General features: G+C 47.8%; 59 protein-coding genes and 5 pseudogenes (1 of these 64 only partly in view). 34 read left to right on the top strand and 30 right to left on the bottom strand.

What is annotated here, in order from left to right; all coding sequences use genetic code 11:
• The 9 genes from dhaL to G434_RS23270 form a co-directional block, all read left to right on the top strand.
• Positions 1-607, top strand: partial view of a dihydroxyacetone kinase subunit DhaL gene (dhaL, locus tag G434_RS23230; RefSeq protein WP_001309457.1) — the 3' portion only. 26 nt of this gene lie to the left of the window's left edge; only the last 607 of its 633 coding nucleotides appear in the window; its start codon lies beyond the left edge, outside the window; the stop codon is at positions 605-607.
• 10 nt (positions 608-617) lie between these two features.
• Positions 618-2,036, top strand: coding sequence for a dihydroxyacetone kinase phosphoryl donor subunit DhaM (gene dhaM, locus G434_RS23235; protein ID WP_001309456.1), 1,419 nt, complete (start codon positions 618-620; stop codon positions 2,034-2,036).
• Between the two features lie 318 nt (positions 2,037-2,354).
• Entirely contained in the window at positions 2,355-4,052 is a 1,698-nt protein-coding gene (treA, locus tag G434_RS23240) for an alpha,alpha-trehalase (RefSeq protein ID WP_000841738.1), read from the top strand.
• 328 nt (positions 4,053-4,380) lie between these two features.
• Positions 4,381-5,403 (top strand): iron ABC transporter substrate-binding protein, encoded by a 1,023-nt coding sequence (locus G434_RS23245; protein ID WP_000060131.1) that lies wholly within the window; start codon positions 4,381-4,383, stop codon positions 5,401-5,403.
• Positions 5,403-6,383: a FecCD family ABC transporter permease gene (locus tag G434_RS23250; RefSeq protein WP_001261267.1), complete on the top strand. Its 981-nt coding sequence runs from the start codon at positions 5,403-5,405 to the stop codon at positions 6,381-6,383. The genes G434_RS23245 and G434_RS23250 overlap by 1 nt, the downstream gene beginning before the upstream one ends.
• A complete protein-coding gene (locus G434_RS23255) occupies positions 6,380-7,138 on the top strand; it encodes an ABC transporter ATP-binding protein (protein ID WP_000173317.1) in 759 nt (252 codons plus the stop codon). Before G434_RS23250 ends, G434_RS23255 begins: the two co-directional genes overlap by 4 nt.
• 9 nt (positions 7,139-7,147) lie before the next feature.
• Complete coding sequence (locus tag G434_RS23260; RefSeq protein ID WP_000904003.1) at positions 7,148-7,960, top strand: class I SAM-dependent methyltransferase; 813 nt, start codon at positions 7,148-7,150, stop codon at positions 7,958-7,960.
• Entirely contained in the window at positions 7,957-8,811 is an 855-nt protein-coding gene (gene modD, locus G434_RS23265) for a ModD protein (RefSeq protein ID WP_000576823.1), read from the top strand. The genes G434_RS23260 and modD overlap by 4 nt, the downstream gene beginning before the upstream one ends.
• A 25-nt stretch (positions 8,812-8,836) precedes the next feature.
• Positions 8,837-10,807, top strand: coding sequence for a TonB-dependent receptor plug domain-containing protein (locus G434_RS23270; protein ID WP_001309454.1), 1,971 nt, complete (start codon positions 8,837-8,839; stop codon positions 10,805-10,807).
• Positions 10,808-10,856: 49 nt separating this feature from the next.
• Here G434_RS23270 and G434_RS23275 read toward each other — a convergent pair whose 3' ends face one another.
• The gene (locus G434_RS23275; protein ID WP_000511315.1) at positions 10,857-11,111 is read right to left on the bottom strand and encodes a GlsB/YeaQ/YmgE family stress response membrane protein; all 255 of its coding nucleotides are present in this window, start codon (positions 11,109-11,111) and stop codon (positions 10,857-10,859) included.
• Between the two features lie 200 nt (positions 11,112-11,311).
• Between G434_RS23275 and G434_RS23280 the strand changes: the two genes are divergently transcribed.
• A complete protein-coding gene (locus tag G434_RS23280) occupies positions 11,312-12,046 on the top strand; it encodes a flagellar brake protein YcgR (RefSeq protein WP_000020142.1) in 735 nt (244 codons plus the stop codon).
• A 1-nt stretch (position 12,047) separates the two neighbouring features.
• Here G434_RS23280 and emtA read toward each other — a convergent pair whose 3' ends face one another.
• A complete protein-coding gene (gene emtA / locus G434_RS23285) occupies positions 12,048-12,659 on the bottom strand; it encodes a membrane-bound lytic murein transglycosylase EmtA (protein ID WP_001295616.1) in 612 nt (203 codons plus the stop codon).
• Positions 12,660-12,758: 99 nt separating this feature from the next.
• On the opposite strand from emtA, the gene ldcA reads away from it, so the two are divergent.
• Both ldcA and G434_RS23295 read left to right on the top strand, forming a co-directional pair.
• Positions 12,759-13,673, top strand: coding sequence for a muramoyltetrapeptide carboxypeptidase (gene ldcA, locus G434_RS23290; RefSeq protein ID WP_000051555.1), 915 nt, complete (start codon positions 12,759-12,761; stop codon positions 13,671-13,673).
• A 94-nt stretch (positions 13,674-13,767) separates the two neighbouring features.
• Positions 13,768-15,504 (top strand): potassium/proton antiporter, encoded by a 1,737-nt coding sequence (locus G434_RS23295; RefSeq protein WP_000340206.1) that lies wholly within the window; start codon positions 13,768-13,770, stop codon positions 15,502-15,504.
• 101 nt (positions 15,505-15,605) lie between these two features.
• Here the strand turns inward: G434_RS23295 and G434_RS30215 are convergent, their stop codons facing one another.
• On the bottom strand, positions 15,606-15,758 hold the full coding sequence (locus tag G434_RS30215) for a hypothetical protein (protein WP_001310024.1): 153 nt from the start codon (positions 15,756-15,758) through the stop codon (positions 15,606-15,608).
• A 394-nt stretch (positions 15,759-16,152) separates the two neighbouring features.
• Here G434_RS30215 and G434_RS28850 point away from each other — a divergent pair, with 394 nt between their 5' ends.
• On the top strand, positions 16,153-17,589 hold the full coding sequence (locus tag G434_RS28850; protein ID WP_001309452.1) for a leucine-rich repeat domain-containing protein: 1,437 nt from the start codon (positions 16,153-16,155) through the stop codon (positions 17,587-17,589).
• A gap of 167 nt (positions 17,590-17,756) precedes the next feature.
• On the opposite strand, the gene dadX is transcribed toward G434_RS28850, so the two are convergent.
• Together dadX and dadA are read right to left on the bottom strand one after the other, a co-directional pair.
• Positions 17,757-18,827 (bottom strand): catabolic alanine racemase DadX, encoded by a 1,071-nt coding sequence (dadX, locus tag G434_RS23305; protein WP_000197840.1) that lies wholly within the window; start codon positions 18,825-18,827, stop codon positions 17,757-17,759.
• 9 nt (positions 18,828-18,836) lie between these two features.
• Positions 18,837-20,135, bottom strand: a complete 1,299-nt coding sequence (gene dadA / locus G434_RS23310) for a D-amino acid dehydrogenase (RefSeq protein ID WP_001266908.1) — start codon at positions 20,133-20,135, stop codon at positions 18,837-18,839.
• A 329-nt stretch (positions 20,136-20,464) separates the two neighbouring features.
• Between dadA and G434_RS23315 the strand changes: the two genes are divergently transcribed.
• Complete coding sequence (locus G434_RS23315) at positions 20,465-21,997, top strand: SpoVR family protein (RefSeq protein ID WP_000190855.1); 1,533 nt, start codon at positions 20,465-20,467, stop codon at positions 21,995-21,997.
• A 50-nt stretch (positions 21,998-22,047) separates the two neighbouring features.
• On the opposite strand, the gene fadR is transcribed toward G434_RS23315, so the two are convergent.
• Positions 22,048-22,767 (bottom strand): fatty acid metabolism transcriptional regulator FadR, encoded by a 720-nt coding sequence (gene fadR, locus G434_RS23320; RefSeq protein ID WP_000234823.1) that lies wholly within the window; start codon positions 22,765-22,767, stop codon positions 22,048-22,050.
• Positions 22,768-22,988: 221 nt separating this feature from the next.
• Between fadR and nhaB the strand changes: the two genes are divergently transcribed.
• Positions 22,989-24,530, top strand: a complete 1,542-nt coding sequence (gene nhaB / locus G434_RS23325) for a Na(+)/H(+) antiporter NhaB (RefSeq protein WP_000406391.1) — start codon at positions 22,989-22,991, stop codon at positions 24,528-24,530.
• Positions 24,531-24,675: 145 nt separating this feature from the next.
• On the top strand, positions 24,676-25,206 hold the full coding sequence (gene dsbB, locus G434_RS23330; protein WP_000943459.1) for a disulfide bond formation protein DsbB: 531 nt from the start codon (positions 24,676-24,678) through the stop codon (positions 25,204-25,206).
• A 45-nt stretch (positions 25,207-25,251) separates the two neighbouring features.
• Here the strand turns inward: dsbB and umuC are convergent, their stop codons facing one another.
• Complete coding sequence (gene umuC, locus G434_RS23335; RefSeq protein ID WP_000457634.1) at positions 25,252-26,520, bottom strand: DNA polymerase V catalytic protein; 1,269 nt, start codon at positions 26,518-26,520, stop codon at positions 25,252-25,254.
• Positions 26,520-26,939, bottom strand: a complete 420-nt coding sequence (locus G434_RS23340) for a translesion error-prone DNA polymerase V autoproteolytic subunit (protein WP_000897378.1) — start codon at positions 26,937-26,939, stop codon at positions 26,520-26,522. The genes umuC and G434_RS23340 overlap by 1 nt, the downstream gene beginning before the upstream one ends.
• A gap of 371 nt (positions 26,940-27,310) precedes the next feature.
• Here G434_RS23340 and hlyE point away from each other — a divergent pair, with 371 nt between their 5' ends.
• Positions 27,311-28,222 carry a hemolysin HlyE gene (gene hlyE, locus G434_RS23345; protein ID WP_016238998.1) on the top strand — a complete coding sequence of 304 codons (912 nt, stop codon included), beginning with the start codon at positions 27,311-27,313 and terminating at the stop codon, positions 28,220-28,222.
• A 206-nt stretch (positions 28,223-28,428) separates the two neighbouring features.
• On the opposite strand, the gene G434_RS23350 is transcribed toward hlyE, so the two are convergent.
• The 4 genes from G434_RS23350 to G434_RS30210 all read right to left on the bottom strand — a co-directional run bounded on the left by G434_RS23350 (position 28,429) and on the right by G434_RS30210 (position 30,161).
• Entirely contained in the window at positions 28,429-28,875 is a 447-nt protein-coding gene (locus tag G434_RS23350; RefSeq protein ID WP_001306825.1) for a YcgN family cysteine cluster protein, read from the bottom strand.
• Between the two features lie 91 nt (positions 28,876-28,966).
• Positions 28,967-29,626 carry a fumarylacetoacetate hydrolase family protein gene (locus tag G434_RS23355; RefSeq protein WP_000284277.1) on the bottom strand — a complete coding sequence of 220 codons (660 nt, stop codon included), beginning with the start codon at positions 29,624-29,626 and terminating at the stop codon, positions 28,967-28,969.
• Positions 29,627-29,697: 71 nt separating this feature from the next.
• Complete coding sequence (locus tag G434_RS23360) at positions 29,698-29,991, bottom strand: YcgL domain-containing protein (protein WP_001376831.1); 294 nt, start codon at positions 29,989-29,991, stop codon at positions 29,698-29,700.
• An 11-nt stretch (positions 29,992-30,002) separates the two neighbouring features.
• Entirely contained in the window at positions 30,003-30,161 is a 159-nt protein-coding gene (locus G434_RS30210) for a hypothetical protein (RefSeq protein WP_000874955.1), read from the bottom strand.
• 70 nt (positions 30,162-30,231) lie between these two features.
• Between G434_RS30210 and pliG the strand changes: the two genes are divergently transcribed.
• Positions 30,232-30,633, top strand: coding sequence for a g-type lysoyme inhibitor PliG (gene pliG, locus G434_RS23365; protein WP_000693755.1), 402 nt, complete (start codon positions 30,232-30,234; stop codon positions 30,631-30,633).
• 102 nt (positions 30,634-30,735) lie between these two features.
• Here the strand turns inward: pliG and G434_RS23370 are convergent, their stop codons facing one another.
• Complete coding sequence (locus tag G434_RS23370) at positions 30,736-31,104, bottom strand: YcgJ family protein (RefSeq protein ID WP_001056861.1); 369 nt, start codon at positions 31,102-31,104, stop codon at positions 30,736-30,738.
• 519 nt (positions 31,105-31,623) lie between these two features.
• Between G434_RS23370 and minC the strand changes: the two genes are divergently transcribed.
• From minC to minE, 3 genes are read left to right on the top strand one after another with little or no spacing between them, the layout of a single operon-like run.
• Positions 31,624-32,319 carry a septum site-determining protein MinC gene (gene minC, locus G434_RS23375; protein WP_000072536.1) on the top strand — a complete coding sequence of 232 codons (696 nt, stop codon included), beginning with the start codon at positions 31,624-31,626 and terminating at the stop codon, positions 32,317-32,319.
• A 23-nt stretch (positions 32,320-32,342) separates the two neighbouring features.
• Positions 32,343-33,155, top strand: coding sequence for a septum site-determining protein MinD (gene minD / locus G434_RS23380; RefSeq protein WP_000101055.1), 813 nt, complete (start codon positions 32,343-32,345; stop codon positions 33,153-33,155).
• A 3-nt stretch (positions 33,156-33,158) separates the two neighbouring features.
• Entirely contained in the window at positions 33,159-33,425 is a 267-nt protein-coding gene (minE, locus tag G434_RS23385) for a cell division topological specificity factor MinE (RefSeq protein WP_001185665.1), read from the top strand.
• A gap of 364 nt (positions 33,426-33,789) precedes the next feature.
• Here minE and G434_RS23390 read toward each other — a convergent pair.
• The 3 genes and pseudogenes from G434_RS23390 to G434_RS26765 form a co-directional block, all read right to left on the bottom strand.
• Positions 33,790-34,134, bottom strand: a pseudogene (locus G434_RS23390) (autotransporter outer membrane beta-barrel domain-containing protein); the annotation flags it as partial.
• A gap of 34 nt (positions 34,135-34,168) precedes the next feature.
• Positions 34,169-34,288, bottom strand: a complete 120-nt coding sequence (locus G434_RS29535; protein WP_001131444.1) for a hypothetical protein — start codon at positions 34,286-34,288, stop codon at positions 34,169-34,171.
• Positions 34,249-34,434: a hypothetical protein gene (locus tag G434_RS26765; RefSeq protein WP_001309451.1), complete on the bottom strand. Its 186-nt coding sequence runs from the start codon at positions 34,432-34,434 to the stop codon at positions 34,249-34,251. Before G434_RS26765 ends, G434_RS29535 begins: the two co-directional genes overlap by 40 nt.
• A 100-nt stretch (positions 34,435-34,534) precedes the next feature.
• On the opposite strand from G434_RS26765, the gene G434_RS0124585 reads away from it, so the two are divergent.
• Genes G434_RS0124585 through G434_RS23400 form a run of 3 tightly spaced genes read left to right on the top strand, consistent with a single transcriptional unit; the run spans position 34,535 to position 35,393 of the window.
• Positions 34,535-34,708: a hypothetical protein gene (locus G434_RS0124585; protein WP_000120098.1), complete on the top strand. Its 174-nt coding sequence runs from the start codon at positions 34,535-34,537 to the stop codon at positions 34,706-34,708.
• 1 nt (position 34,709) lies between these two features.
• Positions 34,710-35,054, top strand: a complete 345-nt coding sequence (locus tag G434_RS23395) for a YMGG-like glycine zipper-containing protein (protein ID WP_000726974.1) — start codon at positions 34,710-34,712, stop codon at positions 35,052-35,054.
• A 3-nt stretch (positions 35,055-35,057) separates the two neighbouring features.
• Positions 35,058-35,393: a YmgD family protein gene (locus G434_RS23400; protein WP_000979977.1), complete on the top strand. Its 336-nt coding sequence runs from the start codon at positions 35,058-35,060 to the stop codon at positions 35,391-35,393.
• A gap of 55 nt (positions 35,394-35,448) precedes the next feature.
• Here G434_RS23400 and ycgH read toward each other — a convergent pair.
• From ycgH to ycgZ, 8 genes and pseudogenes are all read right to left on the bottom strand, one after another.
• Positions 35,449-38,111 (bottom strand): annotated as a pseudogene (gene ycgH / locus G434_RS26760) (autotransporter YcgH).
• A gap of 399 nt (positions 38,112-38,510) precedes the next feature.
• A complete protein-coding gene (ymgF, locus tag G434_RS23415; protein WP_001306821.1) occupies positions 38,511-38,729 on the bottom strand; it encodes a cell division-associated protein YmgF in 219 nt (72 codons plus the stop codon).
• A gap of 94 nt (positions 38,730-38,823) precedes the next feature.
• Positions 38,824-39,521 (bottom strand): IS1-like element IS1A family transposase gene (locus G434_RS0124575; RefSeq protein ID WP_223369285.1). Its coding sequence is split into 2 segments (ribosomal slippage): positions 38,824-39,272 and positions 39,272-39,521, totalling 699 coding nucleotides; the frame shifts between segments, so codons are not numbered across the junction.
• Between the two features lie 116 nt (positions 39,522-39,637).
• Positions 39,638-41,161 (bottom strand): annotated as a pseudogene (locus G434_RS26755) (EAL domain-containing protein).
• Positions 41,162-41,496: 335 nt separating this feature from the next.
• The gene (gene ymgC / locus G434_RS23430; RefSeq protein WP_001065757.1) at positions 41,497-41,745 is read right to left on the bottom strand and encodes a protein YmgC; all 249 of its coding nucleotides are present in this window, start codon (positions 41,743-41,745) and stop codon (positions 41,497-41,499) included.
• Between the two features lie 112 nt (positions 41,746-41,857).
• Complete coding sequence (ariR, locus tag G434_RS23435) at positions 41,858-42,124, bottom strand: biofilm/acid-resistance regulator AriR (protein ID WP_000888778.1); 267 nt, start codon at positions 42,122-42,124, stop codon at positions 41,858-41,860.
• A gap of 28 nt (positions 42,125-42,152) precedes the next feature.
• Positions 42,153-42,425, bottom strand: a complete 273-nt coding sequence (locus tag G434_RS0124565) for a hypothetical protein (RefSeq protein ID WP_000858017.1) — start codon at positions 42,423-42,425, stop codon at positions 42,153-42,155.
• 42 nt (positions 42,426-42,467) lie between these two features.
• Positions 42,468-42,704, bottom strand: coding sequence for a regulatory protein YcgZ (gene ycgZ, locus G434_RS23440; RefSeq protein WP_000554146.1), 237 nt, complete (start codon positions 42,702-42,704; stop codon positions 42,468-42,470).
• A gap of 313 nt (positions 42,705-43,017) precedes the next feature.
• Here ycgZ and bluF point away from each other — a divergent pair, with 313 nt between their 5' ends.
• The 6 genes from bluF to G434_RS0124555 all read left to right on the top strand — a co-directional run bounded on the left by bluF (position 43,018) and on the right by G434_RS0124555 (position 46,816).
• A complete protein-coding gene (gene bluF, locus G434_RS23445; protein WP_001309449.1) occupies positions 43,018-44,229 on the top strand; it encodes a blue light-responsive regulator BluF in 1,212 nt (403 codons plus the stop codon).
• Between the two features lie 204 nt (positions 44,230-44,433).
• The gene (bluR, locus tag G434_RS23450) at positions 44,434-45,165 is read left to right on the top strand and encodes a DNA-binding transcriptional repressor BluR (RefSeq protein WP_016238997.1); all 732 of its coding nucleotides are present in this window, start codon (positions 44,434-44,436) and stop codon (positions 45,163-45,165) included.
• A gap of 220 nt (positions 45,166-45,385) precedes the next feature.
• Positions 45,386-45,790, top strand: a complete 405-nt coding sequence (locus G434_RS23455; RefSeq protein WP_000373101.1) for a DUF1398 domain-containing protein — start codon at positions 45,386-45,388, stop codon at positions 45,788-45,790.
• Positions 45,791-45,842: 52 nt separating this feature from the next.
• Complete coding sequence (locus G434_RS29530; RefSeq protein ID WP_032140204.1) at positions 45,843-45,953, top strand: protein YmgL; 111 nt, start codon at positions 45,843-45,845, stop codon at positions 45,951-45,953.
• Positions 45,954-46,189: 236 nt separating this feature from the next.
• The gene (locus tag G434_RS30205) at positions 46,190-46,234 is read left to right on the top strand and encodes a protein YmgK (protein ID WP_120795380.1); all 45 of its coding nucleotides are present in this window, start codon (positions 46,190-46,192) and stop codon (positions 46,232-46,234) included.
• A 258-nt stretch (positions 46,235-46,492) separates the two neighbouring features.
• Entirely contained in the window at positions 46,493-46,816 is a 324-nt protein-coding gene (locus tag G434_RS0124555) for an anti-adapter protein IraM (protein WP_001309448.1), read from the top strand.
• A gap of 102 nt (positions 46,817-46,918) precedes the next feature.
• Here the strand turns inward: G434_RS0124555 and G434_RS26750 are convergent.
• Positions 46,919-47,086 (bottom strand): annotated as a pseudogene (locus G434_RS26750) (isocitrate/isopropylmalate family dehydrogenase); the annotation flags it as partial.
• 456 nt (positions 47,087-47,542) lie between these two features.
• Positions 47,543-48,313, bottom strand: coding sequence for a hypothetical protein (locus G434_RS23465; protein ID WP_000567449.1), 771 nt, complete (start codon positions 48,311-48,313; stop codon positions 47,543-47,545).
• Positions 48,314-49,000: 687 nt separating this feature from the next.
• Between G434_RS23465 and sitA the strand changes: the two genes are divergently transcribed.
• From sitA to sitD, 4 genes are read left to right on the top strand one after another with little or no spacing between them, the layout of a single operon-like run.
• Positions 49,001-49,915, top strand: coding sequence for an iron/manganese ABC transporter substrate-binding protein SitA (gene sitA / locus G434_RS23470; RefSeq protein ID WP_000555630.1), 915 nt, complete (start codon positions 49,001-49,003; stop codon positions 49,913-49,915).
• Positions 49,915-50,742, top strand: coding sequence for an iron/manganese ABC transporter ATP-binding protein SitB (gene sitB / locus G434_RS23475; protein WP_000983716.1), 828 nt, complete (start codon positions 49,915-49,917; stop codon positions 50,740-50,742). Before sitA ends, sitB begins: the two co-directional genes overlap by 1 nt.
• Positions 50,739-51,596 carry an iron/manganese ABC transporter permease subunit SitC gene (gene sitC, locus G434_RS23480; protein ID WP_001101732.1) on the top strand — a complete coding sequence of 286 codons (858 nt, stop codon included), beginning with the start codon at positions 50,739-50,741 and terminating at the stop codon, positions 51,594-51,596. The genes sitB and sitC overlap by 4 nt, the downstream gene beginning before the upstream one ends.
• On the top strand, positions 51,593-52,450 hold the full coding sequence (gene sitD, locus G434_RS23485) for an iron/manganese ABC transporter permease subunit SitD (protein ID WP_000968127.1): 858 nt from the start codon (positions 51,593-51,595) through the stop codon (positions 52,448-52,450). The genes sitC and sitD overlap by 4 nt, the downstream gene beginning before the upstream one ends.
• Before the next feature lie 91 nt (positions 52,451-52,541).
• On the opposite strand, the gene G434_RS23490 is transcribed toward sitD, so the two are convergent.
• The 4 genes and pseudogenes from G434_RS23490 to G434_RS23505 form a co-directional block, all read right to left on the bottom strand.
• Positions 52,542-52,835 carry a hypothetical protein gene (locus G434_RS23490; RefSeq protein ID WP_000355360.1) on the bottom strand — a complete coding sequence of 98 codons (294 nt, stop codon included), beginning with the start codon at positions 52,833-52,835 and terminating at the stop codon, positions 52,542-52,544.
• 12 nt (positions 52,836-52,847) lie between these two features.
• Complete coding sequence (locus G434_RS23495) at positions 52,848-53,126, bottom strand: hypothetical protein (RefSeq protein ID WP_000654172.1); 279 nt, start codon at positions 53,124-53,126, stop codon at positions 52,848-52,850.
• Positions 53,127-54,780: 1,654 nt separating this feature from the next.
• Positions 54,781-55,144, bottom strand: a pseudogene (locus tag G434_RS31060) (prophage tail fiber N-terminal domain-containing protein); the annotation flags it as partial.
• A gap of 58 nt (positions 55,145-55,202) precedes the next feature.
• Positions 55,203-57,191 (bottom strand): phage tail tip domain-containing protein (locus G434_RS23505; RefSeq protein WP_016249725.1); only part of this gene is annotated, 1,989 nt, incomplete at its 5' end.

The raw sequence follows: 57,191 nt of genomic DNA, 5'->3' as shown, positions 1-57,191 counted from the left end.
TAACTGGCTCACTCGTTGTGGCGATATTTTCAGCACCGAGAGCGAGTATCTTACCGGACTGGATCGCGAAATTGGCGACGCTGACCACGGGCTAAATATGAACCGAGGCTTTAGCAAAGTGGTGGAAAAACTCCCTGCTATCGCAGATAAAGATATCGGTTTCATTCTCAAGAATACCGGTATGACGCTACTTTCCAGCGTCGGTGGTGCCAGTGGTCCGCTGTTCGGTACCTTCTTTATCCGCGCCGCACAGGCGACCCAGGCACGGCAAAGCCTGACGCTGGAAGAGCTTTATCAGATGTTCCGCGATGGCGCGGACGGCGTAATCAGTCGCGGTAAAGCCGAACCTGGCGATAAAACCATGTGTGATGTCTGGGTGCCGGTGGTGGAATCGTTACGTCAGTCCTGCGAGCAAAATCTCTCTGTTCCGGCGGCGCTCGACGCTGCCAGTAGCATCGCCGAATCCGCTGCACAAAGTACGATTACGATACAAGCCCGCAAAGGCCGCGCCAGTTATCTCGGTGAACGCAGTATTGGTCACCAGGACCCCGGTGCGACCTCGGTGATGTTTATGATGCAAATGTTGGCGTTAGCCGCAAAAGAGTAAGGAATTGGTGATGGTAAACCTGGTCATAGTTTCACATAGCAGCCGACTGGGAGAAGGTGTCGGTGAACTAGCCCGTCAGATGTTAATGAGTGATAGTTGTAAAATCGCCATTGCCGCGGGAATTGACGATCCACAAAATCCCATTGGTACCGATGCCGTCAAAGTGATGGAGGCCATCGAATCTGTTGCCGATACCGACCATGTGCTGGTCATGATGGATATAGGAAGCGCATTATTGAGTGCTGAAACTGCGCTGGAATTGCTGGCTCCCGAGATCGCCGCAAAAGTACGTTTGTGTGCTGCACCGTTGGTCGAAGGTACACTGGCAGCAACGGTCAGCGCGGCCTCGGGGGCGGAGATCGACAAAGTTATCTTTGACGCCATGCATGCGCTGGAAGCCAAACGTGAACAACTGGGTTTACCCTCCTCCAACACTGAAATCTCTGACACATGTCCTCCGTACGATGAAGAAGCCCGTTCTCTGGCGGTGGTCATAAAAAACCGTAACGGCCTGCATGTACGTCCGGCCTCCCGGCTGGTTTATACCTTATCGACATTTAATGCCGATATGTTGCTGGAGAAAAACGGCAAATGCGTCACACCGGAGAGTATTAACCAGATTGCGTTACTACAAGTTCGCTATAACGATACGCTGCGCCTGATTGCGAAAGGGCCAGAAGCTGAAGAGGCACTGATCGCTTTCCGTCAGCTGGCTGAAGATAACTTTGGTGAAACGGAGGAAGTTGCTCCACCTATTCTGCGTCCCGTTCCGCCTGTTTCGGGTAAAGCCTTTTATTATCAACCGGTTTTATGTACGGTACAGGCAAAATCAACCCTGACCGTGGATGAAGAACAAGAACGATTACGCCAGGCCATTGACTTCACGTTATTAGATCTGATGACGTTAACAGCGAAAGCAGAAGCCAGCGGGCTTGACGATATTGCCGCAATCTTTTCTGGTCACCATACACTGTTAGATGATCCGGAACTGCTGGCGGCGGCAAGCGAACTCCTTCAGCATGAACATTGCACGGCAGAATATGCCTGGCAGCAAGTTCTTAAAGAACTTAGCCAGCAATACCAGCAACTGGATGATGAATATCTACAGGCTCGCTATATTGATGTGGACGATCTTCTGCATCGCACCCTGGTCCACCTGACCCAAACGAAAGAAGAACTCCCGCAGTTTAACTCGCCAACTATTCTACTGGCGGAGAACATCTATCCCTCCACAATACTGCAACTGGATCCGGCGGTTGTAAAAGGTATCTGCCTTAGCGCCGGAAGTCCGCTATCCCACAGCGCCCTGATCGCCCGTGAACTGGGGATTGGCTGGATTTGCCAGCAGGGTGAGAAACTGTATGCGATACAACCAGAAGAAACGCTAACGCTGGACGTTAAAACGCAACGTTTCAGCCGTCAGGGTTAAACCACCGTTCGGATGGCATCATTCTGATGTCATCCGGCAATTTACTCTGCACGGATGTTTTTAACTACCTGTTATATTTTTCACCAATTTGTGATGATTTTTCTTCGCTAATCGCGAACCCAACGCCGCTGGCTGGCTAACAAACAGACGTTATTTGATCACTCTATTTCGCCGTTATTTATCCCTTTAATTCCCTTTTCTAAAATGCCTGACCGTTCGCAGAATGAGATTTCGATCATGCAGCTAGTGCGATCCTGAACTAAGGTTTTCTGATACTTGAACACCGTTTTATTCGGTTTCGCCAAAGGAGAATGATTGATGAAATCCCCCGCACCTTCTCGCCCGCAAAAAATGGCGTTAATTCCAGCCTGCATCTTTTTGTGTTTTGCTGCGCTATCGGTGCAGGCAGAAGAAACATCGGTAACGCCACAGCCGCCTGATATTTTATTAGGGCCGCTGTTTAATGATGTGCAAAACGCCAAACTTTTTCCGGACCAAAAAACCTTTGCCGATGCCGTGCCGAACAGCGATCCGCTGATGATCCTTGCTGATTATCGGATGCAGCAAAACCAGAGCGGATTTGATCTGCGCCATTTCGTTAACGTCAATTTCACCCTGCCAAAAGAGGGCGAGAAATATGTTCCGCCAGAGGGGCAGTCACTGCGCGAACATATTGACGGACTTTGGCCGGTATTAACGCGTTCTACCGAAAACACCGAAAAATGGGATTCTCTGTTACCGCTGCCGGAACCTTATGTCGTGCCGGGCGGACGTTTTCGCGAGGTATATTACTGGGACAGTTACTTCACCATGTTAGGACTTGCCGAAAGCGGTCACTGGGATAAAGTCGCGGATATGGTGGCCAATTTTGCTCATGAAATAGACACTTACGGTCATATTCCCAACGGCAACCGCAGTTACTATTTAAGTCGCTCGCAGCCGCCCTTCTTTGCCCTGATGGTAGAGTTACTGGCGCAGCATGAAGGCGATGCCGCGTTGAAGCAATACCTGCCGCAAATGCAAAAAGAATATGCTTACTGGATGGACGGTGTTGAGAACCTGCAAGCCGGACAACAGGAAAAACGCGTTGTAAAACTTCAGGATGGTACCCTTCTCAACCGCTACTGGGACGATCGCGATACGCCACGACCAGAGTCATGGGTGGAAGATATTGCCACCGCCAAAAGCAATCCGAATCGACCTGCCACTGAAATTTACCGCGACCTGCGCTCTGCCGCTGCGTCTGGCTGGGATTTCAGCTCGCGCTGGATGGACAACCCGCAGCAGTTAAATACCTTACGCACCACCAGCATCGTACCGGTCGATCTGAACAGCCTGATGTTTAAAATGGAAAAAATCCTCGCCCGCGCCAGCAAAGCTGCCGGAGATAACGCGATGGCAAACCAGTACGAAACGCTGGCAAATGCCCGTCAAAAAGGGATCGAAAAATACCTGTGGAACGATCAACAAGGCTGGTATGCCGATTACGACCTGAAAAGTCATAAAGTGCGCAATCAGTTAACCGCGGCCGCCCTGTTCCCGCTGTACGTCAATGCGGCAGCGAAAGATCGCGCCAGCAAAATGGCGACGGCGACGAAAACACATCTGCTGCAACCCGGCGGCCTGAACACCACGTCGGTAAAAAGTGGACAGCAATGGGATGCGCCAAATGGCTGGGCTCCCCTGCAATGGGTGGCGACAGAAGGGTTGCAAAACTACGGGCAGAACGAGGTGGCGATGGACATTAGCTGGCACTTCCTGACCAATGTTCAGCACACTTATGACCGGGAGAAGAAGCTGGTGGAAAAATATGATGTCAGTACCACCGGAACAGGTGGTGGCGGTGGCGAATATCCATTACAGGATGGCTTTGGCTGGACCAATGGCGTGACGCTGAAAATGCTGGATTTGATCTGCCCGAAAGAGCAACCGTGTGACAATGTTCCGGCGACGCGTCCACTCAGTGAATCAACAACACAGCCGGTAAAACAAAAAGAGGCGGAACCTACGCCTTAACTTTGCTGTATATCGAGCAATGCCATTATGTGCATAAAATTGGCATTGCTCTTTTTTCGCCACGAAATGCCCCCCATTCTACGGTCTATGCCTTTATTTTCTTTTATCAGAGAAGATTTTAATTTTATTTTATCAACTTGTTAATCATTACACCTCTATTTTTATTTTCCCCACTCCCCATTCTCCCTGACAATTTTCTTGTGGAACAAAGTGTTATTTAAGAAACAAGCAAATCATTCTGTCTCTTTAGACAAATTTTGACATCAAACATGATCTTTTTCGCTATATGTGTAAGTATATAGCGGTTTTAATTATCAGGATATTACTTATGTCACTAACCAGACGGAGGTTTACACAGATTCTTGCGTCGACATTGTTCCTGCATCATCTTCCGTCCTTTGCACAATCAGTCAAATTCTGGGCCTCACTGACGCTTCCCGAAGCCCAAAACATTACACGCATCGTCAGCGCAGGCGCGCCCGCCGATTTACTATTGCTGGCTGTCGCGCCAGAAAAAATGGTCGGTTTTTCCTCTTTTGATTTTGCCCGTCAGGCATTAATTCCATTGCCAGAGCACATTCGCCAGTTCCCCAGGCTGGGACGACTCGCCGGGCGCGCCAGCACACTCTCGCTGGAAGGGCTTATGGCGTTACATCCCGATTTGGTCGTTGATTGCGGCAATACGGATGAAACCTGGATCTCCCTGGCACGGCAGGTTAGCGAACAGACACAAATACCCTGGTTATTGCTTAACGGGAAACTGGAACAATCAGCAGAACAGTTAACAACGCTTGGCAAAACGTTAGGCGAAGAGCACCGCACCGCAGAACAAGCCAATCTCGCCAGCCGCTTCGTTGGTGAAGCTCAGGCATTCGCCACCTCACCCGCCGCTAACCTCAGCTTTTATGCTGCGCGCGGTCCTCGAGGGCTGGAAACGGGCTTACAGGGTTCGTTGCATACCGAGGCGGCGGAATTATTAGGTTTGCACAACGTCGCGCAAATAGCCGATCGCCACGGTCTGACACAGGTTTCCATGGAAAATCTCCTGCGCTGGCAGCCGGATATTATTCTGGTTCAGGAGGCCGTTACTGCAGATTTTATTCGTCGTGATCCTCTCTGGCAGGGCGTGAAAGCGGTTGCGGAACAACGCATCTTATTTTTAAGTGGCCTGCCCTTTGGCTGGCTGGATGCCCCGCCGGGAATCAACCGTCTTCTGGGATTACGCAGACTTCACGCCTGGCTGGATCCCGCCATCAATCGCCAGTTTAAAAGTGACATGCAGAATTACGCCCAACTGTTCTGGCATTGCCCATTAAGTGACGCCGACTATCAAAAATTGGTGGCGAGCTAATGAGAACCGTAAACGGATGTATTTTGCTGCTGGCAGTTATCAGTATCACTTTTGCCGCCGTAAGTGGGGCTTATCATCTCGATATACAGCAACTGCTGGCGCTCATTCTGCGTCAAGAAAATGTTCCTGTGCAGGAACAAATTGTCTTCTGGCAAATCCGCGTGCCGCGTATTCTTGCTGCGCTGTTTCTGGGCGCGGCGCTGGCAGGGGCCGGAACCACCTATCAGGGAATGTTCCGTAATCCCTTAGTGTCACCGGATATTTTAGGCGTCTCCGCCGGTGCCGGACTTGGTGCCTGCGCGGCAATCCTGTGGGGATTATCCATTGTTTACATCCAGCTGTACGCATTTTGCGGCGGGCTGATGGTGGTCGCGGGCGTCTGGTTGATTACGCGTCGGGTGACCCGCCACGATCCGATCTTAACCCTGGTGCTGGTAGGCATTGCGTTAGGAACGTTGTGCGGAGCGGGGATATCGCTAATAAAAACGCTGGCCGATCCTTACACCCAGTTACCGTCAATTACCTTCTGGTTGCTGGGGGGGCTGTCCACCGTGACCTTACGCGATCTCTGCTATGCTGCACCGATCATTCTCATAGGCTCCTTGCCCCTGTTTTTTCTCCGCTGGCGCATGAATTTACTCACGCTTTCCGACGACGAAGCCCGTTCGCTGGGACTGAACGTGACACGTCTGCGCTTTGGATTAATTGTCTGCGCCACACTAATCACCGCCAGCACGGTAGCAATAGCGGGCATAATTGGTTGGGTCGGCCTGGTCGTTCCGCACATTGCCCGCTTGTTGACCGGTCATAACCATCAGCAGCTGTTGCCCATGGCAATGTGTACTGGCGCGATTCTGCTCCTGCTTACCGATACGCTGGCACGCAGCATTGGAACAACAGAAATCCCACTTGGCATTCTGACCGCTTTTGTTGGTGCACCGTTTTTCCTGTTTTTGTTGTTACGCGGAGGTCGCCAGTGACTTTGCTTGCCGTCCGTCATGCGTCTCTGGGTTACTCCCGCCATCCGGTGCTACGCGACGTGTCCTTCACCCTGTCGCAAGGAACAATTTGTTGTCTGTTAGGAGCCAATGGTTGCGGCAAAACCACACTCATGCGCTCCATTCTTGGCGTTATACCGTTATTAAAAGGCGAGATCTTACTGGATAGCCTCCCTGTGCAGACACTCAGCCATAGCCAGCGCGCGCAGGCTATTGCCTGGGTGCCGCAGGCGCACGACGGCATTTTTGCTTTTAGTGTGCTGGATATGGTGTTGATGGGCCTGGCCCCCACCATAGGCGCTTTTTCCGTTCCCGGTAAGCAAGAACGCCTGAAAGCAACGGAGCAACTGGAAAAGCTGGGCATTTTGCATCTGGCGACACGACGCTGGAATACGCTTAGCGGCGGTGAACGTCAGCTGACTTTAATCGCCCGTGCACTCGTCCAGCAACCGCGCTTGTTATTACTGGATGAGCCTGCCTCCAGCCTCGATTTCGGTCATCAGATCCAACTTCTGGACACGCTGGCGCAGCTCAAAAATAACGGCATGACAATGTTAATGTCGACTCATCATCCGCTCCATGCAAACGCCATTGCCGACAGCATTATCCAGGTAGAGCCAGATGGACGAGTAACACAAGGCTTACCGACCGAACAGTTAACAACGAACAAACTGGCTGCCCTGTATCGGGTTTCTGCCGACCAGATTCATCATCACCTCTCTGCAATTAGCCACTAAGGAACAATCATGCTCATTGATGATATTGATTTTGCGGACCTTTACCTGCAGCAACTCAAACTGGCCCACCGCACAGAAAAAACGCCGGATCACTGGGATCAACGGGCGGAAAAAATGGCGGAAAATTGCGCCTCGCCTACGGACAGCTACCTGCAACAACTGACCGCTAAAATTGATCTGCAAGGCGCGCAGACCTTATTCGATATGGGCTGCGGACCTGGTACCGTATCGCTGGCGCTGGCTGACAAACTCACGACGATTTATGGCGTTGATTACAGTCAGGGGATGCTGAAGGTTGCCGCCCGTCGCGCCGCCGCGCTAAAGGCAGACAATGTCCACTGGATCCAGCGCGCCTGGGAAGAGGACTGGAGTGACCTGCCACGCTGCGATATTGCCGTGGCTTCCCGCTCCACTCTGGTGGCTGATATGCGCCAGGCAATGAGCAAACTGAATAATCAGGCACGGCTTCGCGTCTATACGACTCATCTGGTCAGCACCTCGTTCGTCTCTCCAGCCATTCAGCGGGCGGCTGGTCGGGAAGTGATCGAATTACCCAACTATATCTTTGCGCTCAACGTCCTGTATCAGATGGGAATTTATGCTCACGTTGATTTTATCCGTGGACAAAATTGCCAACAGGATAACAGCACCTGGGAACGTTTTGAGCAGAACGTCAGCTGGAGTCTGGGCGCGCTTAACGACGATGAGCGTGAGCGGTTATATCGCTGGTATCAACAACAAGATGCTCGTGCCCTCGCCCCTGCCAGCCGCGACTGGGCGCTCATCTGGTGGGATAGCGTACCGCAAGAGGCACTGCGATGATTTTCCTTTCTCAGGCACAAATCGATGCGTTACTTCTGGAAGATATCCAGGGCGGTGACCTGACCACGCGAGCATTAAATATTGGACACCAGCATGGCTATATAGAGTTTTTTCACCGTCAGGGCGGCTGCGTCAGCGGCGTTTCTGTCGCGTGTAAGATGTTAACTACGCTGGGATTAACTATTGATGACGCGGTCAGCGACGGTTCACAAGCGAACGCGGGTCAGCGGCTAATCCGTGCGCAGGGTAATGCCGCAGCACTTCATCAGGGATGGAAGGCAGTCCAGAATGTGCTGGAGTGGAGTTGCGGTGTTTCTGATTATCTCACTCAAATGCTGGCGTTACTTCGTGAACGTTACCCTGATGGCAATATCGCCTGCACCCGAAAAGCAATTCCGGGCACCCGCTTACTGGCCTCGCAGGCAATTCTGACTGCCGGAGGACTGATTCATCGTGCCGGATGTGCGGAAACCATATTATTGTTTGCCAACCACCGTCATTTTCTTCATGACAATCAGGACTGGTCAGGCGCAATCAATCAGTTACGTCGCCACGCACCCGAGAAGAAAATAGTTGTTGAAGCCGACACGCCGAAAGAGGCAATCGCCGCGTTACGCGCGCAACCAGACGTACTTCAGCTCGACAAATTTAGTCCGCAACAGGCAACTGAAATTGCGCAAATAGCACCGTCGCTGGCTCCTCACTGCACGCTGGCTCTGACCGGTGGAATTAATCTGACGACACTCAAAAATTACCTCGACTGCGGCATTCGCCTTTTTATTACCTCCGCGCCTTATTACGCGGCACCGGCTGACATTAAAGTCAGTCTGCAACCCGCAGCCTCTATTTAATTCTTTGTTAAACGGAATTTATTCTATGAGACTCAAAAAACGTTATCTCTGCACAGCATTATCACTTGCCTTTACCCAGCAGGCCGTAGCGGCTCAGGAGAGCGACACGCTGACCGTATGGTCCAGTCCGGTATCATCGACGACGACCACCGTTCTCGATCAACCCACCATGAAGGCCCTGGATAAACAGAATGTCGCTCAGGCATTAAGTGTCGTCCCCGGCGTGGTGCTGCAAAAGTCAGGCAGCCGCAACGAAGAACAGGTAAAAGTTCGTGGCTTTGATAGTCGTCAGGTGCCGGTCTATTTCGACGGTGTGCCCATTTATGTTCCCTATGACGGCAACCTCGATCTGGCGCGGATTCTGACCAACAATTTGGGGGCAGTTGAAGTTTCCAAAGGGTATTCGTCGCTGCTTCAGGGGCCTAATCAGATGGGCGGAGCCATTAATATCACCACCCAGAAGCCAACAAAACCTCTGGAAGCAAATCTGGGATATCGCCAGGGATGGAGCCGTAGCCAGGACAATGCCTACGATATGCATGCTTCATTTGCCGCCAGCAGCGATCTGGGGTATTTGCAAGTCAGCGGTAGTCAGCTAAAGCAGGATTTTCTCGGCCTGCCGCATGGTGTAAATAATGATATTGCAGGCAAACACGGCAAGATGATTAATTCATCGGCTGATGATAAACGCGGCATTGTGAAGCTCGGTTTTACACCACGCGAAAACGATGAATACACATTGACTTACATTAAGCAGGATGGTGAAAAAGATAACCCACCATACAGTGGAAATAGTGGTCAAAAATCACGCTACTGGCAGTGGCCAGAGTATGACAAAGAAAGTTTTTATTATCAGGGAACGACCCAACTAAACGATCGTTTTACCCTGAAAAGTCGGCTATATCGCGACACCTTTGAAAATACGCTGATGATGTACAACTCGCTGGCTGATTTGAAAAATAAAAAAGGCAGCTACAGCCATTATTCCGATTACAGCGACGGTGCCGGGTTACAACTGGCAGCCGATGTGCGTGAAAACGATCTGCTGTCGTTTGCCGTTAACTGGAAAGATGACGTACACCGGGAAAAAGGTGCGCCGCACGCCGCTTACGATCGCTATGAAGATCGTACCTGGTCGCTCGCCAGTGAATATCAATGGGCTGCTGCCGATAATGTCGATGTCGTGGCTGGAATCAGCTATGACTGGCGCGATAGCGTAGAAGCGAAAAAACATGAGAAAGATGGAAGCATCACCCATTATGACGACAACAATCAGTCAGCTTTTAACTGGCAGGTGATGGGGAAATACCACTTTGCCAATGAAGACACGCTGGCGCTTTCGTACTATGACCGCACACGCTTTCCGACGCTGAAAGAACGCTATACCACGTCCAAACCTGCGTATAACCAGATAGCGATTGTTAACCCGCAGCTCAAACCGGAACGCGCGCGCGGGGTGGATTTAACCTGGAATGGTGCCTTCACGCACGACTGGGGGTTTGAGGTCAGCGTTTACTATAACCGGGTGAGTGATGCCATCCTCTCGCACAATATCGATGCCGATACCATTCAAAATCAGAACAGCGGCACGGTGGATTACAGCGGTCTGGATGCCGGTATTAAGGGGAAAATCAGCAATATACTGGATGTAGGATTGAGCTACGCCCTGATCCACGCTGACGCCAAACGCAAAGACATCGGCAAGATAACCGATCTGCCAACGCAGACAATAACCGCATGGATGACTCTCAAACCGTGGGAGCCGTTAAGCGTAACGCTGTCGGAAGAGGCGCGTTCCTCCAGCTACAGCAACAGTGACGGTTCACAAAAAGCCGCCGGTTTTGCGGTGACCCACATTCGAGCCGATTACACCTTAGGTCATGGCTTCAGCGTCAATGCGTCGGTCAATAACCTGTTTGATACCAAATATGCCTACAGTGAAGGGTTTATTGAAGAAGGTCGCAATTTCTGGGCAGGTATCGAGTATACGTTCTGATGTGAAAGCGGATAGCGGCATCTGTATCGCTATCCGCCTTATGAAAATCTTATTCTCTTCGCAGGAGGCGGAATACGCCCAGCACCAGGATAGCGCCCACCACCGCCACCAGGAAGCTGTGCAGATTAAAACCACTAATGGAGCCGCCAATGCCAAACATGGTCGCCAGCCAGCCGCCGACCACCGCACCGACTATCCCGAGAATACAGGTCAGGAAAAATCCACCACCATCACGCCCCGGCATGATTAGCTTGGCGATAATGCCGGCTATCAGGCCAAAAATAATCCAGGCAATAATTCCCATGTTCAGGCCCTCGTTTCGATGAATCGGACGCAAGAAATGCTTACGTCAACGCTCTAAGTATAGGCAAGGGCGGAATCGATGCTGGGCGTATGTCGGCTGATTTAAGAACAACATGTAAAAAATATTCACGCATTTGTATTAAGTTTTGTTAACTGTGACCGATAAACCAAAGACAGTTTGTCAGTCAGGAGTTTTTCCGCGTGAGTCATTACCATGAGCAGTTCCTGAAACAAAATCCGTTAGCCGTCCTGGGCGTGTTACGCGATTTGCACAAAGCCGCAATTCCTTTGCGTATCAGCTGGAATGGCGGGCAGCTGATCAGCAAAATACTGGCAATTACCCCGGATAAACTGGTGCTGGATTTCGGCAGTCAAGCCGAAGATAACAACGCTGTGTTAAAGGCGCAGCACATTACCATTACCGTCGAAACCCAGGGCGCGAAAGTCGAATTTACTGTTGAACAACTACAGCAGAGTGAATACTTGCAGCTTCCGGCATTTATTACCGTACCGCCTCCCACCTTGTGGTTTGTACAACGACGCCGATATTTCCGCATCTCCGCCCCACTCCATCCGCCTTATTTTTGCCAGACCAAACTGGCGGATAACAGTACGTTACGTTTCCGCCTGTATGATTTGTCGTTAGGCGGCATGGGCGCATTACTGGAAACAGCAAAGCCTGCCGGATTGCACGAAGGCATGCGCTTCGCTCAGATTGAAGTCAACATGGGGCAATGGGGTGTTTTTCACTTTGACGCCCAGTTAATCTCAATCAGCGAGCGCAAAGTGATTGATGGCAAGAATGAAACCATCACCACTCCCCGTCTGAGCTTCCGTTTTCTTAACGTCAGCCCGACGGTGGAGCGGCAATTACAGCGGATTATTTTCTCTCTCGAGCGGGAAGCCCGGGAGAAAGCGGACAAAGTGCGCGACTGATTTACATCGCGTCCAGTGCCTGCTCAAGTTTGTAGATATAGCGCGGAGCCTGCGGCGCAGGATGATTTCGCGCTACGTGATCGAGGAACTCATCAGCATCCAGATCGTTGATTTTGCTGATCGCCTTTTTCCGATCTGACGAGAAAGTCCGTAGCAGCGCACCTGCCCCGTTAGCATATGACACCACCAGCGCATATTGCAGTACCTTCGGATCTTCAATGCCTGCCAGCGGGCCGGTTTCCAGAATATTCAGGTAAGCCGCCCCCATTGAAATATTACGCTCCGGATTTTTCAGCTCGCTGGTCGTCGGCTCACCACTCCAGCCCATACGGCGATAAACATCACGTCCGGAGGTTGAAGCTTTTAACTGCATCAAACCAATGGCATTCGATTTACTCACCGCGTTCGGATTACCACCCGATTCGATAGCGATAATCGCCGTGATCAATTGTGGATCGACGCCCCAGGCTGCACCGGCTTTCTGGCTTATTGGCATCCACTGCATCGCACGTTGCACCGGAACTTTCGCGTTCCACGGCGGGTTCGTGTAGTCATGCTTTGATGAACAACCCGCTAATAACACAATCAAAAAGGCAAACCATCTTAATTTCACTTCTTCTATCCTTATAGCCTGGAATCGCCGTTGAGGTGACAACGGCACACCTAAGCGGCATGATATACATTTCGTTTCTGTTGTCAGCAAGGAATTGCCATGTCTCTGTTTCACTTAATTGCCCCATCGGGTTACTGCATTAAACAGCACGCCGCGCTGCGTGGTATTCAGCGCCTTACCGACGCGGGGCATCAGGTCAATAACGTCGAGGTTATTGCCCGTCGTTGTGAGCGTTTTGCGGGTACGGAAACGGAGCGTCTGGAGGATCTCAATTCCCTTGCCAGACTGACCACCCCCAACACCATCGTGCTGGCTGTACGCGGCGGTTACGGTGCCAGTCGTTTACTGGCAGATATTGACTGGCAGGCACTGGTGGCTCGCCAACAACATGACCCGTTGCTCATTTGCGGACATAGCGATTTTACCGCCATTCAGTGCGGTCTTCTGGCGCATGGCAATGTCATCACCTTTAGCGGCCCCATGCTGGTAGCAAACTTTGGCGCGGATGAACTGAACGCCTTTACCGAGCACCATTTCTGGCTGGCGTTACGCAATGAAACCTTCACCATTGAATGGCAAGGGGAAGGCCCGACATGTCAGACCGAAGGCACGTTGTGGGGAGGCAATCTCGCGATGCTGATTTCACTGATTGGTACACCGTGGATGCCGCAAATCGAAAACGGTATTCTGGTGCTGGAAGATATTAACGAGCATCCTTTCCGCGTCGAACGTATGCTGTTGCAGCTCTATCATGCTGGAATTTTGCCACGTCAGAAGGCGATTATTCTCGGTAGCTTTAGCGGCAGCACGCCCAATGATTATGACGCAGGTTACAACCTGGAGTCAGTGTACGCGTTTTTGCGTTCCCGCCTGTCGATTCCACTCATTACCGGCCTCGATTTTGGTCATGAACCACGCACGGTTACGCTGCCGTTGGGCGCACAGGCCATTCTTACTAACACCCGGGAAGGCACTCAGTTGACGATTAGCGGTCATCCTGTTCTTAAAATGTAAAAAAATCACGCTTCAGGGCTAAGTAAAACGCTGTCTCTGCCGCTAATATGGTAGGGTTTATATAAGAGACAGCGTAATCAGGAGTAACCGACCGTTGGATGCCACAACAATAATTAGCCTTTTCATCTTAGGATCCATCCTTGTCACCAGCAGTATATTACTTAGTTCATTTTCTTCCCGTCTTGGCATTCCTATTCTGGTTATTTTTCTGGCGATCGGCATGCTGGCGGGAGTCGATGGCGTCGGCGGTATCCCGTTTGATAATTACCCCTTCGCCTACATGGTAAGTAACCTGGCGCTGGCGATTATTTTGCTCGACGGCGGGATGCGCACTCAGGCCAGTTCCTTTCGTGTGGCGTTAGGACCGGCGCTGTCGCTGGCGACGCTGGGCGTGCTTATCACCTCTGGTTTAACCGGCATGATGGCGGCGTGGCTGTTTAATCTTGATTTGATTGAAGGCTTATTAATCGGCGCTATCGTCGGCTCCACCGATGCTGCGGCGGTATTTTCTCTGCTGGGTGGTAAGGGGCTTAACGAACGCGTTGGCTCGACGCTGGAAATTGAATCCGGCAGTAATGATCCAATGGCGGTCTTTCTGACGATTACCCTGATTGCGATGATCCAGCAGCATGAAAGCAGTGTCAGCTGGATGTTCGTGGTCGATATTTTGCAGCAATTTGGCCTCGGGATTGTCATCGGTCTTGGCGGTGGTTATTTACTGCTGCAAATGATTAATCGCATCGCCCTGCCCGCCGGTTTATATCCATTGCTGGCATTAAGCGGCGGTATTTTAATTTTTGCTTTAACCACGGCGCTGGAAGGCAGCGGTATTCTGGCTGTTTATCTGTGCGGTTTTCTGCTGGGTAATCGGCCGATTCGCAACCGCTACGGCATCCTGCAAAATTTCGACGGCCTCGCCTGGCTGGCGCAAATCGCCATGTTCCTGGTGCTGGGGCTGTTGGTTAACCCAAGCGATCTGCTGCCTATTGCCATTCCGGCGCTCATTTTGTCCGCATGGATGATTTTCTTCGCCCGTCCTCTTTCGGTATTTGCCGGATTGCTACCGTTCCGTGGTTTTAATCTGCGTGAGCGCGTGTTTATCAGCTGGGTGGGATTACGCGGCGCGGTGCCAATCATCCTGGCCGTGTTCCCGATGATGGCGGGGCTGGAGAATGCGCGACTGTTCTTTAATGTCGCCTTCTTTGTGGTTCTGGTTTCACTGCTCTTGCAGGGAACATCACTCTCGTGGGCGGCGAAAAAAGCCAAAGTGGTCGTTCCGCCAGTGGGACGTCCGGTGTCACGCGTTGGTCTGGATATTCATCCGGAAAATCCGTGGGAGCAGTTTGTTTATCAGTTGAGTGCCGATAAATGGTGCGTGGGCGCGGCACTGCGTGATCTGCATATGCCAAAAGAGACGCGTATTGCGGCACTGTTTCGTGATAACCAGTTGCTTCATCCTACCGGCAGCACCCGACTGCGCGAAGGCGATGTGTTGTGTGTAATTGGTCGGGAACGCGATCTCCCGGCGCTCGGTAAACTGTTCAGCCAGTCGCCGCCGGTCGCGCTGGATCAACGCTTCTTTGGTGACTTCATTCTCGAAGCCAGCGCCAAATATGCAGATGTGGCGCTGATATATGGCCTGGAAGACGGGCGAGAATATCGTGATAAGCAACAAACGCTGGGTGAAATTGTCCAGCAGTTGTTAGGCGCGGCACCGGTTGTCGGTGACCAGGTAGAGTTTGCCGGAATGATCTGGACGGTGGCCGAGAAAGAAGATAATGAAGTGTTGAAGATTGGCGTACGGGTGGCAGAAGAGGAAGCTGAATCTTAAATTTAATACAGCATCTATCGCCGGATGCGATGCTTTGCGAACGCAGCCTGAGCCTGCATATAAACTTGTCATTTCCTGATTTTGATATGCACATTCCAACATCAGAAGAAGGTTAAATTATGGATGGCAAACCATTGCAGGCTCTGGCCAATCAACTCAAAACACCGGCTCAAGAAAGTCAGCGTAATGGCTTCTTCTGACTGCAACAGGTGAAGAATAACCAGCGCCGCATTACCGGTATCCCCGTCAACCATCAGGGCCCCAGCCTGACATCGCCTGAACATATTCCCCCACGCAACCTGCCGCACTGGCGTAGCCCACACAATACGCGTTTCAGACTGCTCAGTAACTGTAGTGGCGTTTCATCCGCCTGTAGCACCGGATGCATGAGCGATTTCTTATAGTTATTCCTTTGCTTAATAACGATTATTTCCGGGTCGTTCGCTTTCGTATTTTCTTTAATACGTCAGAGCTGCCAGGGCCGTAATACAGCATGTACCAGACCCGACACGGCATTTCTGACCAAGGGAAAAAGTCAACGATGAGTAGTTATATCAGCGCAAATGACGTCCTGTGGCACCTTTGCGGTGACCACATTCACGTCTCCGGCGCTGCCAGAGGATATTTATTTCAAGGATATGTAGCATTATGGCCAGCATTAAAGACATCCGCCCATTCGCCCCCGGCATTCCCCCATCTTCCGTTAACCCAGGCGTACGCCCACCAGGGCAGTTCTTCCTGCCGGTGGAACTCAAGAATGAAATTTTGCGGAACATGAAGTATATCGGCCCGCAAATATTTAGCTGGGGTGATGACCACCGGCAGATCATTGACCTCAGTACCGCGGGCGAAGTGAAAATACATATGGTAGACAATACCATCATCACGTTGGAGCGCCTGAATCCGAATCCGCAACATAACGAGTTCATGATGGTCGCCGAATGGTGCCAATGGGCTATGGAGCGGGATGGTTTGCAAGAAAACCTGCAAAAAAACCTGTACGAAATCCTGGAAGAAAACCAGCAAAACAAACAGTCAGAAATTCCCCAAGAAGACCTGAAAGAAAGTCTGGAAGAAATCAAGGAAAATATCCTGGAAGAAAACCTGCCAGCAAGCCGGATTGAAAACCGGGCAGAAGCATTGCGCAGAATGAAGGAATGTCTCATTACAAGACGGAGTATGCTCAATCTTAGCAACCTTGGATTGACTTCACTCCCTGAAAATTTGCCTCCACATCTGATTGAATTTTACTGCAGTAAAAACGTGTTGACCGCGTTACCGAAGGTGATGCCAAAGTGGCTGCTGGTGCTTGACTGTACAGATAACGTCTTGATCTTGTTACCGAAGGTGCAGCCCTCAAAACTGATGGTACTGAATTGCTATGACAACTGTATTATCTGGCTGCCTGAGCTGTCGACTAACCTGAGAGTGATTAACTGTTCTGAAAACTTCTTGCAATTTTTACCGCCGTCGATGCCCCAGTACCTGTATAAACTATCCTGTGCCGGCAACAATATTAACTCAATACCTGATGAGATGCTGGAGAACTTGACTCGCCTGAAAGTATTTGACTGTTCTAGTAACGATTTGATCTCTGCACCACGGCTGCCGCCCAAACTAATCATATACTACTGTGGAGAAAACCAGTTTAAAACGGTACCGGTGCCGCAGCCCCGAAGCCTGAAGGTGTTTAGCTGTAATGGTAACCCGTGGGACAAAGACAATTTACCGACGCTGCTCAAAGCCGTCGAGGGCCTGAAAAACCAGGAGGGTCTGGAGGAGCTTTTGGACTTTTTGCACAAGGAGTGCCAGATGAAGCTGGAGAAGTTGGAGAAGCTGGAGGATCTGGATGACCTTATGGTTCTGGAGCTCCTGGATGACCCGGTACTCCTGGAGCGCGTGAAGGTACAGGAGGACCTGGAGCTCCTGGATCAGCAGTTGGGCCTGTTGAGTCTGGAAAGACAACAGGACTCGCAGCCTGTTAATCAACATTCTGAACATGAACCCGAATCTGCATCAAGGGTGAAGCGTGATTTATCTGAAGTCGAGTTCGAGTCAACAATGAAACGTAAGCGTTTTATGTAGAACGCCTGTGCGGTGAACTCAGGTTCCGGGGAAATAGTGTCCATCATTGTAATGGACACTATCATGGGAAATGGCTCTGTCACATCAACAACTACAGTTGCTGACCAGCCGGATGGATGATTTTTTCGCAACCAGAAGACGCTGCCTCCGATCCGGCTTACAACAAGTTACACTGTCACAACCGGGACACGTAACGCCAGCGCGCACATCAACTCATAGCCCACCGTTCCGGCAGCGGCGGCGACATCATCAATTTTGATCTCCTTGCCCCACAGCTCAACCGGCGTACCAATACCCGCCTGCGGGCAAGGCGTTAAATCGACCGCCAGCATATCCATCGAGACGGTCCCCACCGTCATGGTGCGCACGCCGTCCACTAAAACAGGGGTACCGGTAGGCGCGTGGCGCGGATAACCGTCGGCGTATCCTGCGGCGACAATGCCGATTCGCTGTTCATCGCGCGCAGTATAGCGACCGCCGTAGCCCACACGCTCGCCCGCTTTTAGCGTCTGGACACCAATAATCTCGCTGCTTAGCGTCATCACCGGACGTAATCCGGTATTGGCGATATCACGCCACTGACCGGACGGCGAAGCGCCATACAAAATAATGCCAGGCCGAACCCAGTCAAAATGCGCTTCCGGGTGCCACAGAGTCGCCGCCGAATTGGACAACGAACGCCGACACTCCAGCCCTTCCGCCGCCTGCTCAATACGCGCCATCGCGCTGGAAATTCCATCAGGATGTTCCGCCTCGGCAAAATGCGACATCAGGGTCATTTCGCCAACATTCGCCATCGCCCGCAACTGCTGCCAGACGGTAAGCACGCGATCGGGCTGGAAGCCCAACCGATTCATCCCACTGTTCACTTTAAGATAAATATCCAACGGGGCTTTTAGCCGTGCATTTTGCAGTGCTTTGAGCTGCCAGTTGCTGTGTACGCAGGTGGTCAGGCGGTGCTGGTCATAAATCTCCAGATCCTGAGCATGGAAAAATCCTTCCAGCATCAGGATCGGTCCTTTCCAGCCGCGCTCACGTAACGTTATTGCCTCTTCCAGGTTAAGTAATGCAAAGCCATCGGTGGCCCCGAGCGCGCTCCAGATACGCTCAATACCGTGCCCGTAAGCGTTCGCTTTTACCACCGACCAGACGCGCGCGTGCGGCGCGGCCTGGCGGACAATGGACAGATTCTGTTTTAATGCCTGCAGATCGAGGCTGGCCTGTATCGGACGGGTCATCTCGTTTCCTTAGCTGTGTGCGCCATGTAAATGGCCCGGGCGTGATGGCGTAAATCCACGGCTGTAGCGCGCTACGCTTAGATCTTCATACGGGATCGCTGGCGTGCGACCAGAGAGCAGATCGCTTAACAACTGACCGGAACCGCAAGCCATCGTCCAGCCGAGCGTGCCGTGACCGGTATTCAGCCACAGATTTTTAAAGCGTGTACGCCCGACAACCGGCGTGCCGTCTGGCGTCATCGGGCGCAGACCAGTCCAGAAAGTCGCCTGCTCGACATGACCGCCGCGTGGATAGAGATCGCGAACCACCATCTCCAGCGTTTCACGACGCGGTTGCAACAGCTCGGTATTAAAACCAACAATTTCCGCCATTCCGCCAACACGAATGCGGTTATCGAAACGGGTAATGGCGATTTTGTAGGTTTCATCAAGAATGGTGGATACCGGCGCACCATCTTCCTGCGCAATGGGAATGGTCAGCGAGTAGCCTTTCAAAGGATACACCGGAATATCAACTATGCCTTTGAGCATCGCCGTCGAGTAAGAACCAAACGCCATCACATACGCATCGGCCTTAATCACTTCATCGCCACACTTCACGCCGTAGATTTGCTCGCCGTCGCAAAGCAGTTGGTCAACGGGCGTATTAAAGCGGAATTTAACCCCCGCCTGCTCCGCCATCCGCGCCAGATTCTGGGTAAACAGCTGGCAGTCTCCGGTTTCATCATTGGGCAGCTGGAGCCCCCCCGTCAGTTTGTGCGCCACTTCTGCCAGCGCGGGCTCCACTTCCGCCAGACGGCTGGATTCCAGCAGCTGGTACGGTACGCCGGCATCTTCCAGCACGGCGATATCGCGGGTCGCATTTTCATACTGTTGTTCGGTACGGAACAGTTGCAGCGTCCCACCCTGACGCCCTTCATACTGAATATTGGTTTCGGCGCGCAATGCTTTCAGGCAATCACGGCTGTATTCCGCCAGACGCACCATCCGCCCTTTGTTTTCCATGTAGTGGCTGGTGTCGCAGTTACGTAACATTTGCCACATCCATTTCAACTGGAACTGCGTACCGTCGAGACGAACCGCCAGCGGCGCATGGCGCTGGAACATCCATTTAATCGCTTTTAAAGGCACACCTGGTGCCGCCCACGGTGCTGCATATCCGGGGGAGATTTGCCCGGCATTCGCGGCACTGGTTTCCAGGGCGGCCCCCGGCTCCCGATCAATGACGGTGACCTCATGTCCTGCCTGATTTAAGTACCAGGCGCTGGCAACGCCTACCACACCACTTCCCAGTATGACAACTCGCATAGCCACTCCGATAACGGTAGATACAGTAAAAGAATAATAATCTAATCACATCTTGATAACTCAGTTGAAAATATTATTCAACATACGGCTTTTTTATGGTGAGCTGGCTCACATCTCCCTGACTCTGCGGCAATATGGCGTCTTTAGTATCTCCTGCTGAACGCCCTTTTTATCCAGCATAAAATTCCGTTCAGAAGCGGATTAGTGGCACTCTGATAATAAGAAATCGCAAAGAAAAAAATTCTCCGGCGACGCGGTTTTTAACAGGTGTTCTATGCTTGAAATGAGGTGCTCCACACAGAGAGCGCCGACAACAATGAGGTGCGCGTATGGCGACGATCGATTCTATGAATAAGGACACCACACGTTTGAGCGATGGACCCGACTGGACGTTCGACCTGCTGGATGTTTATCTGGCAGAGATAGACCGGGTGGCGAAACTCTACCGGCTGGATACCTACCCGCACCAGATTGAAGTGATAACCTCAGAACAGATGATGGATGCCTACTCCAGCGTCGGCATGCCCATTAACTATCCGCACTGGTCATTCGGTAAAAAGTTTATCGAGACTGAACGGCTGTATAAGCACGGTCAGCAAGGACTGGCCTATGAAATCGTCATTAACTCTAACCCGTGTATCGCTTACCTGATGGAAGAAAACACCATTACCATGCAAGCGCTGGTGATGGCACACGCCTGCTATGGGCATAACTCTTTCTTCAAAAACAATTACTTATTCCGTAGCTGGACCGACGCCAGTTCGATTGTCGATTATCTGATTTTTGCCCGTAAATATATTACCGAGTGCGAAGAACGTTATGGCGTTGATGAAGTAGAACGGCTTCTGGACTCGTGCCACGCGCTGATGAACTACGGCGTGGACCGGTACAAACGCCCGCAAAAAATCTCGCTGCAAGAAGAGAAAGCCCGGCAGAAAAGTCGCGAAGAGTATCTGCAAAGTCAGGTCAATATGCTCTGGCGTACCCTGCCGAAGCGCGAGGAAGAGAAAACGGTTGCTGAAGCGCGCCGCTATCCGTCCGAGCCACAAGAAAACCTGCTCTATTTTATGGAGAAAAATGCGCCACTGCTGGAATCATGGCAGCGTGAAATTCTGCGTATTGTGCGTAAGGTGAGCCAGTATTTTTATCCGCAAAAACAGACTCAGGTGATGAACGAAGGCTGGGCGACCTTCTGGCACTACACCATCCTTAACCATCTGTATGATGAAGGGAAAGTAACGGAACGTTTTATGCTGGAGTTTTTGCACAGCCACACCAATGTGGTCTTCCAGCCGCCCTATAACAGCCCGTGGTACAGCGGCATCAACCCGTATGCCCTCGGGTTCGCCATGTTCCAGGATATTAAACGGATTTGTCAGTCGCCAACGGAAGAAGACAAATACTGGTTCCCGGATATCGCCGGTTCCGACTGGCTGGAAACGCTGCATTTCGCGATGCGTGATTTCAAAGATGAGAGTTTTATCAGCCAGTTCCTGTCACCGAAAGTGATGCGTGATTTCCGCTTCTTCACCGTGCTGGATGACGATCGGCATAATTATCTGGAGATTTCCGCTATTCATAATGAAGAAGGTTATCGGGAGATCCGTAACCGGTTATCGTCTCAATATAATTTAAGTAATCTGGAGCCGAATATTCAGATCTGGAACGTGGATTTGCGCGGCGACCGTTCGCTGACGCTGCGTTACATTCCACATAATCGCGCACCGCTGGATCGGGGGCGCAAAGAAGTACTGAAGCATGTGCATCGCCTGTGGGGATTTGATGTAATGCTGGAACAGCAAAACGAAGACGGCAGCGTCGAGTTGCTGGAACGTTGCCCGCCGAGAATGGGAAATCTGTAAAAACAACAAAAACCCCTCGTTTGAGGGGTTTGCTTTTTAAACGGAAGGGATTATCGCCCCTGAATGGCTAAATCACCCGGCAGATTTTTCTGCATCCGGTGCCAAATCTCGCCACTCTCATGCCCATAGCGACGCACTGTTTCGTATACCTGATCGTGCGCGCCTTCACTGCACAACGCCGACAGTTTGTGGTAGAAGCCCAGCGCCAGACTGCGCGCTTCCGGATTGGCGAAATAGTGACGACCAATGCGCGTATACAGTCCTTTCATCCCGTTAAGGATCAGACCGTAAATCGGGTTGCCGGAAGCAAACGCCAGACCGCGGAATATGTTGTAATCCAGCTCGGCAAAGGCATCGGCGTGATCGGCCACTTCATTAGCGGTAGCCAGCACCTCCTGCGCTTTATCGGGATGCTGACGAAACGCGGTGCGAATAAAAATAGTGGAAATATTGGTACGCACCGACAGCAAATTATCAATAAGCTGCGGCACACTTTCGTGATCCAGTCGCGCCAGTGTTTCAAGGATATTTAAACCGGAAGTTTCCCAGAAATTATTCACCTTCGTCGGCTTGCCATGTTGAATGGTCAACCAGCCATCTCGTGCCAGACGCTGTAACACTTCACGTAACGTAGTACGCGTTACGCCAATTAATTCTGAAAGTTCACGTTCTGCGGGCAAAATAGTCCCGGGAGGGAAGCGGTTATTCCAGATACTTTCAATAATGTACTCTTCCGCGAAACCTGCCGGGCTTTGCGCCTTAATGACCATAGTGAGATTTCCATAACACAGCAAAACAAAGTTGGACTCATCATACCAGAGGGCTAACTACGCTGATAGCAGACAAAAAGAAGAAAAAAGGGATCAAGGCTTCATTTTCCGCATCTCTTTCCCCTTGACTATCAAGACTTGCCTCACTCCTGCCTGACCGTTAAGCTTTGCGTTTAAACATAAAAACATCATTGATTATTTGTAAGGTAAGGGAAACCATCATGGAGATCTCCTGGGGCCGCGCGCTATGGCGCAATTTTTTGGGCCAGTCCCCCGACTGGTACAAACTCGCCCTCATCATTTTCTTAATCGTAAATCCGTTAATTTTCCTCATCAGCCCTTTCGTCGCGGGCTGGTTGCTGGTAGCGGAATTTATTTTCACTCTGGCGATGGCCCTGAAATGCTACCCGCTGCTCCCCGGTGGTCTGTTGGCTATCGAAGCGGTATTCATCGGCATGACCAGCGCGGAACACGTCCGTGAAGAGGTGGCGGCAAATCTTGAAGTCTTGCTGTTACTGATGTTTATGGTGGCGGGTATCTATTTTATGAAACAGCTATTGCTGTTCATATTTACCCGTTTGCTGTTAAGCATTCGCTCCAAAATGCTGCTGTCGCTCTCTTTTTGCGTGGCGGCGGCGTTCCTCTCCGCGTTCCTCGATGCCTTAACCGTCGTGGCGGTGGTGATCAGCGTTGCAGTCGGTTTTTATGGGATTTATCACCGCGTAGCCTCTTCCCGTACCGAAGATACCGACCTGCAAGACGATAGTCATATCGACAAGCATTACAAAGTGGTTCTGGAACAGTTCCGTGGCTTTCTGCGTAGCCTGATGATGCATGCCGGTGTCGGCACTGCATTAGGCGGCGTGATGACCATGGTGGGCGAACCACAGAACCTGATCATCGCTAAAGCGGCTGGCTGGCATTTTGGCGATTTCTTCCTGCGCATGTCGCCGGTGACCGTTCCGGTTCTGATTTGTGGCCTGTTAACCTGCCTGCTGGTAGAGAAGCTGCGTTGGTTTGGCTACGGTGAAACGCTGCCGGAGAAAGTCCGCGAAGTGTTGCAACAGTTTGACGATCAAAGCCGCCACCAGCGTACCCGTCAGGATAAAATCCGTCTGATTGTCCAGGCGATTATTGGCGTCTGGCTGGTGACTGCGCTGGCGTTGCATCTGGCGGAAGTTGGCTTGATTGGTTTGTCGGTCATTATTCTGGCGACATCATTGACCGGTGTCACCGATGAACATGCTATCGGTAAAGCCTTCACCGAATCTCTGCCATTCACCGCACTGTTGACGGTGTTTTTCTCGGTAGTCGCGGTGATTATCGACCAACAACTGTTTTCGCCGATTATTCAGTTTGTGTTGCAGGCATCGGAACATGCTCAGCTGTCGCTGTTCTATATTTTCAACGGTCTGCTGTCATCCATTTCGGATAACGTCTTCGTGGGGACGATTTATATCAACGAAGCGAAAGCGGCAATGGAAAGCGGCGCTATCACGTTGAAGCAATACGAGCTGCTGGCGGTCGCCATTAATACCGGTACCAATCTGCCCTCCGTCGCTACGCCGAACGGTCAGGCTGCGTTCCTGTTCCTGCTGACCTCTGCACTCGCGCCATTGATTCGCCTCTCTTATGGCCGCATGGTGTGGATGGCCCTGCCTTACACCCTCGTACTGACACTCGTCGGACTACTTTGCGTCGAGTTTACGCTTGCCCCTGTAACCGAATGGTTTATGCAAATGGGCTGGATAGCAACGCTTTGATAACAACTTACCGGGCATATAAATGCCCGGTTTGCCTTTTCGCCCGATAATTGTCCAATTGCGTCCTATTTTTGCTGCCTCCTGGTGGCGCAGCGAATGAATTGGTTTAAACTGCGCACTCTATGCATATTGCAGGGAAATGATTATGTTGCGATTTTTGAACCAATGTTCACAAGGCCGGGGCGCGTGGCTGTTGATGGCGTTTACTGCTCTGGCACTGGAACTGACGGCGCTGTGGTTCCAGCATGTGATGTTACTGAAACCTTGCGTGCTCTGTATTTATGAACGCTGCGCGTTATTCGGCGTTCTGGGTGCTGCGCTGATTGGCGCGATCGCCCCGAAAACTCCGCTGCGTTATGTAGCGATGGTTATCTGGTTGTATAGTGCGTTCCGCGGTGTGCAGTTAACTTACGAGCACACCATGCTTCAGCTCTATCCTTCGCCGTTTGCGACCTGTGATTTTATGGTTCGTTTCCCGGAATGGCTGCCGCTGGATAAATGGGTGCCGCAAGTGTTTGTCGCCTCTGGCGATTGCGCCGAGCGTCAGTGGGATTTTTTAGGTCTGGAAATGCCGCAGTGGTTGCTCGGTATTTTTATCGCTTACCTGATTGTCGCGGTGCTGGTGGTGATTTCCCAGCCGTTTAAAGCGAAAAAACGTGATCTGTTCGGTCGCTAATCCATTCAGCGCTCCTGCGGGAGCGCTTTTTTCCTGCCACTATGTTTATTTGACCCGCAGTAAATCAGAACTTCGCGTTGTATAACGTGGTGAAAGCATGGCACGCTTCATCTGCCATTGTTGCTGGATCCCCTGCCCAGCAAAATAGAGTGTTCCTCTGCCCTCTTTAGCATTTAGCGTATCCATTACCGCCATCAATTGCTCACTCCCGGGGCGCGGTGCGTTGTCATCGAATAAATTGAGCTGCGCGACTCCCTGACTGAAGAAATCTCCCAGCATCACGCCCGCTTTTTGGTAGCGATGGCCCGCTTGCCAGATGGCATCCAGAGATCGCGTAGCGGCGTTAATGATATCCCTGCTGTCCTGAGTGGGTGTCAGCAGTTTTACCGACGCGCTATTGCCGTAATAAGGTTCATTGAGCGCAAATGGTGACGTCTTAATAAACGTGGAAATAAACCGACAATATTGATGCTCACTGCGAAGTTTTTCCGCCGCCCGGGCAGCGTAACTACAAATGGCCTGCCGCATCGACGTATAATCCGTGATGCGTTCACCAAACGAACGGGAACAGATAATTTCCTGCTTTGTCGGTGCAAACTCTTCCAGTTGCAAACAGGGTTCACCGCGCAGTTCACGCACCGTTCTTTCGAGCACGACATTAAAATGTTTACGGATAAACCGGATATCTGTATCCGCCAAATCGAGAACGGTTTTGATCCCCATCGCGTCCAGTTTTTTGCTGATCCGCCGTCCAATCCCCCAGACTTCATCCACGGGGAGAGCAGACATTAATTTACGCTGGCGTTCCAGATTTGATAAATCCACCACCCCACCCGTCTGCCGCTGCCATTTTTTTGCCGCATGATTGGCAAGCTTAGCCAGCGTTTTGGTCTGGGCGATCCCCACACCAACAGTAAGATGGGTACGTTGTAGTACCGTTGCGCGAATTTCTCTGCCCAAATCAGTCAGATCGCGACAATTACGCACACCGGTCAGATCGCAGAATGCCTCATCAATACTGTAAATCTCGACGCGGGGCGATAGCTCTTCCAGCGTCGACATCACCCGATTGCTCATGTCTGCGTAAAGCTCATAATTGCTGCTAAAGCAAACCACGCCACAGCGACGAAACAGATCTTTTTGTTTGAACCAGGGATCGCCCATTTTAACACCCAGCGCCTTTGCCTCAGCGTTTCGGGCGATAACGCAACCGTCATTATTCGATAGCACAACCACTGGTTTACCCCATAAATCAGGGCGAAACACCGTCTCACAGCTGGCATAAAACGCGTTTACATCACAGAGGGCAAACATCAGCGCATCGCCTTAACGACGTGGATCACCACACCAAAGACATCCAGCGTATCTTCGCTACTGATGGTAATGGGTGAATATGCACTGTTCATGGGAATAAGCTGCACTGTCGGGCGTAGTTGCAATTTTTTCACCGTAAACTCGCCGTCAACAGCAGCGATGACAATATCACCATGGCTGGCGGTAATAGCGCTATCGACAATCAGTAAATCACCGTCACTAATCCCACCGTCAATCATAGAATCACCACTTGCTTTGACGAAGTAAGTCGCGCTGGGATGCTGGATCAACAGTTGATTCAGATCGATGCGCTGTTCAACGTAATCTGCGGCCGGTGAAGGAAAGCCACACTGAACAAGATCGCTAAATAGCGGAAAAGTCACAATTTCGCGGAGATCCGCAGGCTTGATAAACAACATAATAATCTGCCTGAAGTTATACTGTTTTTATATACAGTAGTCTGTTCTTGCCAGCAGATCAATACTGATTCAGGCTATCAATATTTGTCGCTGCATAGACTGCTGATTTTTCGTTCTCTTATCCTGTGCTCACGCGGCCTTCTGGCGACGACGCTCATCCAGCAGAAATGAAAAATATCACCCGGCTAAAAATAGAATAGAAGCATTCGCCATAATGACATTAAACATTGTTTGATATTTATCATATTAATAGAAATAAAGACATTGACGCATCTCGCCCGGCTAACTATGAATTAGATGAAGTAAAATTCATTAATAGTTGTAAAACAGGAGTTTCATTACAATTTATATATTTAAAGAGGCGAATGATTATGACTGAAATCGTTGCAGATAAAACGGTAGAGGTAGTTAAAAACGCAATCGAAACCGCAGATGGAGCATTAGACCTTTATAATAAATATCTCGATCAGGTCATCCCCTGGCAGACCTTCGATGAAACCATAAAAGAGTTAAGTCGCTTTAAACAGGAGTATTCACAGGCAGCCTCCGTTTTAGTTGGCGATATTAAAACCTTACTTATGGATAGCCAGGATAAGTATTTTGAAGCAACCCAAACGGTGTATGAATGGTGTGGTGTTGCGACGCAATTGCTCGCAGCGTATATTTTGCTATTTGATGAGTACAATGAGAAGAAAGCATCCGCCCAGAAAGACATTCTCATTAAGGTACTGGATGACGGCATCACGAAGCTGAATGAAGCGCAAAAATCCCTGCTGGTAAGCTCACAAAGTTTCAACAACGCTTCCGGGAAACTGCTGGCGTTAGATAGCCAGTTAACCAATGATTTTTCAGAAAAAAGCAGCTATTTCCAGTCACAGGTAGATAAAATCAGGAAGGAAGCGTATGCCGGTGCCGCAGCCGGTGTCGTCGCCGGTCCATTTGGATTAATCATTTCCTATTCTATTGCTGCGGGCGTAGTTGAAGGGAAACTGATTCCAGAATTGAAGAACAAGTTAAAATCTGTGCAGAGTTTCTTTACCACCCTGTCTAACACGGTTAAACAAGCGAATAAAGATATCGATGCCGCCAAATTGAAATTAACCACCGAAATAGCCGCCATCGGGGAGATAAAAACGGAAACTGAAACAACCAGATTCTACGTTGATTATGATGATTTAATGCTTTCTTTGCTAAAAGAAGCGGCCAAAAAAATGATTAACACCTGTAATGAGTATCAGAAAAGACACGCTAAGAAGACACTCTTTGAGGTACCTGAAGTCTGATAAGCGATTATTCTCTCCATGTACTCAAGGTATAAAGTTTATCACATTTAAAAACACAGCCGTTTTTTAAAGATTGAGAGTTACCTGTTGATAATAAGGTATCGGGTAACTCTCATTATGACAGAGCGCTTTCAAAAACAGGGCTACGAAATGGCGAGCATCCAGACGTATATTAAGAAAGCCCCCATCAAAATCTATTAAATTTATCACTGCGCCCAGTCAGGTTTATTTAAGATATGATCCTGCCAGTCAATCACTTCTGATTCTTTCACTGCGATATGACGCACAGAGATACGTTCACCATGCATTGCCGCTTTCGAACCAGTAAGCAGCGGATGCCACGCAGGTAAATCTTTACCTTCCGCCAGCAAACGATAAGCGCAGGTCATTGGCAGCCATTCGAATGTTGGCAGATTTTCACGGGTTAATTTAATGCAGTCGGGTTCAAACTCGAAACGACGTTCGTAGTTCCGACATTGACAGGTTTTAATATTGAGCTGGCGACAGGCGACGTTAGTGAAGTAGATTTCGTCGGTGTCTTCATCCATCAGTTTATGCAGGCAACACTGACCGCAACCATCACACAACGACTCCCATTCCGCATCGCTCATTTCGTCCAGGGTTTTACTTTGCCAGAAAGGTACATCGCTCATCAGGTGTTCCGCCATTACGTTAAAACGCACCTTATAACCAGTCTGGCACAGCGATGCAAGTTTTGCCGCCGCTTTCAGGCGGCAAAAAGTATTACAAAACGCGAGTTGTCAAAGAATGCCCATCGAAAGTGACTGTCAGCTCATCACCGCTTTGCAACGGGCCGACGCCATCAGGCGTGCCTGTCAACACAACGTCACCGGCCTTGAGGGTAAAAAACTTGCTCATATAAGCGATCAGCGGAACGATTTTATGGATCATGTCCGCAGTCGTACCTTGCTGGCGTTGTTCGCCGTTTACGCTCAGGCCCAGCGTTGTATTTTGCGGATCGCCGGTGAATTCCGCCGCGGGAATAAACCCGGAAAGCGGACAAGAGTTATCAAACGCTTTGGCCTTTTCCCACGGCTGCCCGGCTTTCTTCATTTTTCCCTGAACATCACGCAATGTCAGATCGAGCGCCACGCCGTAACCGGCAATGGCTTTACGGACATGCTCTTCCGTAGCCTGACGCAGCGTCGCGCCAATCAATACCGCCAGTTCGACTTCATGATGAACTGAACCGAAATCGGATGGGATCGCCAATGGCTGCCGCAGATCGCACAGTGCCGTTTCTGGTTTAATAAACAGCACTGGCTCTTCGGGCACTGCGCTACCCATCTCTTTAATATGTTTGGCATAGTTACTGCCAACACAGACTACTTTACTCACCGGATAATCCAGCAGCGCACCTTGCCAGTTGTGATGTTGATACATAACGTTCCCCTCACCTTATCGTGGATATGAAAACCCGCGCCGACAAAGATAATGCCACCGCCGGATATCGGTTATTTGTTCGTGTCGTGTGTTTTCTGCCCCATGACGGAAAGATGTTGCTTCAGCAAATCTTCGGGTGGTGGCGGTAACTGCAAATAGTAACCTTGCTCGGTTAATGCCTGTTTAACCTTTTCAATATCGGCATTGACCAGTTTCTTCCGCCCATCCAGCGGCAGAATCATCGCTAACTGAGGCTGACCAAAACCTTTCATCAGTTCCTCAGGTACACGCGAAAAATCGTCTTTTTTTTCGACATATAAATAGGTCTGGTCACGCTTGCTGCTTCGATAAATCACACAAAACATACTTTTACTCTTTAAGATGCCAGGTTTTGGCATAAGCTAACATCAATGAAACCCGCGCCACAAGCCAGCCAGCTGTAGATTTCTGCGGTTTGTTCAGTCCATGCGCCCTTAATAAGTGATCCCCCGGCAAAAATGCCGCGCCGGGATTTAACCGAACGCAGGAAAGCCACTGGAATTCTCCTGTGATGAATTGTTATATTATAACAGTTCATCGTCCTCATTCTGAACAGGAGACTACCTATGAAAATCAAGGGCATCAGTAAGGCTGTATTATTGCTTGCACTGCTAACCTCCACGAGCTTTGCTGCGGGTAAGAATGTCAATGTTGAGTTCAGAAAAGGCCATAGCAGCGCTCAGTACTCCGGCGAAATAAAGGGATACGATTACGATACATATACCTTCTATGCCAAAAAAGGTCAGAAAGTGCATGTGAGTATCTCTAATGAAGGCGCTGATACTTACCTCTTCGGGCCAGGAATCGATGATTCTGTTGATTTATCCAGATATTCCCCAGAACTCGATAGTCACGGACAATACTCACTCCCTGCTTCTGGCAAATATGAGCTGCGAGTGCTGCAAACTCGAAACGACGCCCGTAAAAACAAAACTAAAAAATATAACGTCGATATTCAAATTAAGTAAATGTCAACCGACGGGGACTCTCCCCGTCATAAACGTTAACGCCCCACTCCTCTCTGTCGCTCAAGAGGTTAATGACGAATAGAACATAATGTAAACAAGACATCACTCACGACACATAAATAACATCTTTGTGGTGGTTTGATTGATTTTTCCACTCCGCTTACCATCCACACCAAAATAACGATCATCACGACATAATTTTTCTTTAACATCGCAAAATACACCGTTAGCGAATGTAAATTCGCTGGGATCGTAGCCTTGTACTGATTGTAAGTTTTCAGCGGCTTTTTCGCCGAGATATTTCCTTGTTAACTCTGGGGAAATGCCATCTGAGTTAACACAAATATACGGGTCGCAAACAACGCCACACGCAGGAGATTGAAGTCCGCCAGCGTCATGTCCAGACGCCATTGATGAGAACATCATCCCCACACCTGACAATCCGATATAAATAATACGCATCATATTCATAGCACATCCTGATAATCCAACCGTGCAACACTTATGCTCATTTCATCATCAATCCGTAATCAAAACCGCTGACCTGGACGAGTTACGATGACCTGACAGAAGTATCAGACGTCTTCTGCGGTTTCTATGATAGAGCAATTCTGTGGCGGATATTAAGATAACGGGTATCTGTTCTTTAATGATGCCGCAAAAAATGGAAAGTTAAGAAAGCCTGGCGTGGTGAAAAAATACACTCGCCTCAATACTGGATATTTAAACAGGTCTGAAGATGCTGTTACGATTAGGGTGCGGAAAAAGGAAGCGTAAATAAGAACAATCAAAAGTACGACGGCAATGGGTTGATTGACAAGGATATTTTTTAAGCTATGAATCAGCGCCATTTATCACAGAATAGACTTTTACTCTGAATAAATGGGAGGGTGACTTGCCTCAATATAATCCAGACTATAACATGCCTTATAGTCTTCGGAACATCATCGCGCGCTGGCGATGATTAATAGCTAATTGAGTAAGGCCAGGATGTCAAACACGCCAATCGAGCTTAAAGGCAGTAGCTTCACTTTATCTGTGGTTCATCTGCATGAGGCAGAACCTAAGGTTATCCATCAGGCGCTGGAAGACAAAATCGCTCAGGCCCCCGCATTTTTAAAACATGCCCCCGTTGTACTCAACGTCAGTGCACTGGAAGACCCGGTAAACTGGTCAGCGATGCATAAGGCGGTTTCGGCAACCGGTTTGCGGGTTATTGGCGTAAGTGGCTGCAAAGATGCGCAACTTAAAGCCGAAATTGAAAAAATGGGGCTGCCTATCCTGACGGAAGGAAAGGAAAAAGCGCCGCGTCCAGCTCCCGCACCGCAGGCTCCAGCGCAAAATACAACGCCGGTCACAAAAACGCGTTTAATAGATACCCCGGTGCGTTCCGGTCAGCGTATTTATGCTCCACAATGTGATCTGATTGTTACAAGCCACGTTAGCGCTGGGGCCGAATTGATTGCCGATGGTAACATTCATGTCTATGGCATGATGCGCGGTCGTGCGCTGGCAGGGGCAAGTGGTGACCGGGAAACGCAAATATTTTGCACGAACCTGATGGCGGAATTGGTGTCCATCGCAGGTGAATACTGGCTGAGTGATCAAATCCCAGCAGAATTTTATGGCAAAGCGGCGCGACTGCAGTTAGTCGAAAACGCTTTGACCGTTCAACCGTTAAATTGATCCCTTTTTAACAAGGAATTTCTATGGCACGCATTATTGTTGTTACTTCGGGCAAAGGGGGTGTTGGTAAGACAACCTCCAGCGCGGCCATCGCCACTGGTTTGGCCCAGAAGGGAAAGAAAACTGTCGTGATAGATTTTGATATCGGCCTGCGTAATCTCGACCTGATTATGGGTTGCGAACGCCGGGTCGTTTACGATTTCGTCAACGTCATTCAGGGCGATGCAACGCTAAATCAGGCGTTAATTAAAGATAAGCGTACTGAAAATCTCTATATTCTTCCGGCATCGCAAACTCGCGATAAAGATGCCCTCACCCGTGAAGGGGTCGCCAAAGTTCTTGATGATCTGAAAGCGATGGACTTTGAATTTATTGTTTGCGACTCCCCGGCAGGGATTGAGACCGGTGCGCTAATGGCACTCTATTTTGCAGACGAAGCCATTATTACCACCAACCCGGAAGTCTCCTCAGTACGCGACTCTGACCGTATTTTAGGCATTCTGGCGTCGAAATCACGCCGCGCAGAAAATGGCGAAGAGCCTATTAAAGAGCACCTGCTGTTAACGCGCTATAACCCAGGCCGCGTAAGCAGAGGTGACATGCTGAGCATGGAAGATGTGCTGGAGATCCTGCGCATCAAACTCGTCGGCGTGATCCCAGAGGATCAATCAGTATTGCGCGCCTCTAACCAGGGTGAACCGGTCATTCTCGACATTAACGCCGATGCGGGTAAAGCCTACGCAGATACCGTAGAACGTCTGTTGGGAGAAGAACGTCCTTTCCGCTTCATTGAAGAAGAGAAGAAAGGCTTCCTCAAACGCTTGTTCGGAGGATAAGTTATGGCATTACTCGATTTCTTTCTCTCGCGGAAGAAAAACACGGCCAACATTGCAAAAGAACGGCTGCAGATTATTGTTGCTGAACGCCGTCGCAGCGATGCAGAACCGCATTATCTGCCGCAGTTGCGTAAAGATATTCTTGAGGTCATTTGTAAATACGTACAAATTGATCCTGAGATGGTAACCGTACAGCTTGAGCAAAAAGATGGCGATATTTCTATTCTTGAGCTGAACGTGACCTTGCCGGAAGCAGAAGAGCTGAAATAGGCCCGCTGTAAAAGCGCATTTCTCTTCAAGGCAGAGTCATCTCTGCCTTGCGTTTTTCATCCCCCTCATCCACGTTTGATAAGAGCGGCGAGTATTCTTGCTGATGCTACTCATTGCTTCCCCCCTTTACACCTTAATGCCGTTCCCCCCACACAGATCAAATTGTTTATACCTGGCTGAGTAAATAACCTTATTGTTAGTATGGGTATACTGGGTGATGATAACCCCGCAATTTCATTATTCATTGTTCTCCCATAGGATGAGGTTTCCCGCCGTAACTGGCGGGCTTTTTTTGCCGCAGAATTTTTCCTTTTAACACCCTGTAAACGAAAACTGCGCCGAAGCGCAGTTTAATCGTTGATGGTCAGAACGACCAGTTCGCACCAGCCACCGCGTTCCACGGGGATTCCACACCGGCACCATGGCTATACCCCACCCCGAGATGCCCGCTTAACGAACTGCTGAATGAGGCTTTAATACCTGCCTGATATATTCCACGTCTGCCCGACAAATCATTGACAAAATTACCGTCATTATTCACTTTCACCCGGTTATCATCGACAAATTCTTTGCGCACAGCCGCCTTCAGCCACGGCTCAACTTCCATGCCGTTCCCCAGACGCATGTTGTAACTCAGCGTTGCGCCCAGTTCACGATATATACTGCGGGTATCGACTGATTTCGATTCCATGCCATTGGATAAATGATAGTAGCGTCTAAGTGACCTTAGCTCTGCTGCAACATCATCCCGCAGGCACCAGACCAGGGGATTGATCCTGAAGAGACAGCGCAAGTGTATTGTGTTCACCGCTCATCAAAGACATCATGATGAAATGATGATATCCCGCATAAGAAAGAGGCATTTTTTAAACGCAGTGCGCTGAAGTGTAGTTGGATAAAAAATCACTCTTTTCTGATAATACTGTTGTACGCTTATCTTTCGACAATGAGGCCGTCGACAAAATAAAATGACTAATGTAATCATTGCTGATAAATATTTTCTGCTCACATAAAAATCACACAATAATATTGATAAATCAGATTATCTTACCTTTACAACATTGTATTAACACTCAATGACACTTCTTGAATAAAAATATTGTCAATCAATGAGTTATTTCTCATTTGAGATTATTCTTATTCCCGTAAAAAACATAATTCCTATCATCACAGTCACGCTCATTTTGAATTATCTGAATAATAGCGAGCGTTCTTTAGTTAAGCAGATCTTAATTGAAGACGAAATTATTGCGTGTGCAACTTACTTAATACCGGACATCTAAGTTGAAGAAAAAAATACTTGCCTTCGGGCTTATCTCAGCATTGTTCTGCTCCACGCCAGCGATGGCGGATATGAACCGCACCACGAAAGGTGCATTGCTAGGCGCAGGCGTTGGTTTACTTACTGGCAATGGTGTTAATGGCGTACTGAAAGGTGCAGCTGTTGGCGCTGGTGTTGGTGCAGTAACAGAAAAAGGCCGCGACGGTAAAAATGCGCGTAAAGGTGCAAAAGTGGGTGCCGCCGTTGGTGCTGTCACTGGCGTTCTGACCGGAAATGGCCTCGAAGGGGCGATTAAAGGTGCCGTGATTGGCGGTACGGGTGGTGCAATTCTGGGTAAAATGAAATAAGGAATGATGATGAAAAAATTTGCTTTACTGGCGGGTCTTTTTGTTTTCGCACCAATGACCTGGGCGCAGGACTATAATATTAAAAACGGTTTGCCGTCAGAAACCTATATTACTTGCGCAGAAGCCAACGAAATGGCAAAAACTGACAGCGCACAGGTTGCAGAAATTGTTGCGGTAATGGGTAATGCCAGCGTTGCCAGCCGTGATTTAAAAATTGAGCAATCTCCGGAACTGAGCGCCAAAGTGGTAGAAAAACTGAATCAGGTTTGCGCTAAAGACCCGCAAATGCTGTTGATCACGGCAATTGATGACACTATGCGTGCTATCGGCAAAAAATAATATTTAATATGTTACCGCGTCGATGAATTCGACGCGGTATTTTAGCTAACGGGGATCAGAACTTATATTTCAGGCCCACCATCATTGCGGTGTCATTGTAGCCATTATCCCCCAGCTGCACGCCCACATTACCCCAGACGCTGGCCGCCGGATTCAGATTGCCATTTACGCCAAGTTTAATTTCCCCCAGATTACGCGCCCCGTCTTGTTCAACTTTCACACCGTTCATTGAGACAGCAAAATCTTTACTGTTATGGATCCAGTTCATTTCAACAAAAGGTTCAAAGTCGTCACCGTGCGGACCGCTGTTTTTCTCCTGAGTACGAATAAAGGTGCGGAAGCCGAGTCGGGTCTGGATGTTGTTATTTGCGTCATTCTCAATACGTGAGCCATTGGCTTCCGTGTGCGCATTATGATCGACGCCCATCCAGATAGCCTGTGCCTGTGGCTGGAAGATCCACGTATATTTCGCCGCTTCCAGACCAAAGGATTTATTCAGGGCAAAACCGTAACCCGCTTCCAGCGAGACGGTTGCACCTTTCGCGCTATAGGATTCATAGGCTAATTCATCTCCTTTCACCGAGTTTTTAAACCAGCTATATTGCGCCCAGGCGTCAATGTATGCGCCTTTTTTACTGATGTCATCGGCAAACCAGGTGGCATACAGCCCTGCGCTATAGCCTCTGACACTCCCTTTCGAACGATAATCCGACACGCTGGAATGAGTTGAGTTGTAGTCGCGGGCATAACCAGCCATCACTCCCAAACGCCAACTGTCACTGTCGGTAAAACCACCGGTTAACAGATCCGCCCCTAACTGCGAGACGTAGCGATGCGAGGTCGTTCTCAACTGTCCGTTGCTGTCACGCCAGGCATTATGCCCGCCAATTTGACGTAGCCAAAGTCGGCTTGAACGCTCCTGTTCAGTTACAGGATCGATGTAGCGCGTTTCACCTGCACGATCGTTCAGACGCATAACAAAAAGAGTGTTAGCGGCTGCCAGGTTGGCGACGTAACTTCCAGCTTCGGGGCGCAGAACGGGGGTAGGCGTTTCTGTTGATTCTGAATTTCCCTCTGAGCTGTTATCCTCCTCATTCACTGACTGATAACTTGTCAAATACCAGTTTTTGCCTTGTTGTTTTAGTTGATATTCGAAAGCTCCAGCTGCAATCCTTGCATCACCTTGTCTGAAGGCATCTGCTGGAGATTCATCGCCATTCACAGTTATGAGTTCGATCCCATTTAGCGTGGCCGCGCCGCTTCCTCCAGCATTTTTCACATAGACGGTAGTTGAACCCGAAGTATTACCCTCAACAATAAGTCTGTCAGTAGCCGATTTATCATCACCTAATACGGTGCGGATATTAAGCTGACCATTATTACCGACATAATTACCTTTTACGGTTAACGTTTTTCCCTGGGTAAATGTTTGACCATCATCATACGAAAGATTGATAATACTGTCTGAATTAGTCAGATGGGTAACAACGGAGTCATCTTTCATATTCCAGATTGTGTTTTCTGAAAGCTTCAGTGTAGTTGTGCCGCTAACGAGTTTAGTCGCTCCATTTAGAGTAGAGTCGGACGAAATTATGTTTAAGCCACCTCCAGTATTATTAACCAGAATATTATTACCAGGCGTGATAATACTTCGATTAAGGATGCTTACATCCGTTGTAGTTTTGTTAACATCAATACTATCCAAAGCACTTGAAAGTTCGACACTTGATAGTGCTATTTTGGCTTGAGAATCGATATTTGATGCATCAATTGATATTCCTTTATCTTGTTCTGATACCGCGGTGACATTGGAAAAAAATAACTCTCCACCATTGTATATTTTTGCAATGGGGGCTTTAGTGCCTTTTGTTGTAATAGAACTATTTTTATATCAATGTTACCTTGTCGAATAGCAACTGCATAACTTCCATGCTCCCCGGTTTCAAGTGCCACATAATCTAAATTAATATATGCTTTTTCCCCATTAGCATAAGCACCATAGCTATTAGTGCCATTAGTTGTTATGGAACCACCATTCATTTTTAAATCAGCACGGCTAATAACTTCGTAACTGTTAGAATCACTAACTTCATCATCTACAGCATCGACACATGTTCGAGACTCTCCAGGACTTGAACATGCAAGAACACCTACTGCATTTTCCCCATAGGTAACAATGTTCGTTTTATCTGTGGTTTCAAGACGGGTGTTATTTTCCACAATCCCAGAATCATTAACCTGACTTAAAAGTCCCGCTGAATATGCCCCCCTCGTCTCGACTGAATTATCACCATTCATAACGATGGTGCCACCAAATTCACTGACTACTGCGCTGGCTGTTATCCCTCCATTAACATCTTGGTTATTTCCTTTGTCAGATACGCTTCCAGAGGTCTTAATATCGCTATCGCTTATATATAATACTTTGTTATGACTATCAACAGAAATACCATAAGATCCATCACCACTAGTCATCACACTGGCATTATTTATATATCCAGTTACACCGTCATCCACTTTCACAGCATGGCTTTCGTCTTTAGTGGTTAGATACTCTCCATTACTTATCGAATTATTATCTTTGATTTCAATCGGCGATTCTTCATCAGTTATATAGGAAAGTATACTATAATCATCCAACAATTGTGTTGCATATGCATTACCCACCGCCAAAGCAATAAGTCCTAAACTAAACCCGGGGAGTTTTTTCAGTTTCATAGATTAACCATCCATTCATTGGATTAACAAACATTCCTGGTCAAATAACCTATGAGTTCAGATTACCAAAACGGAGGGTAAAGACAAAAACAAAAGCACAAAAAATTTAAATAGATAAACAGCGACAATATATAAATGATAAATAAGGCGGCATTATCATTTTTCACCTTATTTTCATGACATTGATCACTTTGGGGTGACGATTTTGTTTAACAAATAACTCTTCGACATCAAAATTATTAATAGTTGCCATGAAAATTATTTCGGTGATATATAAAGCCAACTGTGATAACACCAGGGTTGACAACTATTTGCGCAATAATTCCTTTCCTTCAATGATCCAGGCGTTCACTGTCAGCACCCCATTCAGCCGCATACTGACAGTGAGAAACTGAAAGATTATTGCTGATCCCTGTGGCTGACGAGTCTTTCCCTTAATCGATTAATCAGATTGATCGCCAGCCAAACAAGGGCATTAAGCAAATTTATCGTCACAAGCACTTCTCCCAGCCCGGTACTGGGTTTTGCAATAAGGATGACCAGGAGAGTGATCAGCATAAATGCAATGGAAAAGATGATATAGAGAGTGAAATAATCCAGATTATTACTATTGTTCATGCTACTAATGGCAATCCTGTCAAAACTTTCAAACAATTATAGCAAACAAAATAATGAACAATAGTAACAAGAGGCAACGGGTAATGACTCCAACTTATTGATAGTGTTTTATGTTCAGATAATGCCCGATGACTTTGTCATGCAGCTCCACCGATTTTGAGAACGACAGCGACTTCCGTCCCAGCCGTGCCAGGTGCTGCCTCAGATTCAGGTTATGCCGCTCAATTCGCTGCGTATATCGCTTGCTGATTACGTGCAGCTTTCCCTTCAGGCGGGATTCATACAGCGGCCAGCCATCCGTCATCCATATCACCACGTCAAAGGGTGACAGCAGGCTCATAAGACGCCCCAGCGTCGCCATAGTGCGTTCACCGAATACGTGCGCAACAACCGTCTTCCGGAGACTGTCATACGCGTAAAACAGCCAGCGCTGGCGCGATTTAGCCCCGACGTATCCCCACTGTTCGTCCATTTCCGCGCAGACGATGACGTCACTGCCCGGCTGTATGCGCGAGGTTACCGACTGCGGCCTGAGTTTTTTAAATGGCGGAAAATCGTGTTGAGGCCAACGCCCATAATGCGGGCGGTTGCCCGGCATCCAACGCCATTCATGGCCATATCAATGATTTTCTGGTGCGTACCGGGTTGAGAAGCGGTGTAAGTGAACTGCAGTTGCCATGTTTTACGGCAGTGAGAGCAGAGATAGCGCTGATGTCCGGCGGTGCTTTTGCCGTTACGCACCACCCCGTCAGTAGCTGAACAGGAGGGACAGCTGATAGAAACAGAAGCCACTGGAGCACCTCAAAAACACCATCATACACTAAATCAGTAAGTTGGCAGCATCACCGAGGCAACGAGCTAATTAGCTGTCTATAATTACACCGCACTATGGCCTTACTGATCGATTTTCACTCAACCACAACCTTCACCTTCGGTTTAGAAAGGATAATTTTGACCAGGTCGATGTATGTTACCGGTTTATAGAAATAATAACCCTGCTGAAATGTGATATTATTTTGATTCAGATAGTCAAGTTGTTCTTTCGTTTCGACACCTTCAGCGACGATACTGATCGAAAGTTTACGCGCCAGATCCAATACACAATCCAGAATCCGAGTTGATTCTGGGTCTGCGTTTACGCGGCCAACGAAACTGTGATCAATTTTGATATAATCAATATGCAGGTCATGCAGATAAGAAAGCCCTGAGTAGCCAGTACCGAAATCATCCAGCGCGATGACAAAACCATTTTCATGCAGAATGTTCAACCGCTGAACCAGACTTTCATCAACATTTAATGGCTCACGCTCGGTAACTTCCAGAACGAGGTTTAAATCGCGACGGGTAAAACTGTCACGGTAATTTAAGCACTCGTCGACAAATGTCGGCGAAATAATATGCGAGGCGCTAAAATTAATCCCAATATGAAAACCTTCCGGCAGTTTACTCGCGATAGCGTTCATCTGTCTGGCAACCTGATTCATCAGGCTTTGCGTAAGCGGAACGATTAATCCGGATTTTTCAGCAAGTGGAATAAATGCCGCGGGTGATATATATCCACCGTGAGGTTGTTTCCAGCGGGCTAACACCTCAACTCCCCGCAATGTCCCTTCCCGACCATTTACCACAGGTTGGTAAAATGGGACGATCTCCCCATTATTTATAGCCCGTCGCAGGATCTCTTCAGGCGTTGCGCTTTTATTGAAATACCTATCAAGCAGGAAGGCAGCGGCGCAGGCGATTAACAGAATAAATATCAAAATCCCAAAGCCTTTATCGATAAGTCTGTAGAAGCTAAAGAGTGGCGGCGGGTTAAAGATAATAGTGAAATGATATTTTGTGGAGTGAACCTTCTCGGTATAGGGATAGTGTCCATTAAGCGTCATCACATCACCCGTAGGTCCAATAATTTCATCTGCCACGCGTAATACATACCTTACCCCTTTCAAGGGTACATTAAGCGTCCCGCGAATATGCTGATCACTTATCGTAACCAAAATGCGCGTATCTGCAAATTGGCTCTGATAGAGCAGGATAGGTAATCTATTAACGGTGTCGATTGCCGGAGCCAGCAGTAAATTACTGTCCGGGAAAACAGGAATACGAGACAGTAGGACCCGATTCCCCGGTAAGGATGTACACCAGACCGTTCCCTGTTTGAGAATGATGATTGTGCGCAGGTGAGGTTTCAGAGCTGCTTCAGTGCCAAGCTGATATTGCTCCTCGAGGTCGCATTCCTTCCCGGCAATGTTAACCGCCGTTTGAGTCGCCTGTGACGCTTCTTCAAGTATATGATTGATATTGTTGGCGGCATATCTTGCTCCCGCCAGGTACTCTGCTTTTGCGGAATATCAGAGCTGGATGTTCAAAATAGTGACACCGGTTATAAACAAGCATATCGCAATGAAGATGGGTATGAGTGTATTGCGCATTTGCTTGTCCCGGCCAAAGGGTTTAATACATGAAAATGCCATTCATTCGCTCGCACTGGCATCTACAGAGAGCATGGTAGAGAGCATAAGAAATATCCACGCCGAAGATAAAATTTTCTCCATCTTCATCTAACCTATTAATTATTGAGCACAATGTAGTCAGAATTAAACAAATTAGGTGGGATATCAGGCGTCAAGAATGGAAAACGAGCGCTCTCCATTCCTGTTTGCCCCCTGATATTGCGGATATATTAAGAAAGCATAACGCCTGAAATGCTCACTTTGCACCAGCATGATGATACAGCTGATGTTTATTCTATAACCTTACTCAAGTTCTAAGAGAGCACTGATTCCCTGTCATTAATAATGATATCCGTTAGTGTAGTCTTATGCATTTCAATGTACTGCAAGATTTGCAGATAGAGATCAGAAAGAATCACACTAGTTTCATCTTTTAAACGCAAGCGTAAAGCCTGATCAATAATATGACTATCAACATACCCGTGCGTCATGAGCACCTCCCTCTCGAGATTTTTAAACAAAGCACATTGAAAAATAAATCTCTCGGGGATTGAATTATTCATGTCAGCCTCGTAGGAATATTGACCCAATAAAATTATGCTGTGTATAGTCTAAAGCGACAGACAAAAATAAGATGACTGAGTTTTCTATAAACTTATACTTAATAATTAAAAGTTACATATCATCAGCTGTGTATCGCAACACGATTTCCAGTGTTTTTCTAATCACATCAGCTTTGAGAATATCACTTGTTGTTTCCAGAGAGTGTATCAGACTTAAGATAATATTTTTATTATTAACATTATCGCCTGAAAGCATTAAATTGGTCACAGCCTGCCCTAACACAGCTGACTCTTCTTCTAACAAATTACCTGAACTACGAAAGTAGCTTGATAACGCTTTATCAGTTATTGCATTATGAATTGTAGTATCTTCAAGCATGGTAACCTCTCATCTTACTTATGAAATTTTAATGTATTCTGTTTATTTTCTTACCATTGAACATACTTTTATTGTCAGCTATCGCTGTTCTTCTGTTTGGCTCTCCTGTATCACTGTTGCTAAAATCACGAATTATGCTGTCAATTAAATCTCGTCGGAAAGCATTTTCCTCAGCCGATTTCATTACGAGTAATTGCTTAATAAGAGTCTGTAACGAAAAATTTATCTTCATGCGCAGTATATGGAGCACCGCCTGGCCAGTAATTTCATATTTTGTACTTTCATTATCAGATGTCTTCATAACGACTTCATAGCTAACCTGTTAAATAATCAGGCTGTTGCATTATTCAAAAAGCAACCCAATTAGTGCATTATAATGTTTCTGTTCCTCTTCCCCTGTCGCTTGTTCCAGTCGGCATAGAAGTTTGGCACAAAGCGACTTTCGACTCAGATTACGTCCATCTTTCAAAATCTCAGTCACAATTTCCCCGAGAGTTTCCTGCTGAGTAGGCAAGTTAGCTTTTGCAAAGTAACGAGTGATTGCTCCCGCAGAATCTAAAGTCACTGAATTTTGATGCATGCTACGCCTCTGTTAAAAATGTTAATCAATGTTAAGTGAGGTAACAATAGCAAACTTGTACGAAATATGTGTACAGAATGATAAGTTAATTTTTTGCATTTAGTGCTAATACATATAAAACAACAGGTTATGATAAAAAATATTGCATCATTTAAATGACAACCTATACAATATTTTTCGCCAACTCATCTTCAACTTTTTCCATTTTTTATCAATGTAAAGAAACAGTTATGTTTTGGTATTAAAAGAAAGACACCGGAAGATATGTCTGTTACCGTCTTACTCTCGCCTCTCCCATTACCCTGGACAGTTAATGCTTACCACCCTTATTTATCGTAGCCATATACGTGACGACGAACCTGTCAAAAAAATCGAAGAAATGGTTTCGATAGCAAATCGCAGGAACATGCAGTCTGACGTAACAGGGATCTTACTGTTTAATGGTTCTCATTTTTTCCAGCTTCTGGAAGGTCCGGAAGAACAGGTTAAAATGATATATCGGGCTATATGCCAGGATCCACGGCACTATAATATTGTTGAGCTGCTGTGCGATTACGCGCCTGCTCGCCGTTTTGGCAAAGCGGGAATGGAATTATTTGATTTGCGCCTGCACGAGCGAGATGACGTTTTACAGGCCGTATTCGACAAAGGCACATCAAAATTTCAGCTAACTTATGATGACAGAGCGCTACAATTTTTTCGTACTTTTGTCCTTGCAACCGAACAAGCAACCTATTTCGAGATCCCTGCCGAAGACTCCTGGCTTTTTATCGCTGACGGATCTGATAAAGAACTTGATTCCTGTACCCTTTCACCAACTATAAACGACCACTTTGCCTTTCATCCTATTGTCGATCCCTTATCGCGGCGGATAATCGCTTTTGAAGCCATTGTGCAAAAAAATGAAGACAGCCCGTCAGCTATAGCGGTTGGGCAGCGTAAAGACGGGGAAATCTACAAAGCGGATCTCAAAAGTAAGGCGCTTGCATTCGCGATGGCACACGCACTTGACCTCGGTGATAAAATGATTTCAATCAATCTATTACCTATGACCCTGGTTAACGAACCTGACGCAGTCTCTTTTTTACTTGATGAAATAAAGGCCAATGCTCTGGTGCCTGAACAAATCATCGTTGAATTTACTGAAAGTGAAGTCATATCTCGGTTTGATGAGTTTGCAGAAGCGATTAAATCGCTTAAGGCTGCCGGTATCAGTGTAGCAATTGATCATTTTGGCGCAGGTTTTGCCGGTTTGTTACTCCTGTCACGCTTCCAGCCTGACAGAATTAAAATCAGTCAGGAATTGATTAACAATGTTCATAAAAGCGGGCCACGGCAGGCAATTATTCAGGCGATCATAAAATGCTGTACATCACTTGAAATTCAAGTCTCTGCTATGGGTGTGACAACACCAGAAGAGTGGATGTGGCTTGAATCTGCAGGAATTGAGATGTTTCAGGGAGATCTGTTTGCGAAAGCTAAATTGAATGGTATCCCTTCAGTTGCGTGGCCGGAGAAAAAATAATTTTCAGCACATTATTTCGTATGATTTCTGAAAATCATCGTGAAAATGAATACGTTATGTTTAAATTTAATCCACATTAAAAATAATGTTTCATTCAATTTAGCTGAAATCTTATTTATACTTTGTACAATTTTAGCGTATATTGTACAAAGTATTATTGGGTCGTGTACAGGCGACGGAGATTTATGACCGCAAGGAGGAAGTGTGGCTTATTACAGCATTGGTGATGTTGCCGAACGTTGCGGGATTAATCCTGTCACTCTCCGGGCCTGGCAACGCCGCTACGGTTTGTTAAAACCACAGCGCAGTGAAGGCGGACACCGACTCTTTGATGAAGAAGACATACAACGCATCGAAGAGATCAAGCGTTGGATAAGTAATGGCGTCCCTGTAGGCAAAGTTAAAGCATTACTGGAAACCACCAGCCAGGATACGGAAGATGACTGGAGCCGCCTGCAAGAAGAGATGATGTCAATTCTTCGTATGGCTAATCCTGCCAAACTACGCGCGAGAATTATTTCACTGGGTCGAGAGTACCCAGTAGATCAATTGATTAATCATGTTTACCTTCCTGTTCGCCAGCGTCTCGTGCTTGATCACAACACCTCCCGCATTATGAGCAGTATGTTTGACGGCGCATTAATTGAATACGCAGCAGCCTCGCTTTTCGAAATGCGCCGTAAGCCCGGTAAAGAAGCCATTCTGATGGCGTGGAATGTTGAAGAGAGAGCACAATTGTGGCTGGAAGCATGGCGTTTATCATTGTCAGGATGGCACATTTCTGTTCTTGCTGATCCCATTGAAGCGCCGCGCCCGGAACTGTTCCCAACGCAAACATTGATTGTCTGGACAGGCATGGCACCAACGAGAAGGCAAAACGAACTTTTACAACACTGGGGTGAGCAAGGTTATAAAGTCATCTTTCATGCCCCCTAATTTCACCTTTATCCCGCCCCTTAGACAGAATCTTATAATCTGAACCCACAATAGCGTTTGTACCGGAGCTGGTCCGTTGCAAAATGCTCACCGGGAGAATTCAGGTAATCCCCCTTTCACACTTTGTACATATCACAGCCAAAGGACAGACCAGATTGAAGTGGTAAAACCGATCGTGCACACTACGCAGTCTCACAACTAACAAGAGGTTATTATCCTGATGGATCAGGTTGTTGTTTTTCAAAAGATGTTTGAGCAAGTGAGAAAAGAGCAAAACTTCTCCTGGTTTTATTCAGAATTAAAACATCACCGCATTGCACATTACATTTATTATCTGGCTACGGATAATATCAGAATTATTACTCACGATGACACGGTTTTGTTATTAAGAGGAACCAGGAACCTGTTAAAAGTTAGTACGACCAAGAACCCTGCTAAAATAAAAGAGGCCGCATTGCTTCATATTTGCGGAAAATCAACATTTCGGGAATACTGTTCAACACTGGCAGGCGCGGGCGTTTTCCGGTGGGTTACTGATGTTAATCATAACAAACGCAGTTACTACGCCATTGATAATACGCTTTTATATATTGAAGATGTAGAAAACAATAAACCATTAATCTAGCTAAAGTTGGAAGCTTAAGAAATGCTTCATAATTCAGTAAGACATTAGCATAATGGAAATAAAAGTGCAGAGACTATCCCTATGGATGATAAATACTGTCTTTTTATTGCCACTCATAAATAATCACCAGGCCAATACTATCAAATTGATATTTGAAATGTAATTACTTGACTTTCTATACGTTATTTTATAACGGTTAGCAAATTTATAAAACCAACGGGCGTGCCATACGCCCGTTTCAATACTTAACGCACATGTGTTTTGGTTTAGTCATCATCCGGTTATATGTATTTTAGCCAGGAATGGGTTAAACCATTCCTATATAACTAAAAAATTGAAACCTTATTCTCATGTCATGCTTATATTCGTCATTATCGTTATATAAAAAGGCCAACCATAATGTTTAGCAAATTGGCACAAAGTAGTATAAAGGCTATGTTTTAATTACAGGATGTTCAGTCATTTGAATGTATAACATTTTAGCTAAACAAATCTAAAACGAAGTGAATAATCTAATATTTTCACTAAATCTCATTTTGTTTAATATCTATTGAGATTTCTTGCTTTAAATTTTGTTTTATATAAACAATGGTTTTAATTTTTGATTAATTTGTTTTTTGGGGAGTAATATACACATATGCAAAGTCAAGAAATAAACATCCTAATGAACCATATTAAATACCGTGGGATAAGACATAACAAATGAAGTGGATAGTAATTGACACGGTAATTCAACCTACATGCGGTATATCTTTTTCAGCCATATGGGGTGATATGAAAATGATCATCTGGTATCAACCTACTATATTTCTCACTCCTGGAAGTATATTTACACCGGTTAAGTCTGGTATTATCTTTAAGGATAAAGAATACCCTATTACTATTTATAACATCACACCATTCAACAAGGATTTATGGAGTTTACTCAAAAGCAGTCAAGAGTGTCCTCCAGGAGAAAGCGAAATAACAAATAAATGTTTACATAATAGTTGTATTATAAAAATATGCCCATATGGACTCAAGTAATGGTCTTCATATAAATATTCTCGACATGATATTAATAATATCCACATAAATAAAACAACGGGCGTGTTATACGCCCGTTTCAATATTTAACACATGTAGAGATTACATGTTCTTGATGATCGCATCACCAAACTCGCTACATTTCAGCAATTTAGCGCCTTCCATCAGACGTTCGAAGTCATAGGTTACGGTCTTGGCGTTGATTGCGCCTTCCATACCTTTAACAATCAGGTCTGCGGCTTCAGTCCAGCCCATATGGCGTAACAGTATATAAAAATTATGTATTCAACTCGCTGATATTTAATCATAAATATTATTTTCTTGTCTTTGTATTAGCCAAAATCAACTTTATTCAACCGTTTGATTTCATTGACGTTCGTTTTTATTTTGGGGAAAGATTTTCTCTACCATTTATATCAAAATTACAAGTCTACATTTTATTAACATCTCAATACATGTGTGGCCTTGCAAGCCATTGCGAGGCCTTATGTGTCTCAGTTTTGTCCCGCCTTGTATTACGACTTGCATAGCCAATGAAGATAAACGTGACGACAAACAAAGCAGCTGTCTTCTTTTCTTTCACACTTTCCCCACTCAGCAGCATGCATACCTTCTACTATAACTGTAGTGAATGTCTATTATGAGCGAACTGCGGACATCGTGGAGACAACATGCTGCTGGGTGCGGATATCCCATGGCACGTCATATCGCTCGCCGTATTACTTGTTATTTTTTTGAAACGAGAAGTTGATACAATTCCTTCAGGGATAAGGCTAATAACTCATTCTTCCTGATGAGATCTTTATCAGCGTCTATACCCTCTGCGCATGATTCATTTAAATAGTTCAGTGTTTCCTGATCATCATCCAAGCATTCATAGCTGCCTGAATAAAATTCATCGCAACTTGCTTTGTTATTTTTGTCAATGTAACCAATGCATTGAATCACGCCTTTAACAACTTTAGCAGCAGAAAAAACAAAGTAACTGCAGTCATTTATATAGCGTTCAATATCAAAAATCATATAAAAATAGTGCATAGAGTGTTTTTCAATTTCAAACTCACTTGAAATCATAGCTATTTCACATTCAAGGTCTTTCAGACCATCTAACATTATGGAAAGTTTACATTGTTTTTCTTGCACAGTTTCATACTTAAATGACTCTCTCCCCTTTGCCCTGACATTTATTCTTTCTTCAATTGCATAAATATAAGCAGGATATACACGCGACCACACTTGGTTTATTTTTAGGATTAACCGGCCTCTTTTCAGCCTTTCTTTTGTAGCTATAAATTCTGCATATAGCGCAGCATCCTCTTCGCACCATACATCAACTTTTCGTTTATAACCCAACTTTAATTCTTTCCCTACGCATTCAGGAAACAAAGGATCAAAGTCCTTTAAGTATTCAAACTCACTTAGATAGAATCCTGTCTCATAACGATTAAATAATTTCCTAAACTCTTTCCCACTTAAGGTTTTCATTGTATCAATCACTCTGTTTTCATAAAAGCAAAGTCAACAAGATAAAACAATAAAAACTCTTACACAACCAGCTGATGTTTTTAAAATAGAGGATAATATAAGACAAGCATAACCTCGTTCACTTCAATGCTACTCCTATCGTTCTTTTGCGTCACAGAGCGCCTGCCGGACAACTGCATCATAGACCAAACGGAACTGCTTCCGTCGATTAATCAGATGGCAGCGCATAAACACGCTCAACAACCCGTTTGACTGCTTCAATTTTAAGCTCTTCGGAATAACGCTTACCGTGTAAGTCTCCCTGCAAAACGAGCTATCAACTTTTAAGGAGTCTCTGGCCCCCCCTGCTTCCGCTCCTGGCACACAGCAGCCCTAGAGACAGTGGAGTAAAGTCATGGAGGCTCGGTGGGGGGAGGTGCAAATCCTCCCATACAAAAAATACGAAAATCAGTAACGGCTAGAAATCATTCAATACATGCACTCTCGAAATTGCATCAGCCAACCGCAAAACGTTATTTCAAAGCCTACTAGCTGCCTTACTTTTTTCCTCAATAACGCGTCGCCAGCAGGAAACAACCTAATCCCTGTTTTGGGCCTCAAAGCTGCTAATGATAATCATTTTCATTTTGTATAGGCTGTGCTATAAAACATAGCCGTTGCTATGTTTGTTCTAATTTTGCTCACTATAGGTACTAAATTATGCACTCGATAAAAAAAGTAACCATGCTCTTGGGGGGGCTCGCACTCACCTGCTCGATCGCATTTCAGGCAAGTGCAACTGAAAAATTCAAGGTCATTACAACATTTACCATCATCGCGGATATGGCCAAAAACGTGGCGGGAGATGCTGCAGAAGTCTCATCCATAACCAAGCCTGGTGCAGAAATTCATGAGTATCAGCCTACCCCTGGCGATATTAAACGTGCGCAGGGGGCACAACTGATTCTCGCCAATGGTATGAATCTGGAATTGTGGTTCCAACGCTTTTACCAGCATCTCAATGGGGTTCCAGAAGTAATTGTCTCTTCGGGTGTGACGCCTGTAGGGATCACCGAAGGACCCTATGAGGGCAAACCTAACCCCCATGCATGGATGTCGCCAGATAATGCTCTGATTTACGTCGATAATATTCGTGATGCGTTGATAAAATACGATCCGGCAAATGCACAAACCTACCAACGCAATGCCGATACTTATAAAGCCAAGATTACCCAAACCCTTGCCCCCCTGCGTAAGCAGATTACGGAACTCCCTGAGAATCAGCGATGGATGGTCACCAGTGAAGGGGCTTTTTCTTATCTCGCACGCGATTTGGGGCTAAAAGAGCTTTATCTGTGGCCGATTAATGCCGATCAACAAGGAACACCGCAGCAGGTACGTAAGGTTGTTGATATAGTTAAGAAAAATCATATCCCGGCAGTCTTTAGCGAGAGTACGATTTCCGATAAACCAGCGCGTCAGGTTGCGCGTGAAACCGGCGCACACTACGGCGGTGTGCTCTATGTCGATTCCCTGAGCACAGAAAACGGCCCGGTACCGACGTATATCGACCTTCTTAAGGTTACTACCAGTACGCTGGTACAGGGAATTAAAGCTGGGAAAAGGGAGAAATAATGATGCAATCTGCAGGCATTGTCGTTAATGATGTTACTGTCACCTGGCGTAACGGGCACACAGCACTGCGCGATGCATCCTTCACAGTACCAAGTGGATCTATTGCCGCTCTGGTTGGGGTAAACGGTTCCGGAAAATCGACGTTGTTTAAAGCGATTATGGGATTTGTGCGTCTGACCAGCGGAAAGATATCTGTTCTGGGTATTCCCACGCGACAGGCGTTACAGAAAAACCTGGTTGCCTACGTCCCTCAGTCAGAAGATGTTGACTGGTCATTTCCTGTACTGGTGGAAGATGTGGTGATGATGGGCCGCTATGGGCATATGGGTATGTTGCGTATCGCCAAAAAGAGGGATCGTCAAATTGTCACCGATGCGCTGGAACGTGTCGATATGGTGAATTTTCGCCATCGACAAATCGGCGAGCTTTCCGGTGGACAAAAGAAACGCGTCTTTCTGGCGAGAGCGATTGCACAGCAGGGTGATGTGATCCTGCTGGATGAACCTTTTACTGGCGTTGATGTGAAAACCGAAGCCAAAATCATCAGCCTGTTGAGGGAGTTACGCGCGGAAGGCAAAACGATGCTTGTCTCAACACACAATCTCGGATCCGTCACGACATTTTGCGATTATACGGTCATGGTCAAAGGCACCGTCCTGGCAAGCGGGCCGACAGACACCACTTTTACAGCCGAGAACCTAGAGCTGGCTTTTAGCGGCGTACTGCGCCATGTCACACTTAACGGCTCGGAAGAAAGCATTATTACTGACGATGAACGCCCTTTTGTGGCTCATCGACCGTCAGCGGTGCAGAGGGAAGAAAGATGAACGTGCTACTGGAACCCTTCAGCTATGAATATATGCTCAATGCGATGTGGGTCTCGGCGATGGTCGGCGGTCTCTGCGCTTTCCTGTCATGCTATCTGATGCTAAAAGGCTGGTCGCTGATTGGCGATGCGTTGTCGCACTCTATTGTCCCGGGTGTTGCGGGGGCATATATGCTGGGGCTTCCGTTTTCTCTGGGAGCCTTCTTTTCCGGCGGACTGGCTGCGGGCAGCATGCTGTTTCTTAACCAACGCACCCGCTTAAAAGAAGATGCCATCATCGGTCTGATCTTCTCGTCCTTTTTTGGCCTGGGGCTGTTTATGGTGTCATTGAACCCGACATCTGTGAACATTCAGACCATCGTCCTGGGCAATATTCTGGCAATCGATCCGGCGGATATCCTGCAACTCACTATCATTGGCATTCTCTCGATCATCGTGCTTTTTTTCAAATGGAAAGATCTTATGGTGACCTTTTTCGACGAGAATCACGCCCGTGCTATTGGATTGCATCCGGGCAGATTAAAACTCCTCTTCTTCACCCTGCTGTCGGTTTCGACCGTTGCGGCGCTGCAAACGGTTGGTGCCTTTCTGGTGATCTGTCTGGTGGTGACTCCCGGTGCAACAGCATGGTTGTTAACCGATCGTTTTCCCCGCCTGCTCATGATTGCTGTAACTATTGGCAGTGTAACCAGTTTCCTCGGCGCGTGGGTCAGTTACTTTCTGGACGGCGCGACAGGTGGAATCATCGTGGTGGCGCAGACACTGCTGTTTCTTTTAGCATTTGTCTTTGCGCCCACCCATGGGCTTTTGGCAAATCGTCGGCGTGCGCATAAGGCGCTGGAGGATCGCTCATGATGGCATTATTACTGGAGCCACTGCAGTTCACCTTTATGAGTCACGCACTGCTGATTTCACTGGTAGTTTCCATACCCTGTGCGCTGCTGTCGGTCTTTCTGGTCCTGAAAGGTTGGGCACTGATGGGTGACGCGATGAGTCATGCGGTTTTTCCTGGCATCGTGCTTGCCTGGATTCTGGGGTTACCTTTGGCTACAGGGGCATTCGTCGCCGGAGTATTCTGCGCGGTGGCGACGGGATACCTGAAAGACAACAGCCGAATCAAGCAAGATACAGTGATGGGGATTGTTTTTTCTGGCATGTTTGCCGCAGGTCTGATCTTGTATATTGCAGTCAAACCAGACGTACATCTTGACCATATTCTTTTCGGCGACATGCTCGGGATAACCATCGGCGATATAATCCAGACGATGATTATTGCCGGGCTGGTTACACTTGTTATTAGCGTAAAATGGCGGGATTTTTTGCTGTTCAGCTTTGATTATCAACAGGCGCAGGTAAGCGGTTTGCATACGAGATGGCTGCATTATGGGCTGCTGTGCATGGTCTCTCTGACCATTGTGGCGACGCTGAAAGCGGTAGGTATCATTCTCTCCATTTCTCTGCTCATTGCGCCTGGCGCCATTGCGGTACTCCTGACACAACGCTTTCATATTGCGCTCCTACTGGCGACTGGCATATCGGTAATAGTGTCAATGACTGGTGTCTGGTTGTCCTTTTTTATCGACAGCGCACCAGCTCCGACGATTGTCGTCTTATTCGCGGTTTTGTTCATCATGACGTTTGCCGTTACCAGCATCAACGCACGCAAAAAGGGAAACTCCCATACACAGGATCTGTTATCACCCAATTAGCACAACATCCGAGGACAGCAACACCCGATACTTTTTCCTGGCTTCCAGCAACGGGGTTTCTTCCTCCGTTGCATATACAGCTCACCTTTTTTCACCCACGATTAACCAACAGCCAGACCAGCAGACACGCCACCACCGGCACAGCAAAATCCATCAGGCTTGCCACATCCCAAGCTCGCGGATCAAAACCGCCCCACCACGGCATATTCATTCGCTTGCCATGCCCGAACATTTCAATCCAGCGATATTCTGCCTGGGTATGTTCACGCGCAATGAAGAACGTACAACCGGCTATCGCTCCGTAAGCCCAGTTTCCGGTAAAAAGACCAACCAGTATCTGCGCAGCCACAGCACAAAGTGCATGAAGTAAGGGGCTTATATCCATTATTTCCTCCTTTCAGCTCCATTCCCGAAGCGGTGTTTCCAGCTCCACGACATAATCAGAGAATACAGAAACATCAAACAAGTCATCAAGAATGCGAATGTTGACAAAATAACCGTCATTCCGGACACAGACAGGTTCTCCCTCTTCTGTTACCCCTGTTTCTGTGTAGGTGAAACCAATTTCATCGACTAACAGTTTATTCTGGAGGTCTTCATCCTCCTCCCAGTCAAGAGATGACAGGAAGGATTTAAACTCTCTGTTACCAGGAAATTTCAAAGTTAAATCTTTCATACTGCCTCCTTGATTTGCCTGTCATTTAATTCTTTAAACCAGACTCTGAAATTTCTGATGTGTCCAAACAAATGACGCGTTCCTGCTGCGGTCTGCCCACCAAACCGGTACGATGTTGCTGTAACTCCAAATATTTTACCATTAAGGTTTGTTGTATAATTACCATTGCATATTGCATTTACTGATAAATCAGATTTAGCTCTCACACCCACAATGAACCTTTCTCCATCTGAGGCAATTTGTGGCTGAACCATTCCTACGTTGGCGCTTATCTTTCCTGTTGCAACAAACCCCAGCGATAAATAATTATCATCAATACTGTGCCCTCCAACATCAAATATCCTTGGCGCAACATTGGGCGGTGTACTCCAGTTCCTGCTTACTTCGCACAATACCGTAAAAGGCCGTGTTGACAGGTTATTCTGCGATGGGATAGTAACTACATCACTTGCGCGTGTTGTTGGCATTGTAGTTACAATAAATGACGATGCCGTATTGCCCAGTTCAATTTGCGGCGTCGTCATGGTTAATGTTGAGTCATCATAGAATGGCTCATTACTTATTTTATTTGTCATATAAAAAGCACAGTTAACGGTATCAATGTCCGTATTAGCTGTATAAGTGGCCTCATAGTAGGTCCACTCGCCCTGTTGTTCAGCTTTGGCTGTTATAAGGGATGTATTACCGCTTACTGTTGCGATCCGGGTATCCAGATCAAGATAAGAGTCAGCAGAGAAGGTATCTGTTCCACCAATAATAACTGAAACTCTTAACCTGCATCGTGCTTTAGCGCCTTTAACCCGGCACGAAAAAGTGAAACATTCACCACTTGCCAGCGGGAATCTGTCTGCTGCAACCACACCATGCACAGTATAGCCACCTGTTGTTCCCACTATACTTTCCGTGGGTGTCACCGTGGCATAATTGAACCCCTGTTTATCAGTGCCAAATGTTTTATTCAGTGCGGAATGAACAGTCCATGAGTCTGGTTTATTTGAGTTCCTCAGATAATTTGTCCTCTGTCCTTCAATCAATAAGCCATCGCGCTCAAATCGCGGTTCGTCAACTTCAGCAAGCTTGAGTTGGCCGGACTTATTAATATACGTTGCTGTTGAAGCACGTTTAAACTTAACAATCTTGTCGCCTGGCATTGTTATTTCATCGTCACCAATAACTATCTTTTTATAAGATGGCGAAAAACCCGTAATCATATCCAGTGAATCGTTAAACGGTATCCACACATCAGGCAGCGGCGGCACTATATTCGCACAGGGCTCTGCAGTCACTTCCGCTGCGGCTTCTGCGCGGTCTGCCGCCTTTTCAGCTCGTGTCGCTGCCGACAGAGCCTCATCCTTTTTCTGCCCGGCCTTTGTTGCGTCTGCTGCGGCCTCCCGCGCTTTTGTGGTGGCGACTCCGGCATTTTCAGCGGCTGACTCTGCATTACGGCGGGAAGCCTCTTCACTGTCTGCGGAGGCTTCTTCTGACGCACGGGCATTTGTCTCTGAACGTTCTGCCGCTGTTGCTGCGTTTTGTGCGGCTGTTTTTGAAGAAGCTGCCGCTTTCGCGCTGTTACCTGCATTCGTCTCTGATGTTTTCGCCGCGTTCCTGGACGATGCCGCTGCTGTTTCTGATTTCTTTGCTGCCGCTGCGCTCTGAGAGGCGGCTTCAGCGTTGCGTGCCGCCTCTTCCACCATCTTTTCAAAACGATACAGTGCCTCCGGACAAACATCATCTTCTGTTGCAGCGCCCAGAAAATCATTCAATGTCCCCGGCTTAGAATCCTCATACACGGTGATGGTCCCGGCATGTGAAGGCGGAAAACCTTCAACCAGCAGGGCGACGCTGTACTGGCCATACTCAACATCCATGCTGTAACGTCCGGCTTCATCCGGATTTTCTGAGGCCACCGTGTTCACCACAACTGTGGTGCTGTTACGTTTTGCTTTGAGCTGAATGGTGCAGTTCTGTATCGGTTTTCCTGCACCGTCTTTCAGCACACCTGAAATCTGTACTGCCATATTCACTCCACAAATAAAAAAGGCACCATTTCTGGTGCCCGAATTTGGGTTTTAAAATTCAACTGATACTGATGCCGGCTGTTGATTTCTTCATCACGACAACAAGAAGGTCGCTGATACTGGTCGTTGGCGTCCAGTTATTTGCACCATATGAAGAAACATTGAAAGTCAGGGTGACATGGCCGTGTCCGGCAGGCATATCAATGACTGATGAAAATACCCTGCTGACATCCGTCGCGGGTTGCTGAAAGATTTCCTGTCCGTTCTTCAGCACCTGCAGCTTACAGGTTGAATACCAGTATGACTGTTGGTTGTTGCTGTTGAAGTTTTCATGCTTACCACCGCGAAACAGAACGGGGGGGACGACTATCTGACGGTCAAAAGCCTGGTCATCGTACACAGTGACCGTTATTGTACCGCTGGCATAACTGCCATTTCTCGGAAAGGCTTTTCCCACCGTTTTGACAATATCACCTTCAATCTGGTTAGCTGACAGTTTTCCCAGAATCCGACAGTTCTGGTTAATCGTGACATTATTGAGCGTCCCGGAGTTCGCATTCACGTTACCGCTGATATCCGCATTTCTCGCAGAAAGTCGACCATCAGGTGTCAGTGAAAACGTTGGGGGATTGCCACCGCTGGTAATGGTGGGAGCCGTCAGATATTTCAGGAACACTTCGTTCATGAATATCTGATCGCCCTGCCCAACAAACATCGGCTTTGTATTGCCATTCGCAGGATTAATCATCGCAATCCTGTCCGCCGCCAGCAGCACCTGACTCTGCATGCCGTCAGGGGTGTTCTCAATACCGGCACCAATACCCGCGATATAAAGGCGTCCGTCCTGCATCTGCTGCAGCTTCACAGCCCACATGCTGTTCAGGTTATTATTTGTATCAACCTGAACCTTCTGTATCTGCTGAATTGCCGCACTCTGGTCTTCCAGTTTCTTATTGACGGTCTGCGTGATTTCATTGCTGACATCCGTAATGGACGTCCTGATTTCAGCCAGGTCAGGCGCAAGCTGACCGTTATCAATCTGCGTCCACAGCTCCTGAGCCAGATGGCTTTTCCCTATCTCGCCTTTGAAAAAATCCAGATAGCCGGATGCATCATCACTCGGCTGGCCAACAGCCTCCACAAATGCCGATTTGCCAACGGTGTTCACACTGCGGATGTAAAAATAATAATCATGGCCCGGTTTGATATTGATACTGGCAGCTATCCAGTACAGCGCCGTGCCAAGATAGCGGGCTGTGGTTTCAACCTGCCTGATATCCGCAATCCGCTTTTCCGAGAACCAGAACTCAAACTGTACCGTCGGATCATAAACGGCAAGATGGGGCGTGGCGGTTATCTGAAAATACCCCGGTGTCAGCTCAATCTGCGACGGCGCTGCCGGTGCGGCAATCCGGAACGATACCGATGCCGGATCGCCCTGCTGCCCCCACGCATTTACCGCCCGGACTGTCAGCCTGTAGTTCCCCAGCGCCAGTTGCCTGAAGCGGTATGTGGTTTCCGTCGTCCGGGCCATGCTGACCAGCCGCTCACTGCCGTCGTCCGCTGCCACGGTAAGGCGAAGCAGGAAGCTCACGCCCTTCACCACCTTCGGCGTGTCCCATCGCGCCAGCACCTGATATTCCCCGCTGTCTGTGGTGACTTCGGCGGTCAGGTGCTGCACCGCTGGCGGCGTGACACCATTCACCGTGCCGCTCTGGTCGCCGTCAAAGTGCGCCCCGTTATCCACGATGGCTTCTTTTTCCGGTACATGCTGCACGGCGGTGATGGCATACGTACCGTCATCGTTCTCCCGGATACTCACACAGCGGAACAGGCGCTGGCGCAGCGTCGGCAGCTTCAGCCCCCATACGCTGTATTCAGCAACACCGTCAGGAACACGGCTCACTTTTACCTTCACGCCGTCGGTGACGGACTGAACCTCCACGCTGACCGGATTGCCACTTCCGTCAACCAGGCTTATCAGCGTGGTACCGGAGGATGGCAGCGTGATTTCACGGTCGAGCGTCAGCGTCCGGGTCTGGCTGTT

It is taken from the genome of Escherichia sp. KTE172 (assembly GCF_000408845.1).
Taxonomy (GTDB): domain Bacteria; phylum Pseudomonadota; class Gammaproteobacteria; order Enterobacterales; family Enterobacteriaceae; genus Escherichia; species Escherichia coli.
The sequence above is the reverse complement of the archived record's forward strand: the minus strand, read 5'-3'. Positions and strand labels throughout refer to the sequence as shown.

Excerpts from the sequence above, each read along its gene's own strand:
- dhaM (WP_001309456.1), top strand. The coding sequence starts at position 618 with ATGGTAAACCTGGTCATAGTTTCACATAGCAGCCGACTGGGAGAAGGT.
- treA (WP_000841738.1), top strand. The coding sequence starts at position 2,355 with ATGAAATCCCCCGCACCTTCTCGCCCGCAAAAAATGGCGTTAATTCCA.
- G434_RS23245 (WP_000060131.1), top strand. The coding sequence starts at position 4,381 with ATGTCACTAACCAGACGGAGGTTTACACAGATTCTTGCGTCGACATTG.
- G434_RS23250 (WP_001261267.1), top strand. The coding sequence starts at position 5,403 with ATGAGAACCGTAAACGGATGTATTTTGCTGCTGGCAGTTATCAGTATC.
- G434_RS23260 (WP_000904003.1), top strand. The coding sequence starts at position 7,148 with ATGCTCATTGATGATATTGATTTTGCGGACCTTTACCTGCAGCAACTC.
- modD (WP_000576823.1), top strand. The coding sequence starts at position 7,957 with ATGATTTTCCTTTCTCAGGCACAAATCGATGCGTTACTTCTGGAAGAT.
- G434_RS23270 (WP_001309454.1), top strand. The coding sequence starts at position 8,837 with ATGAGACTCAAAAAACGTTATCTCTGCACAGCATTATCACTTGCCTTT.
- G434_RS23275 (WP_000511315.1), bottom strand. The coding sequence starts at position 11,111 with ATGGGAATTATTGCCTGGATTATTTTTGGCCTGATAGCCGGCATTATC.
- ldcA (WP_000051555.1), top strand. The coding sequence starts at position 12,759 with ATGTCTCTGTTTCACTTAATTGCCCCATCGGGTTACTGCATTAAACAG.
- G434_RS30215 (WP_001310024.1), bottom strand. The coding sequence starts at position 15,758 with ATGGTTGACGGGGATACCGGTAATGCGGCGCTGGTTATTCTTCACCTG.
- G434_RS28850 (WP_001309452.1), top strand. The coding sequence starts at position 16,153 with ATGGCCAGCATTAAAGACATCCGCCCATTCGCCCCCGGCATTCCCCCA.
- dadX (WP_000197840.1), bottom strand. The coding sequence starts at position 18,827 with ATGACCCGTCCGATACAGGCCAGCCTCGATCTGCAGGCATTAAAACAG.
- dadA (WP_001266908.1), bottom strand. The coding sequence starts at position 20,135 with ATGCGAGTTGTCATACTGGGAAGTGGTGTGGTAGGCGTTGCCAGCGCC.
- G434_RS23315 (WP_000190855.1), top strand. The coding sequence starts at position 20,465 with ATGGCGACGATCGATTCTATGAATAAGGACACCACACGTTTGAGCGAT.
- fadR (WP_000234823.1), bottom strand. The coding sequence starts at position 22,767 with ATGGTCATTAAGGCGCAAAGCCCGGCAGGTTTCGCGGAAGAGTACATT.
- nhaB (WP_000406391.1), top strand. The coding sequence starts at position 22,989 with ATGGAGATCTCCTGGGGCCGCGCGCTATGGCGCAATTTTTTGGGCCAG.
- dsbB (WP_000943459.1), top strand. The coding sequence starts at position 24,676 with ATGTTGCGATTTTTGAACCAATGTTCACAAGGCCGGGGCGCGTGGCTG.
- umuC (WP_000457634.1), bottom strand. The coding sequence starts at position 26,520 with ATGTTTGCCCTCTGTGATGTAAACGCGTTTTATGCCAGCTGTGAGACG.
- G434_RS23340 (WP_000897378.1), bottom strand. The coding sequence starts at position 26,939 with ATGTTGTTTATCAAGCCTGCGGATCTCCGCGAAATTGTGACTTTTCCG.
- hlyE (WP_016238998.1), top strand. The coding sequence starts at position 27,311 with ATGACTGAAATCGTTGCAGATAAAACGGTAGAGGTAGTTAAAAACGCA.
- G434_RS23350 (WP_001306825.1), bottom strand. The coding sequence starts at position 28,875 with ATGAGCGATGTACCTTTCTGGCAAAGTAAAACCCTGGACGAAATGAGC.
- G434_RS23355 (WP_000284277.1), bottom strand. The coding sequence starts at position 29,626 with ATGTATCAACATCACAACTGGCAAGGTGCGCTGCTGGATTATCCGGTG.
- G434_RS23360 (WP_001376831.1), bottom strand. The coding sequence starts at position 29,991 with ATGTTTTGTGTGATTTATCGAAGCAGCAAGCGTGACCAGACCTATTTA.
- pliG (WP_000693755.1), top strand. The coding sequence starts at position 30,232 with ATGAAAATCAAGGGCATCAGTAAGGCTGTATTATTGCTTGCACTGCTA.
- G434_RS23370 (WP_001056861.1), bottom strand. The coding sequence starts at position 31,104 with ATGAATATGATGCGTATTATTTATATCGGATTGTCAGGTGTGGGGATG.
- minC (WP_000072536.1), top strand. The coding sequence starts at position 31,624 with ATGTCAAACACGCCAATCGAGCTTAAAGGCAGTAGCTTCACTTTATCT.
- minD (WP_000101055.1), top strand. The coding sequence starts at position 32,343 with ATGGCACGCATTATTGTTGTTACTTCGGGCAAAGGGGGTGTTGGTAAG.
- minE (WP_001185665.1), top strand. The coding sequence starts at position 33,159 with ATGGCATTACTCGATTTCTTTCTCTCGCGGAAGAAAAACACGGCCAAC.
- G434_RS29535 (WP_001131444.1), bottom strand. The coding sequence starts at position 34,288 with ATGCCTCTTTCTTATGCGGGATATCATCATTTCATCATGATGTCTTTG.
- G434_RS0124585 (WP_000120098.1), top strand. The coding sequence starts at position 34,535 with ATGAGTTATTTCTCATTTGAGATTATTCTTATTCCCGTAAAAAACATA.
- G434_RS23400 (WP_000979977.1), top strand. The coding sequence starts at position 35,058 with ATGATGATGAAAAAATTTGCTTTACTGGCGGGTCTTTTTGTTTTCGCA.
- ymgF (WP_001306821.1), bottom strand. The coding sequence starts at position 38,729 with ATGAACAATAGTAATAATCTGGATTATTTCACTCTCTATATCATCTTT.
- ymgC (WP_001065757.1), bottom strand. The coding sequence starts at position 41,745 with ATGAATAATTCAATCCCCGAGAGATTTATTTTTCAATGTGCTTTGTTT.
- ariR (WP_000888778.1), bottom strand. The coding sequence starts at position 42,124 with ATGCTTGAAGATACTACAATTCATAATGCAATAACTGATAAAGCGTTA.
- G434_RS0124565 (WP_000858017.1), bottom strand. The coding sequence starts at position 42,425 with ATGAAGACATCTGATAATGAAAGTACAAAATATGAAATTACTGGCCAG.
- ycgZ (WP_000554146.1), bottom strand. The coding sequence starts at position 42,704 with ATGCATCAAAATTCAGTGACTTTAGATTCTGCGGGAGCAATCACTCGT.
- bluF (WP_001309449.1), top strand. The coding sequence starts at position 43,018 with ATGCTTACCACCCTTATTTATCGTAGCCATATACGTGACGACGAACCT.
- G434_RS23455 (WP_000373101.1), top strand. The coding sequence starts at position 45,386 with ATGGATCAGGTTGTTGTTTTTCAAAAGATGTTTGAGCAAGTGAGAAAA.
- G434_RS29530 (WP_032140204.1), top strand. The coding sequence starts at position 45,843 with ATGGAAATAAAAGTGCAGAGACTATCCCTATGGATGATAAATACTGTC.
- G434_RS0124555 (WP_001309448.1), top strand. The coding sequence starts at position 46,493 with ATGAAGTGGATAGTAATTGACACGGTAATTCAACCTACATGCGGTATA.
- sitA (WP_000555630.1), top strand. The coding sequence starts at position 49,001 with ATGCACTCGATAAAAAAAGTAACCATGCTCTTGGGGGGGCTCGCACTC.
- sitB (WP_000983716.1), top strand. The coding sequence starts at position 49,915 with ATGATGCAATCTGCAGGCATTGTCGTTAATGATGTTACTGTCACCTGG.
- sitC (WP_001101732.1), top strand. The coding sequence starts at position 50,739 with ATGAACGTGCTACTGGAACCCTTCAGCTATGAATATATGCTCAATGCG.
- sitD (WP_000968127.1), top strand. The coding sequence starts at position 51,593 with ATGATGGCATTATTACTGGAGCCACTGCAGTTCACCTTTATGAGTCAC.
- G434_RS23490 (WP_000355360.1), bottom strand. The coding sequence starts at position 52,835 with ATGGATATAAGCCCCTTACTTCATGCACTTTGTGCTGTGGCTGCGCAG.
- G434_RS23495 (WP_000654172.1), bottom strand. The coding sequence starts at position 53,126 with ATGAAAGATTTAACTTTGAAATTTCCTGGTAACAGAGAGTTTAAATCC.